Source organism: Devosia sp., assembly GCF_036406155.1.
Taxonomy (GTDB): domain Bacteria; phylum Pseudomonadota; class Alphaproteobacteria; order Rhizobiales; family Devosiaceae; genus Devosia_A.
Genome location: NZ_DASWVV010000185.1, coordinates 1 through 41,126, shown reverse-complemented (window position 1 = coordinate 41,126; position 41,126 = coordinate 1). Strand labels below are relative to the sequence as shown.

Below are 41,126 nucleotides of genomic sequence, written 5' to 3'. Positions count from 1 at the left end.
GTCCAAGAATGTCGGCAAGCGCTTTGCCATCGTGCTCGACAACCAGGTGATCACCGCGCCGGTCATCCAGCAGGCGATCACCGGGGGCTCGGGCCAGATCTCGGGCAATTTCACACCGCAGACCGCCAACGACCTGGCGGTGCTGCTGCGCGCCGGCGCCCTGCCGGCCAGCCTCGACGTCGTCGAGGAGCGCACGGTCAACGCCAGCCTGGGCGCCGACTCCATCCGCGGCGGCGCCATCGCCGGCGTCATCAGCGCCATCACCACCATCGGCTTCATGCTGGTGGCCTACGGACTGTTCGGCGCCTTCGCCAACATCGCGCTGGTTCTCAACGTCGTGTTGATCGTGGGCCTGCTGTCGATGCTCGGGGCGACGCTGACGCTGCCGGGCATCGCCGGCATCGTGCTGACCATGGGCATGTCCGTCGACGCCAACGTGCTCATCTACGAGCGCATCCGCGAGGAGCGGGCGGCCGGCAAGTCCATCATCGCCTCGATCGAGGCGGGCTTCGAGCGCGCCATGAGCGCCATCCTCGACTCCAACGTGACGACGCTGATCGCCGCGGTCGTGCTGTTCTTCCTCGGCTCGGGCCCGGTGCAGGGCTTCGCCGTCACGCTGGCGCTCGGCATCCTGACGACGCTGTTCACCGCCTACTTCGTCACCAAGTTCATCGTCGCCACCTGGTACCGCCTGCGCCGCCCGAAGCAGATTCGCGTGCAGCTGGTGAAGTTCATCCCCGACGACACCAAGATCCCGTTCATGTCGTGGCGGAAGTATGCCATCGGCCTGTCCATCGTGGCCTCGGTGGTGTCGCTCGGCTGGTTCGCCGTCCACGGCATGAACCTCGGCATCGACTTCAAGGGTGGCTCCGCCATCGAGGTGCAGTCGCTGCAGGGTCCCGCCGACCCCGCCTTCGTGCGCGAGACCGTCGGCGCCCTCGACCTGGGCGACGTGCAGGTGCAGGGTTTCGGCGAGGAAACCAGCCTGCTCATCCGCATCGAGTTGCAGCCCGGCGGCGATACGGCGCAGGCCGCGGCGGTGGAGAAGGTTCACGAGGCGCTGGGCGCCGACCAGTACGAAATCCGCCGCACCGAAAGCGTCGGCCCGACGGTATCGGGTGAACTGGTCATCGCCGGCTTCCTCGGCCTCGGTATCGCCTTTGCCGGTGTGCTGGCCTATCTGTGGTTCCGCTTCGAGTGGCAGTTCGCCGTCGGCGCCGTGGTGTCGACCTTCCACGACGTGGTCCTCACCATCGGCCTGTTCGCCTTCACCGGCATCGAGTTCAACCAGTCGAGCATTGCCGCCGTGCTCACCATCGTCGGCTACTCGCTGAACGACACCGTGGTGGTGTACGACCGCGTGCGTGAATATCTGCGCAAGTATCGCAAGCTCTCGCTGACAGCGCTGCTCGACCTGGCCATCAACTCGACGCTGACCCGCACCGTGCTCACCGGCCCGACCTCGTTCCTGGCCCTCGGCGCCCTGGTGCTGTTCGGTGGCGAGGTGATCCGCAGCTTCACCATCTCGATGCTGTTCGGCGTTCTGGTCGGCACCTATTCCTCGATCTTCGTCGCCGCCCCGATCCTGCTCTATCTCGGGCTCAAGCCGAGGGCCGAGGTCGCCGAGGACGCGGCCAAGACCAAGCGGGCGGACGGCGCCGCCGTGTAACGACGTGGACGGACACTATCCCGATCAGGTCCCCATCGAGGCCTACGGCAATGGGGGCTTCCGCTTCGCTGGGATGTCGCATCGCGGCTCGCTGCTGTGCCTGCCGACGGGAATGCACTCCTGGGAGGTGACGCAGGCCTCGGAACTGACGCGGGACAGCCTCGCGGCCGTCTTCGCCGCCGCCGCGGGCATCGACGTCCTGCTGATCGGCATGGGCCGGGAGATCGGCGCCCTCGACCCGCAGTTGCGCGCGGCGCTGCGCTCGGAGCGCATCGTCGTCGAGGCCATCGGCACCGGCGCCGCGACGCGCACTTACAACGTTCTGCTCGCCGAGCAGCGCGCGGTGGCCGCGGCGCTGATTGCCGTCGAGAGCGCGCGGTGAGACGATGACGAGCGCCAGCGCCGCCCACGCCGCCGAGTTCTTGAAGGGCAACGACCGCGACCGCTACTTCGCCAGCCTGTTGCTGCCCGAGCCGGCACGACCGGCCGTGCAGGCACTGCTCGCCTTCAATGCCGATGTCGCCAGCGTCCGCGAACGCGCGCGCGAGCCGGCGGCGGGAGAAATCCGCCTGCAGTGGTGGACGGACGCGCTCGAGGGCGAGGAACACGGCGCGGTGCGCCAGAATCCGCTGGCCGACGCGCTGCTCGATGCCATGGACGCCTACAAGCTGCCGGCCGAGCCGCTGCACAAGCTGATCGCGGCGCGGCGCTTCGACCTCTACAACGACCCGATGCCGGACCTGCCCACCTTCGAGGGCTATGCCGGGGAAACGGCCTCCGTGCTCTACCAGTTGGCGGCGATGGTGCTCAACGGCGGCAAGGAACTCGCCGGCGGTGACGCGGCCGGACACCTGGGCGTCGCCCACGCGCTGGTCGGGCACCTGCGCGCCTTCGGCTACAACGCTTCGCAGGGCCGCATCTTCCTGCCGTGGTCGGTGCTCGCCGCCAACGGCGTACGCGAAGGCGAGGTGCTGACCGGCACGGTCAGCGAGGGGCTGCTGGCCGCCCGCGCGCAGTTCGTCGACCTGGCGCGCGAGCATCTGGCCAAGGCGGAAGCGGCGATTGCGGCGTTGCCGGCGTCCCTGCGCCCCGCCTTTGCGCCCGTGGCCCTGCTCGGACGCTATCTGGTGCTGGTGGAGGCGGCCGAGGAGGCGCCGTTCGCACCGCCCCGCGACGTCGCCGACTGGCGAAAGATCGCCGCCATGGGCTGGTGGAGCTGGCGGCAGCGCTGAGCGTCAGGCCCAGCGCATGATGTCGGCAAGGGCCCGGGTGGTCATCGCGCGCTTCTTCGCGATCTGCTTTTCCGCCGACTTCCAGCGCCCGACATGGCCTTCGGGCTTGCTGATGGCCACGGGCGGCATGAGGCCGAAATTGACGTTCATCGGCTGGAACGAGCGCGGCCCGGGCTCGCCCTCGGCGGCAAGGTGTCCCCCGGTGATGTGGCCGAGCAGGGCGCCCATGGCGGTGGTTTCCGCAGGAGGCGACAGGCTCTCGCCGCGCCCGTCGGCGGCGGCCATGCGGCCCGCGATGAGGCCGATGGCGGCGCTCTCGACATAGCCCTCGACGCCGGTGATCTGGCCGGCGAACCTGAGCCGCGGGTCGGCCCTGAGCCTGAGCGAGCGGTCCAGCACCCTGGGAGAATTGAGGAAGGTGTTGTGGTGCAGGCCGCCGAGGCGGGCGAACTGTGCGTTCTGGAGGCCCGGGATGAGCCGGAAGATCTCGGCCTGCTTGCGATATTTGAGCTTGGTCTGGAAGCCGACCATGTTCCACAGCGTGCCCAGCGCGTTGTCCTGCCGGAGCTGCACGACGGCGTAGGGCTTGACCGTGGGATTGCGCGGATTGGTGAGCCCGACCGGCTTGAGTGGACCGTAGCGCAGCGTCTCGCGGCCGCGCTCGGCCATCACCTCGATGGGCAGGCAGCCGTCGAAATAGGGGACGTTCTCCCAGGCGTGGTAGACGTGCTTCTCCCCGTTGAGCAGGGCGTCGACGAAGATGTTGTACTGGGCCTCGTCCAGCGGGCAGTTGAGGTAGTCGGCGCCGGTGCCGCCCGGGCCGGGCTTGTCGTAGCGCGACTGGGCCCAGGCGATGTCCATGTCGATGCTCTCGGCATGGACAATGGGGGCGATGGCATCGAAGAAGGCGAGGGCGTCCTCACCGGTGAGCTGCCGGATCGCTTCGGCCAGGGGTCGCGAGGTGAGCGGGCCGGTGGCGACGATGACGTTGGCCCAGTCGGCGGGCGGCAGGCCGGTGATCTCGCCCCGCTCGACGGTGATGTTGGGGTGGCCGTGCACCGCCGCGGTGACGGCATCGGAAAAGCCGACCCGGTCCACGGCGAGCGCGCCGCCGGCCGGCAGCTTGTGGGCGTCCGCGGCGCGCATGATCAGCGAGCCGCAGCGCCGCATCTCCTCGTGCAGGAGGCCCACCGCATTGTGCTCGTGGTCGTCGGAGCGGAAGCTGTTGGAGCAGACAAGCTCGGCCAGGCCCTGGGTGAGGTGCGCCTCGGTCATCTTGAGCGGGCGCATTTCGTGCAGCACGACGGAGGCGCCGGCCTCGGCGGCCTGCCAGGCGGCCTCGCAGCCGGCGAGCCCGCCGCCGATGACGTGGAGGGGATGGTAAGTGGACATGCGGGCGAGATAGCAGGCTGCTCCCGGCCCCGCAACCGACGAGCGCGTGAGGCGTCAGGCGGCGCGGCGCTGGTGCCTGCCCTCGGCGATCTCCTCGGCCACCTTGAGGCAGAAGCTCTCGAGGTCGGATGGCTTGCGGCTGGTCACCAGCCCCTGGTCGACGACGACATCGCTGTCGTGCCAGACGCCGCCGGCATTGATCACGTCCGTCCGGATCGAGTGATACGAGGTGACGTTGCGGCCGCGGACGATGCCGGCCTCGACGAGCAGCCAGGGGGCGTGGCAGATGGCGGCGACGACCTTGTTGCCGGTCCAGAAGGCGCGGATCAGCTCGATTGCCGCCGGTTCGACGCGCAGGTGGTCGGGATTGATGACGCCGCCGGGCAGGACCAGCGCGTCATAGTCGCCGGCGGAAACGGCGGAGAGCGGCCTGTCGACGTCGACGGTGCGGCCCCAGTCGCCGTGATGCCAGCTCTTGATGACGCCGGCCTTGGGCGACACGATATCGACCTTCGCGCCCGCTTCCTCGAAGCGGGCCAGTGGCACCTCCAGTTCGGCCTGCTCATAGCCGTCGGTGGCGAGGATGGCGATGGTCTTGCCCTTGAGGTCGTGCATGGCAATGCTCCCTGCTGCATCGCGTGCAGAACGGAAAACCGGCCTTGCGGGTTCCGCCCATGCCGCCGCGGGGCGCGGGCGTGTTCGGTCAGGGCGGGGAGGCGGGGAAGGCCGGCCCCCGAAAACAAAACACCCGCTCGTCCTTGAGGAGAGCGGGTGTTCGGAGCGCGGTCGCGGAGGACGCTGGTGCCGGCCTGCCTTTACAGCGAGCGGGCATGGTCGCGGGCGATGCGCTGGATGTCGTGGCGGGTGATGCCCAAGTCGTTCAGCTGGCGGTTGTCGAGAGCGGCGAGCTCGCGGACGGTCTGCTGGTAGGCGGCCCACTTCTTCAGCGTCTGGCGGATACCCATGGTGTTTCTCCTTTCCTCTTGCACGCTCTATCTAGGGAGTGCCGGCGACAATGAGCAGATGGTGTTCGTTCAGAACAGTCATGCGTCTGGCGCAAGGCTCTCGCAAAATGCGTTCATCCTGGATTCAGCATTCCCTGCCGTGTGGGGAACGGGCGACACCTCCGGCCACGCAGCCGGAGCCGGCGCGGGGCGGCGGCGGAGGGCAACGGTCAGCGGTTGAACAGGCCGCTCGTCATCTTCTGGAAGTCCGTGCCCGAAATCCCGAGTGCATCCCGGCTGGTGGGGGCTTCCATCTGGCTGGTCGTGTGCTTGACGTCCACCAACCGCCTGCACCGCCATACGGCCCGAACGAACATCCTGCGTTCCCTTCTGCAAGGTCACCTGGGACGAGAAGATGGGCCGATTTGTCGGCGTCGGCCATGCCGCCAGCGTCAGGGTTGCCATGCACTCAGCGCATGGAAAAGGGGAGGCGGGGGAGGGCTACTCCGCTGCCTCGCCGACCTTGCCGGGCCGCCGGTGCATGACTGCCGCGAGGAAGCGGCCGGTATGCGAGCGCGGGTTCTGCACGATGTCCTCCGGCGTGCCGGTGCCGACGATCTCGCCGCCGCCGTCGCCCCCCTCCGGACCGAGGTCTATCACCCAGTCGGCCGTCTTGATGACGTCGAGATTGTGCTCGATGACGACGACGGTGTTGCCGTTGTCCACCAACTCGTGCAGCACCTCGAGCAGCTTGGCCACGTCGTGGAAGTGCAGGCCCGTGGTCGGCTCGTCCAGCATGTAGAGCGTGCGCCCGGTGGCGCGCTTACTGAGTTCGCGGCTGAGCTTGACGCGCTGCGCCTCACCGCCGGACAGCGTGGTGGCCGGCTGGCCGACCTTGATGTAGCCCAGCCCGACGCGCTGCAGCGTGGCGAATTTCTCGCGGATCGAGGGCACCGCCGAGAAGAACTCGGTGGCCTCGTCGATGGTCATGTCGAGCACGTCGGCGATCGACTTGCCCTTGAACTGCACCTCGAGCGTCTCGCGGTTGTAGCGCTTGCCCTTGCATACCTCGCAGGTGACGTAGACGTCGGGGAGGAAGTGCATCTCGATCTTGATGACGCCGTCGCCCTCGCATTTCTCGCAGCGCCCGCCCTTGACGTTGAAGGAGAATCGGCCGGGGCCGTAGCCGCGGGCCTTGGCCTCGGGCAGGCCGGCGAACCACTCGCGCAGCGGCGTGAAGGCGCCGGTATAGGTGGCGGGGTTGGAGCGCGGCGTGCGCCCGATCGGGCTCTGGTCGATGTCGATGACCTTGTCGAGGAATTCGAGGCCGGTCAGGTGGGTGTGCGGTGCCGGGTTGACGCGGGCGCCGTTGAGGCGGCGGGCGATGGCCTGGTACAGCGTGTCGATCATCAGCGTCGACTTGCCGCCGCCGGAAACGCCGGTGATGGCGACGAACAGGCCGAGGGGCACGTCGACCGAGACGTCCTTGAGGTTGTTGCCGGTGGCGCCGTCGAGGTGGAGCCGGCGCGCCTTGCTCGGCTGGCGCCGTTCGGCCGGCACCGGGATGGCGAGGCGCCCGCTCAGATACTGTCCGGTGATACTGTCGGGATGCCGGCAGATGTCCTGGGGCGTGCCTTCGGCAACGATGTGGCCGCCGTGGACGCCGGCGCCCGGGCCGATATCGACGACGTAGTCGGCGGCGAGGATCGCGTCCTCGTCGTGCTCGACCACGATCACGGTGTTGCCCAGGTCGCGCAGGCGCCGCAGCGTCTCGAGCAGGCGCGCATTGTCGCGCTGGTGCAGGCCGATCGAGGGCTCGTCGAGCACGTAGAGCACGCCGGTGAGGCCCGAGCCGATCTGGCTGGCGAGGCGGATGCGCTGGCTCTCGCCGCCGGACAGCGAGCCGGACTTGCGCGCCAGCGTCAGATAGTCGAGGCCGACATCGTTGAGGAAGCCGAGGCGCTCGCGGATCTCCTTGAAGATGCGCTCGCCGATCTGGCGCTGCGTCTCGGTGAGCCGCGCCGGCAACTGCTCGAACCAGGCGGCGGCGGCGCGGATGGATTTCTGGCTGACCTCGCCGATATGCAGCCCGTCGATCTTGACCGCCAGCGCCTCCGGCTTCAGCCGGAAGCCGTTGCAGGCGACGCACGGGGCCGAGGACATGTAGCGCTCGATCTCCTCGCGCATGCCGGCGGACTCGGTCTCCCGGTAGCGCCGCTCGAGATTGCCGATCACGCCCTCGAAGGGCTTGGTGCTCTTGTAGGTCCGCAGCCCGTCGTCATAGACGAAATTGATGGGCGTCGACCCGGTGCCGAACAGCACCGCGTGCTGTACCTCGAACGGCAGCTCCTCCCACGCCGTGCCGGTCGAGGCGCCGTAGTGCTTCACCACCGCCTGCAGCGTCTGCAGGTAGTAGGGTGCGCTCGTCTTCGACCACGGGGCGATGGCGCCGTCGCGCAGCGACAGGGTACCGTCGGGGACGACCAGGTTGGGGTCGATCTTCTGCTCGGTGCCGAGCCCGTCGCAAACCGGGCAGGCCCCGAACGGGTTGTTGAACGAGAACAGCCTGGGCTCGATCTCGGCGATGGTGAAGCCGGAGACGGGGCAGGCGAACTTCTCCGAGAAAGTGATGCGGCGCGGCGTGCCGGCCTCGTCGAGTTCGTCGGCGAACTCGGCGAAGGCGATGCCGTCGGCCAGCTTCAGCGCCGTCTCGAAGCTCTCGGCGACGCGCGCCGCGATGTCGGGGCCGACGACCAGGCGGTCCACCACCACCTCGATGTCGTGCTTGATCTTCTTGTCGAGGGCCGGGGCATCCTCGATGTCGTGGAAGGTGCCGTCGATCTTGACGCGCTGGAAGCCCTTGCGCATCAACTCGTTGAGCTCGCGCTTGTATTCGCCCTTGCGGCCGCGGGCGATGGGGGCGAGCAGATAGAGGCGGGTGCCCTCGGGCTGCGCCATCACCTTGTCGACCATCTGCGAGACGGTCTGGCTCTCGATGGGCAGGCCGGTGGCCGGCGAGTAGGGGATGCCGACGCGGGCGAACAGCAGGCGCAGGTAGTCGTAGATCTCGGTGACGGTCCCGACCGTCGAGCGCGGATTGCGCGACGTCGTCTTCTGCTCGATCGAAATGGCCGGCGACAGGCCCTCGATGTGCTCGACGTCGGGCTTCTGCATCATCTCGAGGAATTGGCGGGCATAGGCCGACAGGCTCTCGACGTAGCGACGCTGGCCCTCGGCGTAGATGGTGTCGAACGCCAGCGAGGACTTGCCCGAGCCGGACAGCCCGGTCATCACGATCAACTTGTCGCGCGGCAGCCTGAGGTCGATGCCCTTGAGGTTGTGCTCCCGCGCGCCGCGAATGACGATTTCACGATTGGGGCTGGGCGTATCGGCCATGAGAGATCCATCGGCTGGCGCGCGGGCAGGAGCCGCGCGCCCAATTGCTGGAGAAATGTGTCGGAAAGGGAGCTGTCCGCACCGGCAAAATGGGTACCGCCCGCTCGGGTTGCAAGCAGGAGGCGACCTAAGCACGCCGGCCGCGTCCTTGTCACCGGTGCGGCAGGCCCCCGATTCCTTCCCTGGAACATAAGCGGAACGAGCGGCGTTCCGTCAACAGCGCAGTGGCCGGCACCGGCCGGCGGCCCCGCCGGAGGAGCGAACGCACCATTGACGCGGGCATCGCGATAGAACATAAAGAGAACAAGATTGGTGTGGGTGAACGGTGGTTTTTCCAGCCCCCGGTGGGCGAACCCGCTAGAGTGCGCCCCTCGATAGCAGCGCCCGCAGCGGCGGCAGAAAGTATGGAAGGAGTTCGCCATGGCGGGCAGCGTCAACAAGGTCATCCTGGTCGGCAATCTGGGAGCGGATCCCGAGGTGCGCACCCTGCCCAGCGGCGGCAAGGTGGTGAACCTGTCGGTGGCGACGTCGGAAAGCTGGCGCGACAAGAACACCGGCGAGCGCAAGGAAAAGACCGAGTGGCACCGGGTGGTGATCTTCTCGGAAGGGCTGGCCCGGGTCGCCGAGCAGTATCTGCGCAAGGGCAGCAAGGTCTATGTCGAGGGCCAGTTGCAGACGCGCAAGTGGCAGGACCAGTCCGGCCAGGACAAGTACTCGACCGAAGTGGTGCTGCAGGGGTTCAACTCGAACCTCACCATGCTCGACGGGCGGGGTGAAGGCGAGGGCGCCGGCGGCGGTTTCTCGGGTCCGCGCGACGTGCCGGCCGGTAGGCCGGAAGGACGGCGCCCGGCGGCGAACGCCCCGGCGTTCGAATCGGGCGGCATGGACGACGACATCCCGTTCTGAGTGGGTCGCACGGGGGCGCGCGGCGCTGCGACAGGTGCCGGAAACAGCTCGGGCGGCCCAAAGGCCGCCCGTTCGCATTTTCCGGGGCCGGCGGAGCCGGTTACCGGCTGAAGGGCACCGAGGCCTTGAGGGTGTTGCCCGTCGCGTTGAACACGACGTTCATGTCGACGTGGATCTTGCCGGGGTGCAGCGCGATCTGGGCCGTGATGGTCATGTCGTTGCCGTCGTCGTCCCGGCCCTGTTCCTTGAGGCTGAAGACGATGCCGTTGCCCTGGCGCTTGCCGACGGCCGGCTGCGGCGAGAAGCCGGCATTGCTGGTCATCGCCGCCTCGAAACGGCGCGCGGCGTCGATATAGGCGATGGTGCCGTTCAGGGAGAACGGGCTTCCCGCAATGACGCAGCGGCCGTTGTAGTTGACCTTGTCATTGTTGCCCGCGGTCAGCGACAGGCGGCACTTGACCGTTTCCGACTGGGCCCCGACCAGGACGCCCTTGCCATCCCAGGTGCCGATGTAGGAGCGCAGCAGTTCGACGTCCGCCTTCGCCGCGTGGGCCGGTGCCGCGGCCACCAGCGACGCAGCCACCAGCCCTGTGGCCGCGAGGGTTCGCGACAGGGGTCCGAACAGTGTCATTTAGTCTTGTCCTCCAAGCTCTGAGAGTATCGCCCCCCGGCGATCGCGTCGGCAGCACAGATCGATGGGCCGACCGGCACGGCTCACCACGCTTCTAGCGTGACTTCGGCTGCGGGCGCAACGTCCTACGCGGCGGCGCCCCGCCGCCCAAAAGCCGCAAATCGGAGGTTAGATGCCTCCGCCCGATTTCGGTGGAAGAAGCTGCCTGCCGGCCCGCCCCCGGGGCCGGCAAAATGGCCTTTCTCAACGGAATCGCATAGAGCAGTCCCAGTTCGAACAATCCGCAGAACCGCCCAGTGACCGACAACACCCAAGACGAGGCCGGCGGCCCGCTTCCGCCGTCCGACATCGCGCCGATTTCCATCACCGAGGAGATGCGCAAGTCGTATCTCGATTACGCCATGAGCGTAATCGTGAGCCGGGCGCTGCCGGATGTCCGCGACGGGCTGAAGCCGGTGCACCGCCGCATCCTGTTCTCGATGAACCAGCAGGGCTATGAGTGGAACAAGCCCTATCGCAAGTCGGCCCGCGTCGTTGGCGACGTCATCGGTAAATACCACCCGCACGGGGACGCCGCCGTCTACCTGTCGCTGGTCCGCATGGCGCAGGATTTCTCGCTGCGCGTGCCGCTGATCGACGGGCAGGGCAATTTCGGCTCGATCGACGGCGATATGCCGGCGGCCATGCGCTACACCGAAGTGCGCATGGAGAAGGTGGCCGGCGAGTTGCTCGAGGATCTCGAGCGCGACGCCGTCGACTTCAAGGACAACTACGACAATTCCGAGCGGGAGCCGACGGTCCTGCCGGCGCGCTTCCCGAACCTGTTGGTCAACGGCGGCAGCGGCATTGCCGTGGGCATGGCGACCAACGTTCCCACCCACAATCTGGGCGAGGTGATCGACGCCACCCTGCTGCTGATGGACCGGCCGGAGGCCACCGTCGACGACCTCATGGGCGTGCTGCCGGGACCCGATTTCCCCACCGCCGCCGTCATCCTGGGGCGGGCGGGCATCCGCGCCGCCTACGAGACCGGGCGCGGCTCGATCATGGTCCGCGGCCGGGTGCACGTCGAGGAGATCCGCCGCGAGCGCGAGGCGCTCATCATCACCGAGATTCCCTACCAGGTGAACAAGGCGGTGATGATCGAGAAGATCGCCGAACTGGTGCGCGACAAGCGCATCGAGGGCATCTCGGACGTCCGCGACGAGTCCGACCGGCACGGCATGCGCGTCGTCATCGAACTGAAGCGCGACGCCGTGGCCGACGTGGTGCTGAACCAGCTCTACCGCTTCACGCCGCTGCAATCCTCGTTCGGGTGCAATTTCGTGGCGCTGAACGGCGGCAAGCCGGAACTGATGAACCTCAGGCAGATGCTCGAGGCCTTCATCGGGTTCCGCGAGGAAGTGGTCACGCGCCGGGCCCGCTTCCTGCTCAACAAAGCCCGCGATCGCGCCCATATCCTCGTCGGCCTCGCCGTGGCGGTGGCCAATGTCGACGAAGTCATCGCGCTCATCCGTACCTCGCCCGATCCTGCGGTTGCCCGCGAACGGCTGATGCAGCGGAACTGGCCGGCCGCCGACGTCGCCCCGCTGATCGCGCTGATCGACGACCCGCGCCACAAGATCAATGACGACGGCACCTTCCTGCTGTCGGAGGAGCAGGCCCGCGCCATCCTGGCGCTGACGCTGTCGCGCCTCACGGCGCTGGGCCGCGACGAGATCGGCGAAGAGCTCAACGGCCTGGGCCGGGACATCGAGGATTACCTGGACATCCTGCGCTCGCGCGAGCGCGTGCTGCAGATCATCCGGGACGAACTCAATGCCGTGAAGGAGCAGTTTGCGACGCCGCGCCTCACCGCCATCGAGGACGCCGCCGGGGATTTCGAGGACGAGGACCTCATCGCCCGCGAGGACATGGTGGTGACGGTCACCTACGAGGGCTACATCAAGCGCGTGCCGCTGTCGGCCTATCGCACGCAGGCGCGCGGCGGCAAGGGCCGCTCCGGCATGTCGACCCGGGACGAGGACTTCGTGACCCGCCTGTTCGTCGCCAGCACCCACGCCCCGGTGCTGTTCTTCTCCTCGCTCGGCCAGGTCTACAAGCTCAAGGTGTGGCGGCTGCCCGTCGCCGAGCCGCAGGGCCGCGGCCGGGCGCTGGTCAACATGCTGCCGCTCGACGCCGGCGAACGCATCACGTCCATCGTGCCGCTGCCCGAGGACGAGCACGAATGGGACGGCCGCGACGTGATGTTCGCCACCAATACCGGCGGCATCCGGCGCAACCGGCTGTCCGACTGCGTGCCGCGCACGACGCTGGGCAAGCGCGTGATGGAGTTCGACGAGCCGGGGCAGGCCATCATCGGCGTCGAACTCAGCCACGAGACCGACGACGTGCTTCTGACCACGGCGTTGGGGCAGGCCATTCGCTTCCCCAGTGCCGACATCCGCGTCTTCGGAGGAAGCGGCTCGACCGGCACCTCGACCGGCGTCCGTGGGATCAGCCTGGGCGAGGGCGACAGCGTCATCTCGATGTCGATCCTGCGCCATGTCGACGCGACGCCGGCGGAACGCGAGGCCTATCTCAAGCAGTCCGGCGCCATCCGGCGGGCCGCCACCGGCGAGGACGCCGAGGCCGACACCGCGGTCGACGACGGCGGCGAGGAGGCCGAGGAGGTGACCGAGGGCGCGGTGGCGCTGAGCGAGGCACGCTACATCGAGATGGGGGCGGCGGAGCAGTTCGTGCTCACCATCACCGAATTCGGCTTCGGCAAGCGCTCGTCGTCCTACGAATTCCGCATCTCCCACCGCGGGGGCAAGGGCATCAAGGCCACCGACCAGAGCAAGACCGACGAAATCGGCCGGCTGGTCGCCGCCTTCCCCGTCGAGGATGCCGACCAGATCATGCTGATTTCGGACGGTGCCCAGCTGATCCGGGTGCCGGTCGCCGGGATCCGCTTCACCAGCCGCGCCTCGAAGGGCGTGCGGGTGTTCCGCACGGCGGAAGGCGAGAAGGTGGTGGCCGTCGAGCGCATCAGCGAGCCGGAAAACGACGACAACGGCGGCGACGAGGCCCCGCAGGGTCAGGCGGACGCATAGGCCCCGGGGCGCGCCGGCCTCTTCGGCGCCGCGCGCTCCGGCTTGCCATGCACCACCGGCCGTGACACAAACCGGCGCGCGCGCTCAGGAGGCTCCATCCCATGGCCAGACTTGTCGGATTCTATCCGGGCTCCTTCGACCCCCTGACCAACGGGCATCTCGACGTCATCGAGCGCGCCTGCAAGCTGGTCGACCGCCTCGTCGTGGCGGTGGGCACCCACCACGCCAAGAACCCCATGTTCTCGCATGAGGACCGGGTGGCGCTGCTACGGGCCGCGCTCGACCCCATCGGCAGGCGCACGGAGACCGAAATCGAGATCGTCGATTTCGAGGGGCTGATGGTGCAGGCGGCGCGGGTCCATGGCGCCAAGCTGATCATCCGCGGGCTGCGCGACACGACCGACTACAATTTCGAGATGCAGATGGTGGGCATGAACGCCCAGATGGCGCCCGACCTGCAGACCGTGTTCCTTCCGTCCAGCCCGCATGTCCGGCACATCTCCGCCACACTTGTGCGTCAGATCGCCGGGATGGGAGGCGATATCAGCGCCTTCGTCCCCGCCATCGTCCTGAAGGCACTCAACAAGCCATGAACTCACCAATGTCCCGCGCCGGGCTGATCCTCGGCATCATTCTCGCCGCCATCGGCATCCTGTTCGCCGTTTCCCTGGTGACGCCCCGCAACGCCGTCGCGCAGGAGGGCAAGCCGCATCTCATGCTCGAACTCAAGGACGGCACGGTCGACATCGAACTGCTGCCCGAGGTCGCGCCCAAGCACGTCGAGCGCGTCGAGACCCTGACCCGGCAGGGCTTCTACGACGGGGTCGTCTTCCACCGCGTCATCGAGTCCTTCATGGCCCAGACCGGCGACCCGACCGGAACCGGCATGGGCGGGTCGGACCTGCCGGACCTGCCGGCCGAGTTCTCGGACGTGCCGTTCGAGCGGGGCGCCGTCGGCGCCGCCCGCACCAACGATCCCAACAGCGCCAATTCGCAGTTCTTCATCATGTTCAAGGCGGCGCCGCACCTCAACGGCCAATATACCGTGTGGGGCAGGGTGGTCGCCGGCATGGAGCACGTCGACGCCATCAAGAAGGGCGACGACGCGCAGAACGGCATGGTCGCCGACCCCGACAGGATCATCTCCGCCAGGATCGAACTCCGCTAGCAAAGGAAGCTGCCCGATGGCTTACGCCGACCCCGAGAATACGCTCATCATCGAGACCACCAAGGGCAGGGTGGTGATCGCCATGCGCCCCGACCTCGCCCCCAACCACGTCGCCCACATCAAGAAGCTGGCCCGCGAGGGGTTCTACGACGGCATCGCCTTCCACCGCGTCATCGACGGCTTCATGGCCCAGACGGGCTGCCCGCACGGCACCGGCACGGGCGGCTCGAAATATCCGAACCTGAAGCAGGAGTTCAACGCCGAGCCGCACGTGCGCGGCACCGCCTCGATGGCGCGGGCGCAGAGCCCCGACAGCGCCAATTCGCAGTTCTTCATCTGCTTCGACGACGCCCGCTTTCTCGACAAGCAGTACACCGTGTGGGGCAAGGTCGTCGAAGGCATGGAGAATGTCGACCAGATCAAGCGCGGCGAGCCCGTGCGGGATCCCGACCGGATGGTCTCGGTCAAAGTCGCGGCGGACGTCGCCGCATGATCAGGACGGCCGCCATCGCGGTGGCGCTCGCCGCGCTGGCCACCCCGTCGCTGGCGACGGAGTGGGTCAATTGCAGCGACGCCCAGGGCGAGGCGAGCTTCGACTACCTGGCCGGGGCCATGGACGTGCTCGCCGTGGTCGGCCTGACCATTACCGTGGGTGAGCAGGTCTGGGCGAGCGACGTCGCCTACGGCCCGGGCGAGCCGGTTGCGGTCGGTCAGGCCTTCGGGGATGAAGACGCCGTGCGCATCGACGTCATGGACCAGAACCTCATGTCCCGGGTCGCCGAACTGAGGCTGTTCAAGGCCAGCGAGGGCGACCGCGTCGCCCTCGGCGGCACGCTGCGCATTCCGGGCCACGGCGCCTGGGCGGTGAGCTGCACCGGTCCCTGATGCGCGTCGACGCCTTCGATTTCGAGCTGCCGGCCGAGTTGATCGCGCTGCATCCGGTCGAGCCGCGGGATGCGGCGCGGATGCTCGTGGTCAGGCCCGGCGCGCCGCTGGACGACCGGCGCGTCACCGACCTCGTGGAATTGTTGCGTCCCGGCGACGTGCTCGTCGTCAACGACACCCGGGTGCTGCCGGCCGAACTCGCCGGCATCCGCACGCGCGGCGAGCATCGCGCCGCCGTCTCGTTCAACCTGCACAAGCGCGTCGATGCCGCCACCTGGCGCGCCTTTGCCCGGCCGGCCAAGCGGCTGCGGCCTGGGGACCACGTGAGCTTCGGGCAGGAAACCGACAATGCCTGCCTGCTGGCGACGCTCGATGCCACGGTGCAGGCGGTGGCCGAGGGCGGCGAGGTGACGCTGCGCTTCGACCTGTCCGGCGCCTATCTCGACGAGGCCGTCAAGGCGTTCGGGGCGATGCCGCTGCCGCCCTATATCGGGCTGCGGCGCCCGGCCGAGGCGCGTGACCGCACCGACTACCAGACGGTCTATGCCGAAGTGGACGGGGCGGTGGCCGCGCCTACCGCCGGCCTGCATTTCACCGACGCCTTGCTCAGCCGCCTCGCCGACGCCGGCGTGGGGATCGAGCGGGTGACGCTGCATGTGGGGGCGGGCACCTTCCTGCCGGTCAAGGTGGAGGACACCGATGACCACGTCATGCACGCCGAGTGGGGCGAGATCACCGCGCCGGTCGCCGAGCGCCTGCGCGCGGCGCGCGCCAGGGGCGGGCGCATCGTCGCCGTCGGCACCACGAGCCTGAGGCTGCTCGAGAGCGCCGCCCGCAGCAGCGGAGAAATCGAGCCCTTCGTCGGCGAAACCGACATCTTCATCACGCCCGGCTACCGCTTCAACGCGGTGGACATCCTGATGACCAATTTCCACCTGCCGCGCTCGACCCTGTTCATGCTGGTCAGCGCCTTTGCCGGGCTCGACATGATGCGGGCCGCCTACGCCCACGCCATCGCCAGCGGCTACCGCTTCTATTCCTACGGCGACGCCTCGCTGCTGTTCCGGGCCGGGTGATACTTAAGTGATCGCTTGACAATGCCGCGCGCGCCTTGATACTTAAGTCACTGCATAAGTGATGGAGGGCTCGATGCGCCGGCTGATTGCCTGGAACGTGATGACGCTGGATGGCTATTTCGAGGGACCCGAACCCTGGTCGCTCGACTTCCACAGCCTGATTTTCGGGCCGGAAGTGCAGGCATTGAGCGATGCGCAGCTGCGCGACGCGGGGCTGCTGCTGTTCGGTCGCCGGACGTTCACCGGCATGGCGGGCTACTGGCCCACCGCCGAGGACGAGGGCGACACCGCGCGGCAGATGAACAGCCTGCCCAAGGCCGTGATCTCCAACACCCTCGAGCGCGCCGACTGGAACAACTCGACCCTGCTCAAGGGCGACGGGGTGGAACTGGTGCGCGGCCTCAAAGCCGAGGCCGGCCGCAGCATATATGTCTTCGGCAGCGCCGAGCTGCTGGGGAGCCTCTTGCCCCACGGCCTCGTCGACGAATACCGCCTGTGCATCGCCCCCGTGCTGCTTGGGCGAGGCAACCCGCTGTTCAAGACGGCCGATGCCCGGATCGGGCTCGAGCTGCGTGAAGCGAGGGGCTGCAGCAATGGCGGCGTGCTCCTCACCTACGCGCCCCGGACCTGATGCTTTGCGCCATATCCGTGCCCGGTCGAAGAGAATACAGTATTGTTGCGAAGTAATCGCTTCGCGACACAGAGGAGCGACCAATGTCCAAGTACATTTTGCTGCTCAACTGGACCGAGCAGGGAGCGAAGAACGTCAAGGACTCGGCTAGCCGCTACGATGCGGCCAAGGAAATTGCCAAGAAGGGCGGGTGCACGCTCGAGTCCGTCCATATGACTTTCGGTGCCTACGACCTGGTCATCATGCTCGATGCGCCCAATGACGAAGCTGCGGCCACCTTCAACCTCAGGGTCACCTCGGCCGGCAACATCCGGGGCGTGACGCTCAAGGCCTTCCCCGAAGCCGAGTATCGCCGGATCGTTGCCGGCCTCTGACGCCAGGCAGGGTGACAGGAGCCGATCGGCCCGCTAATTAGCCGCGCATGACCGATTTCTCCTTCACCCTCCTCGCCACGGACGGGATGGCGCGCCGTGGCCGTATCGACACGTCCCGCGGCGACATCCGCACGCCTGCCTTCATGCCCGTGGGTACGGCGGGCACGGTCAAGGCCATGTATCCCGAGCAGGTGCGCGCCACCGGCGCCGACATCGTGCTCGGCAACACCTACCACCTGATGCTGCGGCCGGGCGCCGAGCGGGTGGCGGCGCTCGGCGGGCTGCACCGCTTCATGGACTGGGAGCGCCCGATCCTCACCGATTCGGGCGGCTTCCAGGTGATGTCGCTGGCCAAGCTGCGCAAGCTCACGGAAAAGGGCGTCACCTTCCGCTCCCATATCGACGGCAGCGCGCACGAACTGACGCCCGAGCGGTCGATCGAAATCCAGACCCTGCTCGACAGCGACATCGTCATGCAGCTCGACGAATGCATCGCCCTGCCGGCCGGGCGCGCCGAGATGGAGCGCGCCATGGAATTGTCGCTGCGCTGGGGCGAACGCTCGCGGGCAGCGTTCGGCCGCCGGCCGCATCGCGCCCTGTTCGGCATCGTGCAGGGCGGCGACGACGCCGGGCTGCGCGCCCGTTCGGCGGCGGGGCTCATATCCATCGGCTTCGACGGCTACGCCGTGGGCGGCCTCGCCGTCGGCGAGCCGCAGGAGACGATGTTCCGCGTCCTCGACGAGGTCACGCCGGAACTGCCCGCGGAGCGGCCGCGCTACCTGATGGGCGTCGGCAAGCCGGACGACATCCTCGGCGCCATCGCGCGCGGCATCGACATGTTCGATTGCGTGCATCCTACCCGCGCCGGCCGGCACGGCCACGTCTACAGCCGCTTCGGCGTCATCAACCTCAAGAACGCGCGCCACCGCGACGACCCCCGCCCGATCGACGAGCAATCGCCGAACGAGAACTGCCGCCGGTTCTCGCGGGCCTATCTGCACCATCTGGTGCGCAGCGAGGAAATTCTCGGTGCGATGATCCTTTCGCAGATCAACCTTGCCTATTATCAGGAACTGGTCGCGGGGGCGCGGGATGCCATCGCGGCGGGCACTTTCACCGATTTCGCGGCCGAAACGCGCGCCGGCTGGGCGCGGGGCGACCTGCCGACGCTCTAGGGGAAGACATATGGCGACTGCGCGCAAGACTGCCCTCAATGCCCTGATGGAGCACCGCCAGCGCCTCGCCGAGACGCCGATGCGCGTCCTGTTCGAACGGGACCCGGGCCGCTTCGAGCGCTTCTCGGCCAATGCCGGCGAATTGCTGCTCGACTACTCCAAGAACCGCATCGATGCCGAGGCGATGGACGCCCTGCTGGCGCTGGCGCGGGCGGCCGGCGTCGAGGCGCGGCGCGACCGCATGTGGGCGGGCGAACACATCAACACCACCGAGGACCGCGCCGTCATGCACATGGCGCTGCGCTACCGCGGCAGCGACCCCGTCATGGTCGATGGTGCCGACGTCATGCCGCAGGTGCGCGAGGTGCTGGAGCGCATGCGGGCCTTTACCGGGCACGTGCGCGACGGCTCCCTGCGCGGCGCCACCGGCGAGCGGTTCGCCGACATCGTCAATATCGGCATCGGCGGCTCCGACCTCGGACCGGCCATGGTGACGCTGGCGCTCGCGCCCTACACCCGCCCAGACCTGAGGAGCCATTACGTCTCCAACGTCGACGGGGCCCATATCGGCGACACGCTGAAGGGCCTCGATCCGCGCCGCACCCTGTTCATCGTCGCCTCCAAGACTTTCACCACCGACGAAACCATGACCAACGCTGCGACGGCCCGGGCATGGGTCGCGGCGGCGCTGGGCGAGGCGGCGGTCAAGGACCATTTCGCTGCCGTCTCGACCAATCTGCGCGGCTGCGATGCCTTCGGCATCCGCTTCGATCGCATCTTCGGCTTCTGGGACTGGGTCGGCGGGCGCTACTCGGTGTGGTCCGCCATCGGCCTGCCGGTGGCACTCGCCGTCGGCTTCGACAATTTCGAGGCCTTCCTCGCCGGCGCCTACGAGATGGACCGGCATTTCCTCGAGACGCCGCCCGCCCGCAACCTGCCCGTGATCATGGGCCTGCTCGGCGTCTGGTACCGCAACGCCTGGGGCTTCTCGACGCACGCCGTGCTGCCCTACGACCAGCGCCTGTCGCGTTTTCCCGCCTACCTGCAGCAGCAGGACATGGAGAGCAACGGCAAGTCGGTGACGTTGGCCGGCCAGCCGGTGGATTATCCCACCGGCCCGATCATCTGGGGCGAGCCGGGCACCAACGGCCAGCACGCCTTCTACCAGCTGATCCACCAGGGCACCGACGTGATCCCGGTGGATTTCCTCGTCGCCGCCAATCCGCATGAGGACCTCGTCCCGCACCACGACAAGCTCGTCGCGAACGTGCTGGCGCAATCCGAGGCGCTGATGCTGGGCAAGACCAGGGAAGAGGTCGTTGCCGAGCTGCGCGCCGCGGGGCTGGACGCGGCCCGGGTCGCGGCACTGGCCCCGCACAAGGTATTTCCCGGCAACCGGCCGTCGAACACGCTGCTCTATCCCAGGCTGACGCCCGACCGGCTGGGCAGCCTGATCGCGCTCTACGAGCACAAGGTGTTCGTGCAGGGGACGATCTGGGACATCAACTCCTACGACCAGTGGGGAGTCGAACTCGGCAAGCAACTCGCCAAGGCGCTGCTGCCCAAGGTGCAGGGCACGGAAGAGCCGGTCGGCCACGACAGCTCGACGCGCGGGCTTCTCGAATACTTCCACAAGCTCAGGGAGTGAGGGCAGGAAGGCAATGCGGGCGGAGTCAGGGCTCGTCTGCCGTTTCGTTGGCCGGCGCGGGAAACCGGAAAAATCGCGCCGTTCCCATGGTGCCGCCGTGTCCGGTTGACACGCACCGCCTTCCCTTGCGGCAAACGGCCGGCGGGCGCTGCGGTTCCCCGTCACTTGCTCGGGAATTTCTTCTCGATTTCGGCCAGCGTGGCGGCGGCCCGGTCGGGGTCGACTTTGCGCATGATCGCCTTGAGCATTTCCTCCGAGCGGTCCTCGCTCTCCTTGGATTGCGGCGAGCCGACATAGAGCAGCAGCGTCAGCCCCACGACCTGCCAGAGCAGCTGCAGGAACTCGGACTGCCAGTTCTCGAAGGTATCGCGCAGCATCTGGATGACGAAGGCGCCGGCCTCGACCGGAGCGCCCACCGCCTGCTGCTCGTCGACGAAGGCGAGCCAGCCGAAGATCCAGTGGCCGATAAGGCTGAACAGCAGGAACCCGATGGTGACCCAGGCGAACCCGTATTTCTTCCAGAGGGACATGCGGTCGGCTCCCCGTTTGCTGTGGGAAGCTAAACGTCGCCTCGGGTGCGCGGTTCCAGCGTGGAGGAGGCGGGCCGGGGCTCCTGGCGAGGGGCCCCGGCCGCGAGATCAGAAGTCGAGCTTGACGCCGACCAGGGCCGCGCCCACGCCGATATGACCCGTGTTCGTCTCGCTGTCGCTGTCGACATATTCGACCGGCGAGAAGCTGTTGGCGTAGCGAAGTTCGCCCACGAGGCTGACATTGTCGGCCACCTGCGCGGTGACGCCGGCCTTGAGCAGATAGCCGAGGCCCCAGCTATCGATATAGAGGTCGCCGTCGTCCGCATCCTCATCGCGCAGGTAGAAGCCGCCGAGGCCGGCAGCGCCGTAAAGCGAGAAGGTCTCGTCGAGATCGACAGTGTACTTGAGCGCGGCCATCGCCGTGCCCGTGGTCAACGTGTACAGGCCATCCTCATAGTCGCGCTGCGAGATGAAGACGTCGCCTTCGACCGACAGGCCGCCGAGGCCGGTGTCGAAGCCGATGACGCCGGCCAGGGCACCCCCGAGCGGGATGTCGTAGGGATCGTCGGGGCCGTCATACTCATACGTCCCGGGGAAGGCGACGCCCGCCAGGAGTTCGATGTAGAGGCCGTTAGCGGCCGGTGTCGCGTAGTCGACCGCCTTGTCGACGATCAGGTCGGCGGCGAGGGCGGAGCTGGCGAATGCGCATGCGGCAACGCCGGCAGCGATAGCGATTCTGGTCAATCGGATCCCCATGATGTCGGCACAAGCACCGTATCGTCGCTTGTCGCCGGTTCGACGCGCGAAGACAACCGCTGCGGGCGGCGCCAAAGCGCTGATATTCAAAGATTGTTGCCGGGTTGCCACAGCGTGACGGGCCCTCGGCGCCCCTTCCGATCGGGTCCGGCCGTCGCAGCCGGCAAGATGGATGGGCGCGACATTGAGATGATATCAACTATGTCGGCAAGGAAAGGATTCATGTGAATTAACAGTGAGTTAATAGGCTAGTAAAAAGTGTGTCCTTTTCAGCACGGTATCAAGACGAAGTCGTGCCTTGCACTGCAACACGGATTGCCATGCGCCCAAAGCAACAGCATCCTGCGCAACGGGGGCAGCGAGGAACCCAAGGGGAAGAATGATGATGCGTCATGTGACAGGCGCCGTATCTATCGCGGCCATGTGCCTGGTAGCGCCGCAGGCGTTCGGGTCTGACGTCCTGCAGACGATCGACTATGGTCCGACCATGATGGCGCCAACCATGTATGCCAGTGTCTTTGCCGGCTTCACCGCACCGACGACGATCTCCGGGCAGTACTTCGGTTCGAGCACGATCGAACTCGATGCGGGCTGGGGCTTCGCAGGTGGCGTTGCCGTCGGCACCAACATCACCTCGAATCTGCGCGGCGAGTTCGAGTTGTCGTTCACCCATCGCAACATCGATGATGAGGACTTCATCCCGCAATGGGAGTGCGCTCCCGGCGACTGTACAGCCACCGGCTCACTCTCGACGATCTACATGTTGGGCAACGTGTGGTGGGACCTCGACATGGGCGGCGGCTTCAGCCCCTATGTCGGCGGCGGCGTCGGTGCGGCGTGGGTCATGCCCAGCGTAACGATCTACGACGATCCGGACTACATGTGGGATGTGGCGGGACTCGCGCCTGCCGCCCAACTCGGCCTCGGCGTGCGATACGACTTCTCGGACAACATGAAAGTCGATCTCGGCTATCGCGCCAAGGCGGTCCTCGGGGCGAACTTCAGCGACAGTACCGATCCTTGCGGCTATCCTGGTGGCAGCGGAGCTTGTGCGGCGGACGACATCATGTATGTCGAGCACGTCCTGCAGGCGGGGCTCACCTTCGAGTTCTGAAGTCGAGGGTCAGTCGTTCAACACGAGGGGCGGCTTGCCGCCCTTCGCCTGTTCGTAGCAAGCTTCCCACATGGCCCAGACGACCACCGGCGTTTCACGCAAGACCAGGGGCGTAATGGAACGCGGGCTGGCTCTGCAAGAGCAGGGCCGGCTGCGCGAGGCCGAGGCCTCTTTCCAGGCCATCCTCCACCACGATCCGGCCCATGCCGATGCCAACAACGCCATGGGCACGCTGGCGGTCGCTGCCGAACGCATCGACGTTGCCATCAACTATTTCACCAAGGCACTCGCCGCCGCGCCGCGCGAGGTGCGCTACCTCAACAATCTCGGCAACGCGCTGGCGCTCGGCGGCAAGCCCGAGGAGGGCGTCCCCTACCTCGAGCGCGCGCTGCAGCTTCGCCCCTCGATGTACGAGGCTTTGTGCAATCTCGGGCGGGCCCTGCGCAAGCTCGGCCAGGCGGGCAGGGGCTTGCCCTATCTCGAGCGCGCCGCCGCGCTGCGGCCTGCCGCTCCCGAGGCGCATCTCGCCTGGGCCGAAGCGCTCACCGACCTCGGCCGGGGCGAGGAGGCCGAACCGCTCTACCGGGCGGCCATCGACAAGGGCGGCGGCCGCGCCGCAGCGCTCTACGGACTTGCCAACTGCGTGCGCCAGACGCCCGACAAGAACGTGCTGGCCGAGATCGAGGCGGCAGAGGCGCAACTCGGCGCCGCCGAGGCGCGGGCGCAACGCGCACTGCTGGGCTATGCCGCCGCCAAGACATGCATGGATCTCCAGCGGCCCGACGCGGCCTTCGCCCACCTGCAACGGGCCAAGGCGGCATCACGCGCCCGCTACGACATGGCCCAGCACGAGGGCCGGCAGAAGCGCCTGACCGGCCTGTTCAACCCAGGGTTCCTCAAGTCGCGCGCCGGCTGGGGAGAGCCGAGCGAACTGCCCGTGTTCATCGTCGGCATGCCGCGTTCCGGCACGTCGCTGGCCGAGCAGATCCTCGCCAGCCATCCCGAAGTGCACGGCGCGGGCGAGCTCAACTACCTGCACGACATCGCCAACCAGTTGCTGTTCTCGCTGGGCGACGGCGGCCTGTTTGTCGAGAAGATCGTCGGGCTCGGCCCCGCCGAAACCAAGGCACTTGCCTCCACCTACCTCGACAAGCTGGCGGCGCTCGCGCCCGGCACGCCGCGCCGCATCACCGACAAGATGCCGCACAATTTCACCTTTGTCGGGCTGGTGGCGCTGCTGCTGCCGCGGGCCCGCGTCATCCACATGCGGCGCAACCCGCTCGACAACTGCTTTTCGATCTACTCCAACATGTTCTCGACCGCGCACGCCTATGCCGACGACCTGGCGACGCTGGGCCGCTACTACCGCACCTATGCCGCGCTCATGGACCACTGGCGGCGCGTCTTGCCCGGCATGATCCTCGACGTGCACTACGAGGACCTCGTCGCCGACCAGGAGGCGGTGACGCGCCGGATGCTCGACTTCATCGGCCTCGACTGGCACCCGGCCTGCCTCGAGTTCTTCGCCAATGCGCGCAGCGTGTCGACCATCTCGCGCTGGCAGGTGCGCCAGCCCATCTACAGGACATCGATAGAGCGCTGGCGCCCCTACGAGCGCCATCTCGGCCCGCTCGTCGAGGCGCTGGGAGACCTCGCGCCGGCCTGACGGGCGCCGCTACAGCAGGCCGAGCATCCACAGGACAGGCACGGCGATCAACGTGCCGATGAGCAGCGCAGCAAGCACCGCCGAAATGATGCTGTCGAGCATGGTCACGGTCCCCCGGAACTCGCTGGCGCATCTGAAGCGGGTGGCTCATCTGGCCAGCGAGTGCCGACATTGGAGGTCAGCGCGGGAAGAACGCGGCTGCTGCCCACCTGGTTCCGCCCGCCGGACGCAGGTTGCGGGACTTGCGTCTGCCCGCCGGCGGATCAATAGTGGCGGGCATTACTAATGGGGGATATTTTGATGAACTGCTTGTGGCTGTTGTTGCGATCGGGGCTCTTGCGTTGCCGGGGATGGCCGTTGCGGCCGGGAATTCCACCCCGGGCGGTGATCGTTACAACAACAATCCGGGGCGCATCCAGGCCGAGGCCGTTGGGGCGCAATGCGACACCGGCGCCGGTTCGGGCACGTTCGGCTATCTTGGCCAGGACCTGAACATGGGGATCAACTCCGATCCCGGCGATCCCGGTGCCAATGGCACCCAGACCGGCCTCAACAACTCCGCCGTGTGCGGGAACAGGTAGCTCGATAACGCCCGGGGCGGGAACCTCGCCGCCCCTGGCGCCGACCGGGATACGACACTGCCGGAACCTGAAATTTGGTACGCCCGCCGGGATTCGAACCCGGGACCATCCGATTAAAAGTCGGATGCTCTACCACTGAGCTACGGGCGCAGCCTGGCGCTTGGCGCGCCGGCGCGGAACATAGTCCCTCGCCCCTTGCTGTCAACCGCAATTCCGGGCCGCCAGCACCGGCCGGGAGCCGCGGTGGGCCGCATTCCCGCGGCGGTTCGGGGCGTCGGCCTGGCCTAGTTCAGCAGCGGCAGGTGGTCGCCGGCATAGGGCGCCGGTACGCACGGAATGCCGACGCGATCCATGCGCGCGCACAGTTCCTCCGCCGCGGAGCGGCTGGCGAGCGGGCCGGCGACGATCTGCCGGCTGCTGCTGCCCTCGACCGGCGCCAGCAGCGGCGCGAGCCCGATCAGCAGCGTGCCGACCCGGGCCGTGAGGCTCTGCCACTGCGCCTCGGCGTCGTCGGCCTCCACCGGGAAAGCCAGGGCCAGGCCGAAGGCGTTCGGATCGGCGCGCGCCGGCGGCTCCTGCGTCGCCACCGTCGCCGGGCGCAGGCCGGGCTGCACGGCGTCGAGGGGCTTGTGCTGCACGCTCACCGTGCCGCCTTCGGCATCGAAGCTCAGCACGGCGCCAGCGCCGATGGCGCCGGTGAGAGTCCGGTCGAGCCGGGGCCCGGCCGCCGCAGCGTCGCTGAGCAGCGGCACGGCCACCTCGAGCGCGCCGACCCGGCGGGCCACTTCGCCACTCGCCTGCTCGGCCATGGTGAAGCGCTGCAGCAGCTGGTTGTTGTCGCGCCGCAGGCGCTGGGCGTCGAGTTCGAGCGCGGCCACCTGCGCGCGCAACTGGTTCACCGTCGCCCCCTCGAGCCGCGAGGCATGCAGCGCTCCGAGTGCGCCCGTCGGGACGAGGGCGGAGACATTGGCGGCGAGCACGGCGAAGGCCCAGCAGCCCAGCGCCACCAATCCCCAGAAGGTCACGTCCGACGCGCGAACCTGGTCTGCTGCCCGTGCCAAGCGATCCCCCACCCACGGCCTGTCGAATCAGGCCGGCCCTGTGCAGTTTATCACCGCGGGCGGCGCGTTATCGGAATGCCAACAACTTGCTGCCATAAAAGTGCTGGAAACCTCGCCGCAAAGAGGGCGTGCATGGCTGAATTGTTGTCGATCATCCTGGCCGCGGGGGAGGGCACCCGCATGCGTTCGGCCACGCCCAAGGTGCTGCACGAGGTCGGCGGCCTGCCGATGGTCTCGCATGTGCTTCGCGCGGCGCTGGCCGCCGGCGCCGGCGAGATGGCCGTGGTCATCGGGCCCGGCCACGACGACATCCGGGCGGCCGTCGCAAGGCAGGCACCGTCGGCGATGGTGTTCGAGCAGGCCGAGCGCCTGGGGACGGCGCATGCGGTGCGCACGGCGCAGGCCGCCTACGCCAACGCATCGGGCAATGTCGTGGTGCTCTACGGCGACACGCCGCTGGTCACGGCGCAGACCGTCGCCGCGGTGACGGCCAGGCTGGACGACGGCGCGGACCTGGTCGTGGTGGGCTTCGAGCCCGAGGACCCCACGGGCTACGGCCGCCTGCTCACCGCCGGCGAGCTACTGCTCGCCGTCCGCGAGCACCGCGACGCGACCGAGGCAGAGCGGGCGGTGCGGCTGTGCAACTCCGGCATCATGGGTTTCAAGGCGGCGACGTTGCGGGCCGTCATCGACCGCATCGGCAACGACAACGCCAAGGGCGAGTACTACCTCACCGACGCGGTGGAACTGGCCAATATCGACGATCTCGCCGTCGCCTTCACCGTCGTCGACCCGCGCGAGGTGATCGGGGCCGATGACCGCGCCAAACTGGCGCTGGCCGAAAGCTACTTCCAGGAGCGCAGGCGCCGCGAGCACATGGCCGCCGGCGTCACCCTGCACGATCCCGGGAGCGTGTATTTTTCCTGGGACACCGAGATCGCCCAGGACGTCGTGATCGAACCCAACGTGGTGTTCCGCCCCGGCGTGCGCGTCGGCGAGGGTGCCGTGATCCACGCCTTCTGCCATCTCGAGGGCGCGCAGGTCGGGCCTGGGGCGACGATCGGGCCGTTCGCCCGGCTGCGCCCCGGCGCCGAACTCGAGGAGGGCGCCAAGGCCGGCAATTTCGTCGAGGTCAAGAACGCCCGCATCGGCCGCGGCGCCAAGGTCAACCACCTGACCTATATCGGCGACGCCGATATAGGTGCGCGCGCCAATATCGGCGCCGGCACCATCACCTGCAACTATGACGGCGTGAACAAGCACCGCACCGTCATCGGCGCCGACAGCTTCATTGGCTCGAACAGCTCGCTGGTGGCGCCGGTCAGCGTGGGCGAGGGCGCCTATGTGGCCTCCGGCAGCGTCATCACGCGCGACGTCGAGCCCGGCGCGCTGGCGCTGGCTCGGGGACGGCAGGAGAACAAGCCCGGCTATGCCGGCAAGCTTAGGGCGCGCGCCGAGGCGGTGAAACGCGCAAGGGCAAAGGAGTAGGGCGAAGATGTGCGGGATCGTCGGCATCATTGGCGTGGAGCCGGTCGCGGGGCGGCTCGTCGACGCCCTCAAGCGCCTCGAATATCGCGGCTATGACAGCGCCGGCGTCGCCACGCTGGAGAACGGGGCGATCATGCGCCGCCGCGCCGAGGGCAAGCTCGGCAACCTTGCCCAGAAGCTGGCCTTCGAGCCGCTCGGCGGCAAGATCGGCATCGGCCACACGCGCTGGGCCACGCACGGCGCCGCCACCGAGCACAATGCCCACCCGCACGCCACCGAGCGCGTCGCGGTCGTGCATAACGGCATCATCGAGAATTTCCGCGAGCTGCTCGCCGACCTCGCCGCCGACGGCTATTTGCCCAAGACGCAGACCGACACCGAATCCGTCGCGCTGTGGGTGACCCGCGAGCTGGACCGCGGCGCCGACCCGGAACTGGCCGTCGCCCGCACGCTCAAGCGCCTGCGCGGCGCCTTTGCCCTCGCCTTCCTGTTCCGCGGCGAAGAGGCGCTGCTGATTGCCGCCCGCAGCGGCGCGCCGCTCGCCGTCGGCTACGGCACGACGGAGATGTATCTGGGCTCGGACGCCATGGCGCTAGCCCCGTTCACCTCGAAGCTGTGCTACCTCAACGACGGCGACTGGGCGGTGTTGACCCCCCGGGGCGTCACCATCCGCGACGGCTCCGACGCCATCGTGCAGCGCGAGACGCTGATTTCCTCGGCCTCCGCCGCCCTGGTCGACAAGGGCAACCACCGCCACTTCATGGCCAAGGAGATCTACGAGCAGCCCGAGACCATTTCCCACACGCTGAGCCACTACGTCGACATGGGGGCGGAGAAGGTGGCGCTGCGCGAGCAGCTGCCCTTCGATTTCGCGGCGCTGAGCCGGCTCACCATCTCGGCCTGCGGCACCGCCTATTATGCCGGCGCCGTGGCCAAGTACTGGTTCGAGAAGTACGCGCGCTTGCCTGTCGACGTCGACGTCGCCTCCGAGTTCCGCTATCGCGAGCCGCCGCTCGAGGCGGGCGGGCTGTCGCTGTTCATCTCGCAGTCCGGCGAGACGGCCGACACGCTGGCGGCGCTGCGCTACTGCGCCGGCCAGGGCCAGTACGTCGCCGCGCTGCTCAATTCCCCCGAATCCACCATGGCGCGCGAGAGCCAGGTCGTCTTCCCGACGCTGTGCGGCCCCGAGATCGGTGTTGCCTCGACCAAGGCGCTCACCGCCCAGCTCACCGCGCTGGCAAGTCTCGCCATCGCCGCCGGCGTCGCCCGCGGCGCGCTGGATGCCGCCGCGGAGGCGGAACTGGTGCGGGCCCTCGTCGCGCTGCCCAGTGCGGTGTCGGCCGCCCTCAATACCGAGGGGCAGATCGCCGACATCGCCAAGCGCCTGTCCAAGGCGAGGGACGTACTCTACCTGGGGCGCGGAACGATGTTCCCCGTGGCCATGGAAGGTGCACTCAAGCTCAAGGAAATCAGTTATATCCATGCCGAAGGTTATGCGGCAGGTGAACTGAAGCATGGCCCCATCGCGCTGGTCGACGAGGCGATGCCGGTGATTGTCGTGGCGCCGTCGGACGAGCTGATGGAGAAGACCCTCTCCAACATGCAGGAGGTGGCGGCGCGGGGCGGCAGGATCATCCTCATCACCGACGAGGAAGGGGCGAAGCGTGCCGGGCAGGGCGTCGACGACGTCATCATCTTGCCGCGGGTGGCCAGCTTCGTGGCGCCGATCCTCGCGACCATCCCCGTGCAGCTGCTGGCCTACCACACGGCGGTGGTCATGGGCACCGACGTCGACCAGCCGCGCAACCTCGCCAAGAGCGTGACGGTGGAATGAACAAGCCGGTTTTCGAGACCGAACCGGACCTCAACGTGCTCGGCGAGCCGCTGCACCCGTGCTCGGCCGACCCGGTCACCGGCTTCTACCGCAACGGGTGCTGCTCCACCGGCCCCGAGGACCAGGGGCGGCACGTCGTCTGTGCGGTGATGACCGAGGCGTTCCTCGCCTTTTCCAAGTCGGTCGGCAACGACCTGACGACGCCGCGTCCGGAATTCAGCTTTCCCGGCCTCAAGGCAGGCGACCGCTGGTGCCTCGTGGCGCTGCGCTGGGCGGAGGCGATGCGGGCCGGCATGGCGCCGCGCGTGGTGTTGGCCGCGACGCACCAGGCGGCATTGCGCGACGTCAAGCTCGAGGACCTGAAGCGCTACGCGGTGGATCTGAGCTAACCCGCCCGGATCAGCGGGATGGCGAGGTCCTTGCGGAACAGATAGAGCAGGATGCGCAGCGCCTCCCCCTCCTTGCCGGTGAGGCCGGGATTGCGGGCCAGTGCGTCCCGGGCGTCGTCATGGGCAAATTCCAGCAGGTGCCGGTGCACGTCGGGCACCGCCAGCCGGTAGCCCGGCATGCCCGACTGGCGCGTCCCCAGCACGTCGCCCTGGCCGCGCAGTTCGAGGTCCTTTTCGGCGATGACGAAGCCGTCCTCGGTGGCCTTGATCGTGTCGAGCCGCGCCTGTGCGGTGGCGCTTAGCGGCCCCTTGTAGAGCAGCAGGCAGGCCGAGCGGGTGGCGCCGCGCCCGACCCGGCCGCGCAACTGGTGCAATTGCGCCAGCCCGAAGCGCTCGGCGTGCTCGATGATCATGATCGAGGCAGCCGGCACGTCGACGCCGACCTCGATGACCGTCGTCGCCACCAGCACCTTGGTTTCGCCGGCGATGAAGCGGTCCATCACCTGCTGCTTCTGGCTGGCACTCAGCCGGCCGTGCACCAGCGCCACCTGGTCCCCGAACGCCTTCTTGAGCTCGGCGAAGCGATCCTCCGCCGAAACCACGTCCAGCGCCTCGCTCTCCTCGACCAGCGGGCACACCCAGAAGGCCTGCGCTCCCTCGGCGATTCGCGCCTGCAGCCGGCCGATGACCCGGGCATACTCGGTGATCGGCAGCACGGCCGTGTCGATCGGCTGCCGGCCGCGCGGCTTCTCCCGGAGCACGCTGACCGCCATGTCGCCGAAATGGGTCAGCACCAGCGTGCGCGGGATGGGGGTCGCCGTCATCACCAGCAGGTCGGTGTGTCGCCCCTTCTCGGAAAGGGCGAGGCGCTGGTGCACGCCGAACCGGTGCTGCTCGTCGACCACGGTGAGGCCCAGATTGCGGAACTCCACTCCCGACTGGAACAGGGCGTGCGTGCCGACCACGACGTGGGTGCGGCCGGCGGCAATCCCCTCGAGGGCGGCGCGCCGCTCCGCCGCGGCCATCTTGCCGGTGAGGAGCACGATGCCCAGCCCGGCGGCGTCGCAGACCGGCTGCAGCGTCCGGTAGTGCTGCGCGGCGAGCAGTTCGGTGGGCGCCATCAGCGACGACTGCGCGCCGCTCTCGGCCATGGCCGCCATGGCCAGCAGCGCCACCGCCGTCTTGCCTGAGCCGACGTCGCCCTGCAGCAGGCGCGACATGCGCTCGGGCGTGGCGAGGTCGTGCCGGATATCGGCGAGGGCCTGGCGCTGACCGTCGGTCAGCGTGAACGGCAGGGCCGCCTCAACGCGTTCGGTGAGGACGCCGGTGAAGCTGCGGGCGATGCCGCGGGCCGCCATCAGCTGCGAACGGACGATCATCAGCGCGAGCTGGCCGGCAAGATACTCGTCATAGGCGAGGCGCATGCGTGCCGGCGCCCACAATTCGGCCTCCTCGGGCGCCTGCGGCGCATGCACGGCGTGCATCGCGTCCCGGAACCCCGGCCACTTGAATCCAGCGCGGCGGTCCGGAGCGATCCACTCCGGCAGTTCGGGCAGGGTGGCGAGCACCTGGCGGGTGAGCCTGGTCAGCGCCTTGGCGTGCAGCCCGTGCGTCAGCGGATAGACCGGCTCGACCAGCGGCAGCGTGGCAAAGGCGTCCGGCTCGACGATGTAGTCGGGGTGGGTGATCTGCTTTTCGCCCTGGAAGAAGCTGATCATGCCGGAGACGTAGCGCTCCTCTCCGACCGGCAGCGCCCGCTCCACCCAGCCGCCCTTGGCGCGGAAGAACACCAGCTGGATGTCGCCCGTCTCGTCGTGGGCGAACACCCGGTGCGGCACCTGCGGCTTGCCAGGCGGCGGCGGCATGTGCCGGTCGACATGCAGCTTCAGCGTGGCCACGTGGTTGTGGTAGGTGCGGGCGACGCCTTCCATGCGCCGGCGGTCGACCACTCCGGTGGGCATGTGCATGAGCACGTCGAGCGCCACCGCATCCTGGCCTTCCGGAGCCCCGAAGAAGCGGGTGAGCAGGGCGCTGAGTTGCGGCCCCACGCCCTTGATGGAGTGCAGCGAGCGGAACAGCGGATCGAGCAGGGCCGGGCGTGGCACGGTGACAGGTCTCCTTGCTGGCGGGCAATGTGCACGTTCGCGGCGCCGGGCACAAAGGTCGGCGGGCGTTCTCCCCACCTGCACGCGCGTCGCGACCCGCCGGTATCCGCCTCATGGGCCAACAAAAACGTGGCATGGGGCGGCGCCGACGCTGGCGCATTGCCGGCCGATTGGCTACACCAGCCCTGAACCCGAAGCTCCAGCCTCGCGGGCCCCCAATGACCGATGTTGCCGACATTCCGCCGGGCGATGGACAACGCACCGATCCCAACGCGCTTCGCGATGCGGAAGGGCACCTGAATTCGCTGTGGATCGACCGCCTGCGGACGCATCTGGCGGCCGGCGAGGACGCCGAAATCGTCGACATGATGGCGCCGCTGCACGTCTCCGACACCGGCGACGTGCTCGAGGCACTCGAAGCCGGCGAGCGCGTGCACCTGGTGACGATGCTGGGTGATCGCTTCGATTACTCGGCGCTAACCGAAGTCGACGACACGATTCGCGCCGACATCCTGCAGGAGCTGTCCAACGAGCAGGTGGCGCGCGGCGTGTCGGCCCTCGACAGCGACGACGCCGTGCAGATCCTCGAGGACATCGACGCGCCGGCCCGCGAGGAAATCCTCGCGCAGATGCCGGCGTTCGAGCGGCTGAGCCTGAAGCGGAGCCTCGACTTTCCCGAGGAATCTGCCGGCCGGCGGATGCAGACCGAGTTCATCGCCATTCCGCCCTTCTGGACGGTCGGCCAGACCATCGACTACCTGCGCAGCGAGCAGGACCTGCCCGACGAATTCTTCCAGATCTACGTGGTCGATCCGAGCTACAGCCTGCTCGGCACGCTGCCGCTCGACAAGTTCCTGCGGGCCCGGCGGCAGGTCCGCATCGAAGACATCATGAACAAGACCCTGTTCGAGGTCGAGGCCGGCGAGGACCAGGAGGAGGCGGCCCGCATGTTCGAGCGCTACGACCTCGTCGAACTGGCCGTGGTCGACGAGAACAAGCGGCTCGTGGGCGTGCTGACCGTCGACGACATGGTCGACGTCATCCACGAGGAGGCGAGCGAGGACATCCGCCTGCTGGCCGGCGTCGGCGACGAGGAACTGTCCGACAACGTATGGAGCGCCGTGCGCAGCCGCTCGAGCTGGCTGGTGGTGAATCTGGTCACCGCCGTCCTCGCCTCCATCGTGATCGGCCTGTTCGACGCCACCATCGAGCAGATGGTGGCGCTCGCCGTGCTCATGCCGATCGTCGCCTCGATGGGCGGCAATGCCGGCACCCAGACCATGACGATCACGGTGCGGGCCCTGGCCCTGCGCGAACTCGATCCGCACCGGATCGGCCGGCTGGTCCTGCGCGAAATGTCGGTGGGGCTGGTCAACGGCGTGCTCTTTGCCCTGCTCATCGGCATCGTCACCGCCGTGCGCTTCAACAATCTCAGCCTCGGCATCGTCATCGGCATGGCGATGATCGTCAACATGGTGGCGGCCGGCACTGCCGGAATTCTCATTCCGCTGGCGCTCAACCGCCTCAAGATCGATCCGGCCATCGCCTCCTCGACCTTCGTCACCGCCATCACCGACGTGATTGGATTCTTTGCCTTTCTCGGCCTGGCGGGGCTGTGGTTCGGGCTGTTCTGAGCGATTTCCACAGGCCGGGCGGACTTATGCACTGTGGCTTTTGCGTCGCTTGCCACGGGGAGTCCCCCCGGCTAACGATTCCCTGCCGGGACGCGTTTGCCCCTTCGCGGGGTCGCACCGGCACCTGAACGGCAACAGAGGAGCATCTATGCGGAACCATCCCAAGGCCGCATGGCGGTCCGCAGTGCCGACGCTGTCATGGACATTGGTGTGTCTCGTGGCGATGTCGCTCGTGTTTTCTGTCGTTGCCGGCGCCTAGGAGCCAGCGCGTACCAAGGCCGGAAGGCCCGGCGACAGCACATGAATTGGAGGGGCGCCGCGGCCACACGGCGCCCTTCTTGTATTGTGGGACGCGCGGGTCTAGGTGAGTGCGCGATGAAGCTCATCTTTGCCAATCGCAACTATTCGAGCTGGTCGCTGCGGGCTTGGCTCGTGCTGCGCCATTTCGACATCCCCTTCGAGGAGGAACTGGTGCTGCTGAGCGGCGACAACTGGCGCGAAAACATCCGCGCCCGTTCGCCGACCGGCAGGGTGCCCGTGTTGGTCGACGGCGATCTCGTCCTGCCCGAGACCACGGCCATCATCGAATATCTTGCCGATTGCTATCCGGACAAGGCCATCTGGCCGGCCGACCGCAAGCTGCGCGCCCGCGCCCGCGCCGCGAGCGCGGAGATGCACGCCGGCTTCCCGGCGCTGCGCAGCGCGGCGCCGATGAATCTGCGCTCGGTGCATGCCGGCAAGGTCGACCTCGACACCATCGCCGATGACCTCGCGCGCGTGGAAGCGCTGTGGGGCGAACTGCTGGACCGTTCCGGCGGCCCCTATCTGTTCGGGGCGTTCACCGCCGCCGATGCAATGTACGCACCGCTGGCCACGCGCCTGCGCACCTATGCGCTGCCGGCTTCCGATACCGCCGAAGCCTATGTCGAGGCGATCTATGCCGTGCCCGCCTTCCAGGAATGGCTGGGCGAGGCGCTGCGCGAGCCATGGATCGTGGAAGACGACGAGATCGACTTCATCCGGCGCCAGGGACCGGCGGGCGGCGGCGCATGATGCACATGATCAAGCTCTGCGTCGGCGTGGCGACGCTGGAGGAACTGGAGAGCTACCGCGAGGAGCGCGCGCACTGGTGGGGGGCCGACTACGGCGAGGACATCCACGTCCACCGCACCCGCATGATGCCCAAGCGCGCCGCCGAGATCGAGGGGCGGGGCTCCATCTACTGGGTGATCTCCGGCGTCATCCGCGCGCGCCAGCCCATCCTGCGGCTCGCCGCCGCCACCGACCGCGAAGGGCGCGGCTGCTGCGACATCATCATGTCGCCCCACATGGTGCGCGTCGTGCCGCGCCCCAAGCGGCCGTTCCAGGGATGGCGCTATCTCACGCCCGAGGATGCGCCGCCCGATCTCGGCCAGGCCGGCTTCGAGGAAGGTGGCTCGCTCGAACTGGCCGAGGAACTGGCGGAACTCGGCCTGCTGTGAGCCAGGGGCCGCGGGCAGGGACCCTGGCGGCAAATCTGCCTCTTGATGGACCGCCCCGATGCGATCATGCTTCCGCCAGGCGGGGCCGAATCCCCTGCCGTCGTCTCGACCCCGGCCAGGGGGCTAGGAGCATTGTGTGATGAACCGGACGGGGACGCACGTCATTGTCGTGGGCAATGAGAAGGGCGGCTCGGGCAAGTCCACCACCGCGTTCCACCTTGCCATTTACCTGCTTTATCGCGGCTTTCGCGTCGCCTCGATCGATTGCGACAGCCGCCAGCAGACCTTCACCCAGTATGTCCGCAACCGGCGCAACTGGGCGCAGGCGCACGATCTCAGGCTTCCCCACACCACCCACTACCACCTGCCGCTGACGCGCTCCGATTCCATCCGGGAGAACCAGAAGCTCGAGTTCGACCTGTTCCGCCAGGCCATCATCGAGATCGAGGGGCAGGCCGATTTCCTCGTCGTCGACACGCCGGGCTTCGACACCCACCTGACTCGCCTCGCCCATTCGCTGGCCGACACGCTGATCACGCCCCTCAACGACAGCGTCATCGACCTCGACGTCATGGCGCATGTCGATCCCGTCACCGGCGACCCGCGCGAGATGAGCCACTACGCCCGCCTCGTGCAGCGGGCCCGCACCGAGCGGCTGGCCATCGACGGGCGCACCATCGACTGGGTGCTGGTGCGCAACCGCATCTCCATGCTGTCCTCGCGCAGCATGCGGCTGGTGCAGTCGGCGCTGGAAAAGATCGCCGTCCGCCTCGGCTGCCGGGTCGCCGAGGGCATCGCCGAGCGCGTCGTCTTCCGCTCGCTCTTTCCCATGGGGCTGACCGTGTTCGACCCGCTCGACGAGGCGCTGCTCGGCGGCGCGCCGTCGGCCTCGCACCTCAGCGCCCGGCAGGAATACCACCAGTTGCTCGAGGCCCTCAAACTGCCGTCGAGCGACCTGGCCGAAGCCCGACTCGCCGCCCGCGCGGCCCTCGCGGCGACGGCCAACCGCGCGCCGCGCTTCGACCACATGGCGATCCCCGCCGATTAGCCGGCGCCTCCCCGGAACGGCCGGAAACGCCTCGGCCTGGCAGGGCCCGGGGCCTGCACGGAGGGCCTCGATTCTTGCCTATGGTCGTGCTGGACCGAGGTTGCGGAAAGCGGTATGCCCCCCCGGGGGAGATATCCATGACCATCATTACACGCCGCCGCCCGCTGTCCCTGCTTCGTGCTTTCCTGGACGGCGAGGCTTCTGGCGGGATCGCGCTGATGACGGCGGCAGCGCTGGCAATGCTTGTCGCCAACTCGCCGCTCGCCGGCGCCTATTTCGAGGCGCTGCACGTCCAGCTCGGCCCGCTGCCGATCTCGCACTGGATCAACGACGCGCTGATGGCGGTGTTCTTCGTGCTGGTGGGGCTGGAGATCAAGCGCGAGATGCTCGACGGGCAGCTCGCCACCTGGCCGCGCCGACTGCTGCCGGGGATCGCCGCGGCCGGTGGCATGGCGGTGCCGGCCCTCATCTACACCGCGTTCAACTCCGGCGATCCCGAGGCGATCCGCGGCTGGGGCATCCCCACGGCCACCGACATCGCCTTTGCCCTCGGCGTGCTGTCGCTGGTGGGCAGCCGCGTGCCCGCCTCGCTCAAGATTTTCCTCGCCGCGCTTGCCATCATCGACGATCTCGGCGCCGTGCTGATCATCGCGCTGTTCTACAATACCGGGCTGTCGCTGCCCGACCTGGCCATGGCCGCGGCCGTGCTCGCCCTCCTCGTCATCCTCAATCGCAGCGGCGTCATCCGGCTCCTGCCGTATCTGGTCCTCGGCGTGGTGCTGTGGGTCCTCGTCTACCGCTCCGGCATCCATGCCACGCTCGCCGGCGTGGCGCTGGCCCTGACCATTCCGCTGCGGCGTCGGCCCGGCGGCGCCGACGACACGCGGGCGAGCCCGCTGCACCGGCTGGAGCACGCGCTGATCATCGTGGTGCCGTTCGTGATCGTGCCGCTGTTCGGCTTCGCCAATGCCGGGGTCTCGCTCGCCGGGGTAGGGGTGGAGCGGCTGTTCGACAGCATCACCTTGGGCGTCGCCTTCGGCCTCGTCGCCGGCAAGTTCATCGGCGTGCTGGGCACGGTGGCGATCGTTGTCCGCCTCGGCTGGGCGGAACTGCCGGCGCAGGCCTCGTGGGCGCAGATGGCCGGCGTGGCCATGCTGTGCGGTATCGGTTTCACGATGAGCCTGTTCATCGGCCTGCTGGCCTTCGACGGGTTGCCGCTGCTCCAGGACGAGGTCAAGGTCGGCATCCTGCTCGGCTCGTTCGTGGCCGCATGCCTGGGGACGATCGTCCTGCTCAACAGTTCGCGCGCCACGGCTGGCGCCGGGGCTCCGGTCGAGCAGGGCTGACCTTTACGGGGCCGCGGCGGCGCCGGACGCGCCGCTCAGCCCGGCAGGTGCAGCCGCACGGCCCGGCCGCCCCCGGGTGCAAACACGTCGACTTCGATGCGGGCCGGGGGCAGGGCCATGCGCCGGGTGCGGGCCGACAGGGCCAGCACCGCGCCCAGCAGGTCGGCCACCCGGTACCCCGCGGCGGGGCGCGGCTGCAGCCGCCCGGCGATGGCGGAGATGGTGCGCCGATACGCCAGCGGCTCCGGCGTCGACAGGCGCGACTGCCCGACGAAGCGGGCCAGTGCGGTGAGGCTGGACGTGTCGCTCATTTGGGCTACTCCGAACACTTGCCACAAACTCGCTTCCCTGTTGGCTTCCCTTTTCGATGCTCAGCTTTGCATCGCGAGGCAGCTCATCTTGGCTTGCTTGAGTTGCTTGCAGACCGCGGTCGCGTCGTCCCGACCGCCGAAGCCGGTAAACCGCGCCCTGAAGAATACCTGGCCATTCTTTTCAAATCGTTCCACGTAGGGCCGCAGGTCGTCGAGGCCGCCGACGAGATCCCGCGCACCCGCCAGCAGCGAGTTGGCCCCGCTTTCGGTGGGCGCTGCCCCGATCTGCACGACCCAGCCCGGCGCCGCCGGCTCGGCGGCGGGCGCGGGTGTTTCCACCGCGGCGACCTGGAGCGGTGCAGGGGCCGGTTGGTCGGGGACCGCGGCCGGCTGGGCGTTGCCGGAGCCGCCGCTGGTCATCAGGTCGATGGGCTCGCCGCTTTCGCCGATGCCGACGGGCGGCAGCAGCGGTGCCGACGGCGCGGTCTGGCCGAGCGGCGCCGGCGCCGCTCCCAGCGAGAAGGTCTCGCTCAGCCACGCGCCGATGACGTCGAGCGGCCGGTCCTGCGCTGCCGCCTGGCTGGCACTGGCGCCCCCGAGCATGTTGGCGGCCTGCACGGCGGGGTCGAAGCCGAGATCGGCGGGACGCGGCGCCGGCGTCGGCATGCTGGCAACGATCACCGGGTTCTCGAGTTGCGCTTGCACCGCGGCAGGATCGGGGGCCTGGGCCACGCGCGCCGCGGCGACAGTGGCGGCTGGAGCCACCGCGTTGCGGAAAGCGGGATAGGGGCGGGGAACGACGGGGTCGGCCACCGCCACCTGCACGACGGCGCCCTTGCGCCCGGGCACCGGGATCATGGCGGTGTCGAGATAGCTGCCCTTGCGGCTCTGGGGGAAATACTTCTTGACCAGTTCGCGCACCTTGGCATCGCGCGAGCCGCTCTTGTCGAAGCCGAAGCCGACAACGACGATGTGCTGGTCGGCGTCGCGCGCGGCCGTCAGCAGGTTGAAGCCGGACGCGCGGGTATAGCCGGTCTTGATGCCGTCGACATGGTTCGACCCCAGCAGCCGGTTATGGTTGCCGTAGGTGCGCTTGCCGTAGGAAAAGCTCTTGGTCTGGAAGTATTCGTAATACTTGGGGAAGTGCTGGTAGATGGCGACGCCGAGGATGGCCTGGTCGCGCACCGTGGTGACCTGCTTGCTGTCGGGCAGGCCGGAGGCGTTGCGGTAGGTCGTGCGCGACATGCCGAGGGCCTTGGCGGTGGCGGTCATGCGCTTGGCGAATTCGCTCTCGGTACCGGAAATGTGCTCGGCGATGACGCGTGCCATGTCGTTGGCCGAAAGCGTCACCAGCGCCTTGATGGCGTCCTCCACCTTGATCTTGCTGCCGGCTGGAAGCCCGAGCTTGGTGGGGACGGCCGCCGCGGCGTGCCTGGAGACAACCATCTTGTCCGAGAGCTTGATGTTGCCGGCCGCCAGTTCCTGGAACAGCACGTACAACGTCATCACCTTGGTGACGGAGGCGGGATAGCGGGCCGCATCGGCGGCGCTCTCGTAGAGGACCTTGCCCGATTTGGCGTCGACGACGATGCCGGCATATTTCCTGGGGACGGAAGATGCTGCGGCCGTCGAGGGAACCAGCACCACGAGTGCCAGCATGACGGCCATGACGATACGCGCCGTGGACCAGCGCGCCAGCGCCGAAATTGCTTGGGAAACCACCCCGTACTCCAACTCGTTTCGGGCGTTGACTCGCCCGTACGCTACGCCTACTGCGGCCGGTTCGAGGGTCCCCCAAGACAACCTCACACCCGTGCCCATGATGGTGGAGGAACTCTATCCGGCGCCCCGTTACAATTTCGTAAAATGCGATGGTTTTAGGGCGGTTACCGCCGGGCGTCGAAAGGCCGCCCGACCCGCGCGAAAGATTGACTGCCATATCCCCTTAACACCGCCGGGGTTTTGCCTACATAATGACCGCAAATGCTGCGTCGTCCACGTTCGAAACCCGGTCATGAGTACGATCCACGCGAATACGGAAATCAGGCGTTCCCGCCGCCTGACGGCGGGGGACAACGACAAGGATCGCGGCGATAGCGGGTCCAAGTCGGAAACCGGGACGATCACCCGGGCCAAGCCGAAAACCAAGCGCCCGAGCCTGTACCGGGTGCTGCTTCTGAACGACGACTACACGCCGATGGAGTTCGTCGTCCTCGTCCTGCAGGACGTCTTCAACAAGACCCGCGAAGACGCCATGCGCATCATGCTGCACGTCCACAATCAGGGGGTAGGGGAGTGCGGCGTCTATCCATTCGAGGTGGCCGAAACCAAGGTCACGCGCGTGATGGACACGGCACGCAAGAACCAGCACCCGCTGCAATGCGTGATGGAAAAGCAATAGGAACCTCACATGCCCTCATTCTCGCGCGGACTCGAAAAGGCCCTCCACCAGGCGATGAACCTCGCCCGCGAGCGTGCGCACGAGTTCGCCACGCTGGAACACCTGTTGCTGGCGCTGACCGACGATCGTGACACCATCTCGGTGCTGAACGGCTGCGACGTCGACATCGAAGCGCTCAAGGGCGATCTCGAGGACTTCATCAACGAGGAACTCGACAGCCTCGTCGTGCCCAATGGCCAGGACGCGCGGCCGACGGCCGCCTTCCAGCGCGTGATCCAGCGCGCCGTCATCCACGTGCAGTCGTCGGGCAAGGAGGAGGTCACCGGCGCCAACGTGCTCGTCGCCATCTTCGCCGAGCGCGAGAGCCACGCCGCCTACTTCCTTGAGCAGCAGGACATGAGCCGGCTGGACGCGGTGAACTTCATCTCCCACGGCATCACCAAGTCCGGGCCGAACGAGGAGCGCCGCATCCGTGGCGCCGAGAATTCCGGCGGAGCCGGGCAGGACGAGACCGAGCGCTCGGGCGGGCAGAGTTCGGCCCTCGCCGATTTCTGCATCAACCTCAACGAGAAGGCCCGCGCCGGCAAGATCGACCCGCTGATCGGCCGCGATGCCGAACTGCGCCGCACTATCCAGGTGCTGTGCCGCCGTTCCAAGAACAACCCGATCTATGTCGGCGACGCCGGCGTCGGCAAGACCGCCATCGCCGAGGGCCTGGCCCGCAAGATCGTCGAAGGCGAGGTGCCGGAGGTGCTGCGCAACGCCACCATCTTCGCGCTCGACATGGGCTCGCTGCTGGCCGGCACGCGCTATCGCGGCGACTTCGAGGAACGCCTCAAGGCGGTGATGAAGGAGCTCGAGAAGCACCCCGACGCCATCCTGTTCATCGACGAGATCCACACCGTGATCGGCGCCGGCGCCACCTCGGGCGGCGCCCTCGACGCCTCGAACCTGCTCAAGCCGGCACTGGCGTCGGGCGGCATGCGCTGCATCGGATCAACGACCTACAAGGAATATCGCCAGTTCTTCGAGAAGGACCGTGCGCTGGTGCGGCGCTTCCAGAAGATCGACGTCTCCGAGCCGACCATCCCGGACGCCATCGAGATCGTCAAAGGCCTGCGCCCGTATTTCGAGGACTACCACAAGCTCAAGTACACCG

General features: G+C 68.0%; 38 protein-coding genes and 1 tRNA gene. 27 read left to right on the top strand and 12 right to left on the bottom strand.

All coding sequences use genetic code 11. The features are described 5' to 3' along the window. The 3 genes from secF to VGD93_RS12460 form a co-directional block, all read left to right on the top strand. A partial coding sequence (gene secF, locus VGD93_RS12470) for a protein translocase subunit SecF (protein WP_395012509.1) occupies positions 1 to 1,669 on the top strand: 1,669 nt, incomplete at its 5' end. A gap of 4 nt (positions 1,670 to 1,673) precedes the next feature. After that, positions 1,674 to 2,051, top strand: a complete 378-nt coding sequence (locus tag VGD93_RS12465; protein ID WP_395012508.1) for an Mth938-like domain-containing protein — start codon at positions 1,674 to 1,676, stop codon at positions 2,049 to 2,051. 4 nt (positions 2,052 to 2,055) lie between these two features. After that, positions 2,056 to 2,901 (top strand): phytoene/squalene synthase family protein, encoded by an 846-nt coding sequence (locus tag VGD93_RS12460; RefSeq protein ID WP_395012507.1) that lies wholly within the window; start codon positions 2,056 to 2,058, stop codon positions 2,899 to 2,901. A 3-nt stretch (positions 2,902 to 2,904) separates the two neighbouring features. Here the strand turns inward: VGD93_RS12460 and trmFO are convergent, their stop codons facing one another. From trmFO to uvrA, 4 genes are all read right to left on the bottom strand, one after another. Then, the gene (trmFO, locus tag VGD93_RS12455) at positions 2,905 to 4,293 is read right to left on the bottom strand and encodes a methylenetetrahydrofolate--tRNA-(uracil(54)-C(5))-methyltransferase (FADH(2)-oxidizing) TrmFO (protein WP_395012506.1); all 1,389 of its coding nucleotides are present in this window, start codon (positions 4,291 to 4,293) and stop codon (positions 2,905 to 2,907) included. A 54-nt stretch (positions 4,294 to 4,347) separates the two neighbouring features. Then, a complete protein-coding gene (locus VGD93_RS12450; RefSeq protein WP_395012505.1) occupies positions 4,348 to 4,908 on the bottom strand; it encodes a type 1 glutamine amidotransferase domain-containing protein in 561 nt (186 codons plus the stop codon). A gap of 200 nt (positions 4,909 to 5,108) precedes the next feature. Continuing rightward, positions 5,109 to 5,258: a DUF1127 domain-containing protein gene (locus tag VGD93_RS12445; protein ID WP_395012504.1), complete on the bottom strand. Its 150-nt coding sequence runs from the start codon at positions 5,256 to 5,258 to the stop codon at positions 5,109 to 5,111. Positions 5,259 to 5,738: 480 nt separating this feature from the next. Next, positions 5,739 to 8,633, bottom strand: coding sequence for an excinuclease ABC subunit UvrA (uvrA, locus tag VGD93_RS12440; protein ID WP_395012503.1), 2,895 nt, complete (start codon positions 8,631 to 8,633; stop codon positions 5,739 to 5,741). A gap of 420 nt (positions 8,634 to 9,053) precedes the next feature. On the opposite strand from uvrA, the gene ssb reads away from it, so the two are divergent. Beyond that, entirely contained in the window at positions 9,054 to 9,539 is a 486-nt protein-coding gene (gene ssb, locus VGD93_RS12435) for a single-stranded DNA-binding protein (protein WP_395012501.1), read from the top strand. Between the two features lie 100 nt (positions 9,540 to 9,639). Here the strand turns inward: ssb and VGD93_RS12430 are convergent, their stop codons facing one another. After that, positions 9,640 to 10,170 (bottom strand): hypothetical protein, encoded by a 531-nt coding sequence (locus tag VGD93_RS12430; RefSeq protein WP_395012499.1) that lies wholly within the window; start codon positions 10,168 to 10,170, stop codon positions 9,640 to 9,642. A 296-nt stretch (positions 10,171 to 10,466) separates the two neighbouring features. On the opposite strand from VGD93_RS12430, the gene gyrA reads away from it, so the two are divergent. The 10 genes from gyrA to pgi all read left to right on the top strand — a co-directional run bounded on the left by gyrA (position 10,467) and on the right by pgi (position 20,222). Beyond that, positions 10,467 to 13,265: a DNA gyrase subunit A gene (gene gyrA / locus VGD93_RS12425; protein WP_395012497.1), complete on the top strand. Its 2,799-nt coding sequence runs from the start codon at positions 10,467 to 10,469 to the stop codon at positions 13,263 to 13,265. Positions 13,266 to 13,366: 101 nt separating this feature from the next. After that, positions 13,367 to 13,858 (top strand): pantetheine-phosphate adenylyltransferase, encoded by a 492-nt coding sequence (gene coaD, locus VGD93_RS12420; RefSeq protein WP_395012495.1) that lies wholly within the window; start codon positions 13,367 to 13,369, stop codon positions 13,856 to 13,858. Beyond that, positions 13,855 to 14,433: a peptidylprolyl isomerase gene (locus VGD93_RS12415; RefSeq protein WP_395012493.1), complete on the top strand. Its 579-nt coding sequence runs from the start codon at positions 13,855 to 13,857 to the stop codon at positions 14,431 to 14,433. The genes coaD and VGD93_RS12415 overlap by 4 nt, the downstream gene beginning before the upstream one ends. 16 nt (positions 14,434 to 14,449) lie before the next feature. After that, entirely contained in the window at positions 14,450 to 14,926 is a 477-nt protein-coding gene (locus VGD93_RS12410) for a peptidylprolyl isomerase (RefSeq protein ID WP_395012491.1), read from the top strand. Next, complete coding sequence (locus VGD93_RS12405; protein ID WP_395012489.1) at positions 14,923 to 15,318, top strand: hypothetical protein; 396 nt, start codon at positions 14,923 to 14,925, stop codon at positions 15,316 to 15,318. The genes VGD93_RS12410 and VGD93_RS12405 overlap by 4 nt, the downstream gene beginning before the upstream one ends. Then, positions 15,318 to 16,394: a tRNA preQ1(34) S-adenosylmethionine ribosyltransferase-isomerase QueA gene (gene queA, locus VGD93_RS12400; protein ID WP_395012488.1), complete on the top strand. Its 1,077-nt coding sequence runs from the start codon at positions 15,318 to 15,320 to the stop codon at positions 16,392 to 16,394. Before VGD93_RS12405 ends, queA begins: the two co-directional genes overlap by 1 nt. Before the next feature lie 73 nt (positions 16,395 to 16,467). After that, positions 16,468 to 17,025 (top strand): dihydrofolate reductase family protein, encoded by a 558-nt coding sequence (locus tag VGD93_RS12395; RefSeq protein ID WP_395012486.1) that lies wholly within the window; start codon positions 16,468 to 16,470, stop codon positions 17,023 to 17,025. A gap of 83 nt (positions 17,026 to 17,108) precedes the next feature. Beyond that, a complete protein-coding gene (locus VGD93_RS12390; protein WP_395012484.1) occupies positions 17,109 to 17,399 on the top strand; it encodes a GYD domain-containing protein in 291 nt (96 codons plus the stop codon). Positions 17,400 to 17,446: 47 nt separating this feature from the next. Then, on the top strand, positions 17,447 to 18,574 hold the full coding sequence (tgt, locus tag VGD93_RS12385; RefSeq protein WP_395012482.1) for a tRNA guanosine(34) transglycosylase Tgt: 1,128 nt from the start codon (positions 17,447 to 17,449) through the stop codon (positions 18,572 to 18,574). Positions 18,575 to 18,584: 10 nt separating this feature from the next. Beyond that, entirely contained in the window at positions 18,585 to 20,222 is a 1,638-nt protein-coding gene (gene pgi / locus VGD93_RS12380) for a glucose-6-phosphate isomerase (RefSeq protein WP_395012480.1), read from the top strand. Positions 20,223 to 20,383: 161 nt separating this feature from the next. On the opposite strand, the gene VGD93_RS12375 is transcribed toward pgi, so the two are convergent. Together VGD93_RS12375 and VGD93_RS12370 are read right to left on the bottom strand one after the other, a co-directional pair. After that, a complete protein-coding gene (locus VGD93_RS12375) occupies positions 20,384 to 20,752 on the bottom strand; it encodes a DUF6766 family protein (protein WP_395012478.1) in 369 nt (122 codons plus the stop codon). Between the two features lie 108 nt (positions 20,753 to 20,860). Beyond that, positions 20,861 to 21,496, bottom strand: coding sequence for an outer membrane protein (locus VGD93_RS12370; protein ID WP_395012476.1), 636 nt, complete (start codon positions 21,494 to 21,496; stop codon positions 20,861 to 20,863). A gap of 391 nt (positions 21,497 to 21,887) precedes the next feature. Between VGD93_RS12370 and VGD93_RS12365 the strand changes: the two genes are divergently transcribed. From VGD93_RS12365 to VGD93_RS12355, 3 genes are all read left to right on the top strand, one after another. Beyond that, positions 21,888 to 22,622, top strand: a complete 735-nt coding sequence (locus VGD93_RS12365) for an outer membrane protein (protein ID WP_395012474.1) — start codon at positions 21,888 to 21,890, stop codon at positions 22,620 to 22,622. 70 nt (positions 22,623 to 22,692) lie between these two features. Further along, positions 22,693 to 24,288 (top strand): tetratricopeptide repeat-containing sulfotransferase family protein, encoded by a 1,596-nt coding sequence (locus tag VGD93_RS12360; RefSeq protein ID WP_395012472.1) that lies wholly within the window; start codon positions 22,693 to 22,695, stop codon positions 24,286 to 24,288. A gap of 242 nt (positions 24,289 to 24,530) precedes the next feature. Continuing rightward, positions 24,531 to 24,869 (top strand): hypothetical protein, encoded by a 339-nt coding sequence (locus VGD93_RS12355; protein ID WP_395012470.1) that lies wholly within the window; start codon positions 24,531 to 24,533, stop codon positions 24,867 to 24,869. A 75-nt stretch (positions 24,870 to 24,944) separates the two neighbouring features. On the opposite strand, the gene VGD93_RS12350 is transcribed toward VGD93_RS12355, so the two are convergent. Together VGD93_RS12350 and VGD93_RS12345 are read right to left on the bottom strand one after the other, a co-directional pair. Next, a tRNA-Lys gene (locus VGD93_RS12350) sits at positions 24,945 to 25,019 on the bottom strand. A gap of 134 nt (positions 25,020 to 25,153) precedes the next feature. Further along, on the bottom strand, positions 25,154 to 25,930 hold the full coding sequence (locus VGD93_RS12345; RefSeq protein WP_395012469.1) for a hypothetical protein: 777 nt from the start codon (positions 25,928 to 25,930) through the stop codon (positions 25,154 to 25,156). A 132-nt stretch (positions 25,931 to 26,062) separates the two neighbouring features. Here VGD93_RS12345 and glmU point away from each other — a divergent pair, with 132 nt between their 5' ends. From glmU to VGD93_RS12330, 3 genes are read left to right on the top strand one after another with little or no spacing between them, the layout of a single operon-like run. Beyond that, positions 26,063 to 27,418 carry a bifunctional UDP-N-acetylglucosamine diphosphorylase/glucosamine-1-phosphate N-acetyltransferase GlmU gene (glmU, locus tag VGD93_RS12340; protein WP_395012467.1) on the top strand — a complete coding sequence of 452 codons (1,356 nt, stop codon included), beginning with the start codon at positions 26,063 to 26,065 and terminating at the stop codon, positions 27,416 to 27,418. A gap of 7 nt (positions 27,419 to 27,425) precedes the next feature. Next, entirely contained in the window at positions 27,426 to 29,252 is a 1,827-nt protein-coding gene (glmS, locus tag VGD93_RS12335; protein ID WP_395012465.1) for a glutamine--fructose-6-phosphate transaminase (isomerizing), read from the top strand. After that, the gene (locus VGD93_RS12330) at positions 29,249 to 29,641 is read left to right on the top strand and encodes a DUF2237 family protein (protein WP_395012464.1); all 393 of its coding nucleotides are present in this window, start codon (positions 29,249 to 29,251) and stop codon (positions 29,639 to 29,641) included. Before glmS ends, VGD93_RS12330 begins: the two co-directional genes overlap by 4 nt. Here VGD93_RS12330 and recG read toward each other — a convergent pair. Beyond that, complete coding sequence (gene recG, locus VGD93_RS12325; protein WP_395012462.1) at positions 29,638 to 31,746, bottom strand: ATP-dependent DNA helicase RecG; 2,109 nt, start codon at positions 31,744 to 31,746, stop codon at positions 29,638 to 29,640. The two genes, VGD93_RS12330 and recG, sit on opposite strands and share 4 nt — an antisense overlap. Positions 31,747 to 31,964: 218 nt before the next feature. Between recG and mgtE the strand changes: the two genes are divergently transcribed. From mgtE to nhaA, 5 genes are all read left to right on the top strand, one after another. Then, positions 31,965 to 33,380 (top strand): magnesium transporter, encoded by a 1,416-nt coding sequence (gene mgtE, locus VGD93_RS12320; protein WP_395012461.1) that lies wholly within the window; start codon positions 31,965 to 31,967, stop codon positions 33,378 to 33,380. Positions 33,381 to 33,755: 375 nt separating this feature from the next. Further along, a complete protein-coding gene (locus tag VGD93_RS12315) occupies positions 33,756 to 34,433 on the top strand; it encodes a glutathione S-transferase N-terminal domain-containing protein (protein ID WP_395012459.1) in 678 nt (225 codons plus the stop codon). Then, positions 34,430 to 34,861, top strand: coding sequence for a DUF1489 family protein (locus tag VGD93_RS12310; RefSeq protein WP_395012457.1), 432 nt, complete (start codon positions 34,430 to 34,432; stop codon positions 34,859 to 34,861). Before VGD93_RS12315 ends, VGD93_RS12310 begins: the two co-directional genes overlap by 4 nt. A gap of 139 nt (positions 34,862 to 35,000) precedes the next feature. Then, on the top strand, positions 35,001 to 35,909 hold the full coding sequence (locus VGD93_RS12305; RefSeq protein WP_395012455.1) for a division plane positioning ATPase MipZ: 909 nt from the start codon (positions 35,001 to 35,003) through the stop codon (positions 35,907 to 35,909). Between the two features lie 137 nt (positions 35,910 to 36,046). After that, on the top strand, positions 36,047 to 37,255 hold the full coding sequence (gene nhaA, locus VGD93_RS12300) for a Na+/H+ antiporter NhaA (protein WP_395012453.1): 1,209 nt from the start codon (positions 36,047 to 36,049) through the stop codon (positions 37,253 to 37,255). Positions 37,256 to 37,290: 35 nt separating this feature from the next. On the opposite strand, the gene VGD93_RS12295 is transcribed toward nhaA, so the two are convergent. Next, positions 37,291 to 37,566 (bottom strand): hypothetical protein, encoded by a 276-nt coding sequence (locus VGD93_RS12295; protein ID WP_395012451.1) that lies wholly within the window; start codon positions 37,564 to 37,566, stop codon positions 37,291 to 37,293. 60 nt (positions 37,567 to 37,626) lie between these two features. Next, the gene (locus VGD93_RS12290) at positions 37,627 to 39,288 is read right to left on the bottom strand and encodes a serine hydrolase (RefSeq protein WP_395012449.1); all 1,662 of its coding nucleotides are present in this window, start codon (positions 39,286 to 39,288) and stop codon (positions 37,627 to 37,629) included. Positions 39,289 to 39,580: 292 nt separating this feature from the next. Here VGD93_RS12290 and clpS point away from each other — a divergent pair, with 292 nt between their 5' ends. Together clpS and VGD93_RS12280 are read left to right on the top strand one after the other, a co-directional pair. Further along, positions 39,581 to 39,967, top strand: a complete 387-nt coding sequence (clpS, locus tag VGD93_RS12285) for an ATP-dependent Clp protease adapter ClpS (RefSeq protein WP_395012447.1) — start codon at positions 39,581 to 39,583, stop codon at positions 39,965 to 39,967. A 9-nt stretch (positions 39,968 to 39,976) separates the two neighbouring features. Further along, on the top strand, positions 39,977 to 41,126 hold a 1,150-nt coding region (locus tag VGD93_RS12280; protein WP_395012445.1), incomplete at its 3' end, for an AAA family ATPase.

Bases quoted from the DNA above. Each gene is read 5' to 3' on its own strand.
- VGD93_RS12450 (WP_395012505.1), bottom strand. From the start codon at position 4,908: ATGCACGACCTCAAGGGCAAGACCATCGCCATCCTCGCCACCGACGGC.
- VGD93_RS12390 (WP_395012484.1), top strand. From the start codon at position 17,109: ATGTCCAAGTACATTTTGCTGCTCAACTGGACCGAGCAGGGAGCGAAG.
- ssb (WP_395012501.1), top strand. From the start codon at position 9,054: ATGGCGGGCAGCGTCAACAAGGTCATCCTGGTCGGCAATCTGGGAGCG.
- VGD93_RS12375 (WP_395012478.1), bottom strand. From the start codon at position 20,752: ATGTCCCTCTGGAAGAAATACGGGTTCGCCTGGGTCACCATCGGGTTC.
- nhaA (WP_395012453.1), top strand. From the start codon at position 36,047: ATGACCATCATTACACGCCGCCGCCCGCTGTCCCTGCTTCGTGCTTTC.
- VGD93_RS12310 (WP_395012457.1), top strand. From the start codon at position 34,430: ATGATGCACATGATCAAGCTCTGCGTCGGCGTGGCGACGCTGGAGGAA.
- clpS (WP_395012447.1), top strand. From the start codon at position 39,581: ATGAGTACGATCCACGCGAATACGGAAATCAGGCGTTCCCGCCGCCTG.
- tgt (WP_395012482.1), top strand. From the start codon at position 17,447: ATGACCGATTTCTCCTTCACCCTCCTCGCCACGGACGGGATGGCGCGC.
- VGD93_RS12330 (WP_395012464.1), top strand. From the start codon at position 29,249: ATGAACAAGCCGGTTTTCGAGACCGAACCGGACCTCAACGTGCTCGGC.
- VGD93_RS12315 (WP_395012459.1), top strand. From the start codon at position 33,756: ATGAAGCTCATCTTTGCCAATCGCAACTATTCGAGCTGGTCGCTGCGG.
- glmS (WP_395012465.1), top strand. From the start codon at position 27,426: ATGTGCGGGATCGTCGGCATCATTGGCGTGGAGCCGGTCGCGGGGCGG.
- VGD93_RS12295 (WP_395012451.1), bottom strand. From the start codon at position 37,566: ATGAGCGACACGTCCAGCCTCACCGCACTGGCCCGCTTCGTCGGGCAG.
- pgi (WP_395012480.1), top strand. From the start codon at position 18,585: ATGGCGACTGCGCGCAAGACTGCCCTCAATGCCCTGATGGAGCACCGC.
- glmU (WP_395012467.1), top strand. From the start codon at position 26,063: ATGGCTGAATTGTTGTCGATCATCCTGGCCGCGGGGGAGGGCACCCGC.
- VGD93_RS12415 (WP_395012493.1), top strand. From the start codon at position 13,855: ATGAACTCACCAATGTCCCGCGCCGGGCTGATCCTCGGCATCATTCTC.
- VGD93_RS12365 (WP_395012474.1), top strand. From the start codon at position 21,888: ATGATGATGCGTCATGTGACAGGCGCCGTATCTATCGCGGCCATGTGC.
- VGD93_RS12405 (WP_395012489.1), top strand. From the start codon at position 14,923: ATGATCAGGACGGCCGCCATCGCGGTGGCGCTCGCCGCGCTGGCCACC.
- VGD93_RS12305 (WP_395012455.1), top strand. From the start codon at position 35,001: ATGAACCGGACGGGGACGCACGTCATTGTCGTGGGCAATGAGAAGGGC.
- mgtE (WP_395012461.1), top strand. From the start codon at position 31,965: ATGACCGATGTTGCCGACATTCCGCCGGGCGATGGACAACGCACCGAT.
- VGD93_RS12445 (WP_395012504.1), bottom strand. From the start codon at position 5,258: ATGGGTATCCGCCAGACGCTGAAGAAGTGGGCCGCCTACCAGCAGACC.
- VGD93_RS12395 (WP_395012486.1), top strand. From the start codon at position 16,468: ATGCGCCGGCTGATTGCCTGGAACGTGATGACGCTGGATGGCTATTTC.
- trmFO (WP_395012506.1), bottom strand. From the start codon at position 4,293: ATGTCCACTTACCATCCCCTCCACGTCATCGGCGGCGGGCTCGCCGGC.
- VGD93_RS12460 (WP_395012507.1), top strand. From the start codon at position 2,056: ATGACGAGCGCCAGCGCCGCCCACGCCGCCGAGTTCTTGAAGGGCAAC.
- queA (WP_395012488.1), top strand. From the start codon at position 15,318: ATGCGCGTCGACGCCTTCGATTTCGAGCTGCCGGCCGAGTTGATCGCG.
- coaD (WP_395012495.1), top strand. From the start codon at position 13,367: ATGGCCAGACTTGTCGGATTCTATCCGGGCTCCTTCGACCCCCTGACC.
- uvrA (WP_395012503.1), bottom strand. From the start codon at position 8,633: ATGGCCGATACGCCCAGCCCCAATCGTGAAATCGTCATTCGCGGCGCG.
- VGD93_RS12410 (WP_395012491.1), top strand. From the start codon at position 14,450: ATGGCTTACGCCGACCCCGAGAATACGCTCATCATCGAGACCACCAAG.
- VGD93_RS12360 (WP_395012472.1), top strand. From the start codon at position 22,693: ATGGCCCAGACGACCACCGGCGTTTCACGCAAGACCAGGGGCGTAATG.
- VGD93_RS12430 (WP_395012499.1), bottom strand. From the start codon at position 10,170: ATGACACTGTTCGGACCCCTGTCGCGAACCCTCGCGGCCACAGGGCTG.